The sequence below is a fragment of the Geobacter sp. SVR genome (assembly GCF_016865365.1).
In the GTDB taxonomy this organism is placed as follows: Bacteria; Desulfobacterota; Desulfuromonadia; order Geobacterales; family Pseudopelobacteraceae; genus Pelotalea.
In genome coordinates, this window is the sequence record NZ_AP024469.1 from 1309380 (window position 1) to 1367050 (window position 57671).

At 61.5% G+C, this 57671-nt stretch carries 45 protein-coding genes and 1 tRNA gene (2 of these 46 cut by a window edge); 15 read left to right on the forward strand and 31 right to left on the reverse strand.

Going from position 1 to position 57671, the window contains the following annotated elements; all coding sequences use genetic code 11:
* The 17 genes from GSVR_RS05965 to GSVR_RS06045 all read right to left on the reverse strand — a co-directional run.
* Positions 1–282 carry the 5' end (the start) of an anaerobic sulfatase maturase gene (locus GSVR_RS05965; protein ID WP_173202236.1) on the reverse strand. 1038 nt of this gene lie to the left of the window's left edge, so only the first 282 of its 1320 coding nucleotides appear in the window; it begins with the start codon at positions 280–282; its stop codon lies off the left edge, out of view.
* A 60-nt stretch (positions 283–342) separates the two neighbouring features.
* On the reverse strand, positions 343–1158 hold the full coding sequence (ppk2, locus tag GSVR_RS05970) for a polyphosphate kinase 2 (protein WP_173202237.1): 816 nt from the start codon (positions 1156–1158) through the stop codon (positions 343–345).
* Positions 1155–2456 carry an NAD(P)/FAD-dependent oxidoreductase gene (locus GSVR_RS05975; protein ID WP_173202238.1) on the reverse strand — a complete coding sequence of 434 codons (1302 nt, stop codon included), beginning with the start codon at positions 2454–2456 and terminating at the stop codon, positions 1155–1157. Before GSVR_RS05975 ends, ppk2 begins: the two co-directional genes overlap by 4 nt.
* An 80-nt stretch (positions 2457–2536) precedes the next feature.
* Positions 2537–4243 (reverse strand): SulP family inorganic anion transporter, encoded by a 1707-nt coding sequence (locus tag GSVR_RS05980; protein ID WP_173202239.1) that lies wholly within the window; start codon positions 4241–4243, stop codon positions 2537–2539.
* Positions 4244–4430: 187 nt separating this feature from the next.
* The gene (locus GSVR_RS05985) at positions 4431–5717 is read right to left on the reverse strand and encodes an ATP-dependent 6-phosphofructokinase (RefSeq protein WP_173202240.1); all 1287 of its coding nucleotides are present in this window, start codon (positions 5715–5717) and stop codon (positions 4431–4433) included.
* Positions 5718–5862: 145 nt separating this feature from the next.
* Complete coding sequence (gene fbaA, locus GSVR_RS05990; protein WP_173202241.1) at positions 5863–6888, reverse strand: class II fructose-bisphosphate aldolase; 1026 nt, start codon at positions 6886–6888, stop codon at positions 5863–5865.
* 219 nt (positions 6889–7107) lie between these two features.
* The gene (locus tag GSVR_RS05995; protein WP_173202242.1) at positions 7108–10281 is read right to left on the reverse strand and encodes a beta-phosphoglucomutase family hydrolase; all 3174 of its coding nucleotides are present in this window, start codon (positions 10279–10281) and stop codon (positions 7108–7110) included.
* A 75-nt stretch (positions 10282–10356) separates the two neighbouring features.
* Positions 10357–10716 (reverse strand): STAS/SEC14 domain-containing protein, encoded by a 360-nt coding sequence (locus GSVR_RS06000; protein WP_173202243.1) that lies wholly within the window; start codon positions 10714–10716, stop codon positions 10357–10359.
* 220 nt (positions 10717–10936) lie between these two features.
* Complete coding sequence (locus tag GSVR_RS06005) at positions 10937–12250, reverse strand: DUF2254 domain-containing protein (protein ID WP_173202244.1); 1314 nt, start codon at positions 12248–12250, stop codon at positions 10937–10939.
* Between the two features lie 266 nt (positions 12251–12516).
* The gene (gene gap / locus GSVR_RS06010) at positions 12517–13584 is read right to left on the reverse strand and encodes a type I glyceraldehyde-3-phosphate dehydrogenase (protein WP_173202245.1); all 1068 of its coding nucleotides are present in this window, start codon (positions 13582–13584) and stop codon (positions 12517–12519) included.
* A gap of 51 nt (positions 13585–13635) precedes the next feature.
* Entirely contained in the window at positions 13636–14568 is a 933-nt protein-coding gene (locus GSVR_RS06015) for an L-lactate dehydrogenase (protein WP_173202246.1), read from the reverse strand.
* A gap of 131 nt (positions 14569–14699) precedes the next feature.
* Positions 14700–16028, reverse strand: a complete 1329-nt coding sequence (locus GSVR_RS06020; RefSeq protein ID WP_203978817.1) for an anaerobic C4-dicarboxylate transporter family protein — start codon at positions 16026–16028, stop codon at positions 14700–14702.
* 90 nt (positions 16029–16118) lie between these two features.
* Entirely contained in the window at positions 16119–16817 is a 699-nt protein-coding gene (locus tag GSVR_RS06025; RefSeq protein ID WP_173202248.1) for an AAA family ATPase, read from the reverse strand.
* Positions 16818–16883: 66 nt separating this feature from the next.
* Positions 16884–17864, reverse strand: coding sequence for a hypothetical protein (locus tag GSVR_RS06030; RefSeq protein WP_173202249.1), 981 nt, complete (start codon positions 17862–17864; stop codon positions 16884–16886).
* A 280-nt stretch (positions 17865–18144) separates the two neighbouring features.
* Positions 18145–19596 (reverse strand): efflux transporter outer membrane subunit, encoded by a 1452-nt coding sequence (locus GSVR_RS06035; protein WP_173202250.1) that lies wholly within the window; start codon positions 19594–19596, stop codon positions 18145–18147.
* A complete protein-coding gene (locus tag GSVR_RS06040; protein ID WP_173202251.1) occupies positions 19589–22792 on the reverse strand; it encodes an efflux RND transporter permease subunit in 3204 nt (1067 codons plus the stop codon). Before GSVR_RS06040 ends, GSVR_RS06035 begins: the two co-directional genes overlap by 8 nt.
* A gap of 3 nt (positions 22793–22795) precedes the next feature.
* On the reverse strand, positions 22796–24085 hold the full coding sequence (locus GSVR_RS06045) for an efflux RND transporter periplasmic adaptor subunit (RefSeq protein WP_203978818.1): 1290 nt from the start codon (positions 24083–24085) through the stop codon (positions 22796–22798).
* A gap of 392 nt (positions 24086–24477) precedes the next feature.
* Between GSVR_RS06045 and GSVR_RS06050 the strand changes: the two genes are divergently transcribed.
* The 14 genes from GSVR_RS06050 (at position 24478) to GSVR_RS06115 (ending at position 40841) form a co-directional block, all read left to right on the forward strand.
* On the forward strand, positions 24478–26124 hold the full coding sequence (locus GSVR_RS06050; RefSeq protein ID WP_239077469.1) for a sigma-54-dependent Fis family transcriptional regulator: 1647 nt from the start codon (positions 24478–24480) through the stop codon (positions 26122–26124).
* A gap of 129 nt (positions 26125–26253) precedes the next feature.
* Positions 26254–26595, forward strand: a complete 342-nt coding sequence (locus GSVR_RS06055) for a putative quinol monooxygenase (protein ID WP_173202253.1) — start codon at positions 26254–26256, stop codon at positions 26593–26595.
* Between the two features lie 169 nt (positions 26596–26764).
* Entirely contained in the window at positions 26765–27895 is a 1131-nt protein-coding gene (locus tag GSVR_RS06060; protein ID WP_173202254.1) for an ABC transporter permease, read from the forward strand.
* Positions 27892–28683, forward strand: a complete 792-nt coding sequence (locus tag GSVR_RS06065) for an ABC transporter ATP-binding protein (RefSeq protein ID WP_239077470.1) — start codon at positions 27892–27894, stop codon at positions 28681–28683. Before GSVR_RS06060 ends, GSVR_RS06065 begins: the two co-directional genes overlap by 4 nt.
* Positions 28684–28719: 36 nt before the next feature.
* Positions 28720–29712 carry an MlaD family protein gene (locus GSVR_RS06070; protein WP_173202255.1) on the forward strand — a complete coding sequence of 331 codons (993 nt, stop codon included), beginning with the start codon at positions 28720–28722 and terminating at the stop codon, positions 29710–29712.
* A 1-nt stretch (position 29713) separates the two neighbouring features.
* Positions 29714–30334, forward strand: coding sequence for a membrane integrity-associated transporter subunit PqiC (locus GSVR_RS06075; protein WP_173202256.1), 621 nt, complete (start codon positions 29714–29716; stop codon positions 30332–30334).
* 17 nt (positions 30335–30351) lie between these two features.
* A complete protein-coding gene (locus GSVR_RS06080) occupies positions 30352–31329 on the forward strand; it encodes a response regulator (RefSeq protein ID WP_173202257.1) in 978 nt (325 codons plus the stop codon).
* A gap of 58 nt (positions 31330–31387) precedes the next feature.
* Complete coding sequence (gene ydiK, locus GSVR_RS06085; RefSeq protein ID WP_173202258.1) at positions 31388–32485, forward strand: AI-2E family transporter YdiK; 1098 nt, start codon at positions 31388–31390, stop codon at positions 32483–32485.
* A gap of 20 nt (positions 32486–32505) precedes the next feature.
* Positions 32506–33504, forward strand: a complete 999-nt coding sequence (gene glk / locus GSVR_RS06090; protein WP_173202259.1) for a glucokinase — start codon at positions 32506–32508, stop codon at positions 33502–33504.
* Between the two features lie 143 nt (positions 33505–33647).
* Positions 33648–36404, forward strand: a complete 2757-nt coding sequence (locus GSVR_RS06095) for a glucosidase (RefSeq protein ID WP_173202260.1) — start codon at positions 33648–33650, stop codon at positions 36402–36404.
* 112 nt (positions 36405–36516) lie between these two features.
* Positions 36517–36816, forward strand: coding sequence for a transposase (locus tag GSVR_RS06100; protein ID WP_173202482.1), 300 nt, complete (start codon positions 36517–36519; stop codon positions 36814–36816).
* Positions 36813–37667, forward strand: a complete 855-nt coding sequence (locus tag GSVR_RS06105; protein WP_203978876.1) for an IS3 family transposase — start codon at positions 36813–36815, stop codon at positions 37665–37667. The genes GSVR_RS06100 and GSVR_RS06105 overlap by 4 nt, the downstream gene beginning before the upstream one ends.
* Positions 37668–37938: 271 nt before the next feature.
* Complete coding sequence (locus tag GSVR_RS06110; protein ID WP_173196731.1) at positions 37939–39426, forward strand: alpha-amylase family glycosyl hydrolase; 1488 nt, start codon at positions 37939–37941, stop codon at positions 39424–39426.
* Positions 39423–40841 (forward strand): hypothetical protein, encoded by a 1419-nt coding sequence (locus GSVR_RS06115; RefSeq protein ID WP_173196733.1) that lies wholly within the window; start codon positions 39423–39425, stop codon positions 40839–40841. Before GSVR_RS06110 ends, GSVR_RS06115 begins: the two co-directional genes overlap by 4 nt.
* Before the next feature lie 347 nt (positions 40842–41188).
* Here the strand turns inward: GSVR_RS06115 and GSVR_RS06120 are convergent, their stop codons facing one another.
* The 5 genes from GSVR_RS06120 to GSVR_RS06140 form a co-directional block, all read right to left on the reverse strand.
* Complete coding sequence (locus GSVR_RS06120) at positions 41189–42148, reverse strand: flippase-like domain-containing protein (protein WP_173196735.1); 960 nt, start codon at positions 42146–42148, stop codon at positions 41189–41191.
* 334 nt (positions 42149–42482) lie between these two features.
* Complete coding sequence (locus tag GSVR_RS06125) at positions 42483–43781, reverse strand: sulfotransferase (RefSeq protein ID WP_173196737.1); 1299 nt, start codon at positions 43779–43781, stop codon at positions 42483–42485.
* A gap of 131 nt (positions 43782–43912) precedes the next feature.
* A complete protein-coding gene (gene cysC / locus GSVR_RS06130; protein ID WP_173196739.1) occupies positions 43913–45832 on the reverse strand; it encodes an adenylyl-sulfate kinase in 1920 nt (639 codons plus the stop codon).
* Positions 45832–46734 (reverse strand): sulfate adenylyltransferase subunit CysD, encoded by a 903-nt coding sequence (cysD, locus tag GSVR_RS06135; protein ID WP_173197461.1) that lies wholly within the window; start codon positions 46732–46734, stop codon positions 45832–45834. Before cysD ends, cysC begins: the two co-directional genes overlap by 1 nt.
* 182 nt (positions 46735–46916) lie before the next feature.
* On the reverse strand, positions 46917–48185 hold the full coding sequence (locus tag GSVR_RS06140; RefSeq protein ID WP_239077471.1) for a BamA/TamA family outer membrane protein: 1269 nt from the start codon (positions 48183–48185) through the stop codon (positions 46917–46919).
* A gap of 214 nt (positions 48186–48399) precedes the next feature.
* Here GSVR_RS06140 and GSVR_RS06145 point away from each other — a divergent pair, with 214 nt between their 5' ends.
* Complete coding sequence (locus GSVR_RS06145; RefSeq protein ID WP_173196741.1) at positions 48400–48690, forward strand: GYD domain-containing protein; 291 nt, start codon at positions 48400–48402, stop codon at positions 48688–48690.
* A gap of 236 nt (positions 48691–48926) precedes the next feature.
* Here the strand turns inward: GSVR_RS06145 and GSVR_RS06150 are convergent.
* The 9 genes from GSVR_RS06150 to GSVR_RS06190 form a co-directional block, all read right to left on the reverse strand.
* Positions 48927–49003: transfer RNA gene (locus GSVR_RS06150), tRNA-Met, on the reverse strand.
* Between the two features lie 76 nt (positions 49004–49079).
* Positions 49080–49865: an SPOR domain-containing protein gene (locus GSVR_RS06155; protein ID WP_173196743.1), complete on the reverse strand. Its 786-nt coding sequence runs from the start codon at positions 49863–49865 to the stop codon at positions 49080–49082.
* Between the two features lie 10 nt (positions 49866–49875).
* Positions 49876–51564 carry an arginine--tRNA ligase gene (gene argS / locus GSVR_RS06160; RefSeq protein ID WP_173197465.1) on the reverse strand — a complete coding sequence of 563 codons (1689 nt, stop codon included), beginning with the start codon at positions 51562–51564 and terminating at the stop codon, positions 49876–49878.
* A 154-nt stretch (positions 51565–51718) separates the two neighbouring features.
* A complete protein-coding gene (locus GSVR_RS06165) occupies positions 51719–52015 on the reverse strand; it encodes a septum formation initiator family protein (protein ID WP_173196745.1) in 297 nt (98 codons plus the stop codon).
* A gap of 1 nt (position 52016) precedes the next feature.
* Positions 52017–52952, reverse strand: a complete 936-nt coding sequence (locus GSVR_RS06170; RefSeq protein WP_173196747.1) for a UDP-glucuronic acid decarboxylase family protein — start codon at positions 52950–52952, stop codon at positions 52017–52019.
* Positions 52953–52954: 2 nt separating this feature from the next.
* Complete coding sequence (locus tag GSVR_RS06175) at positions 52955–54310, reverse strand: UDP-glucose/GDP-mannose dehydrogenase family protein (protein WP_173196749.1); 1356 nt, start codon at positions 54308–54310, stop codon at positions 52955–52957.
* Between the two features lie 67 nt (positions 54311–54377).
* Complete coding sequence (gene rsmI / locus GSVR_RS06180) at positions 54378–55223, reverse strand: 16S rRNA (cytidine(1402)-2'-O)-methyltransferase (protein ID WP_173196751.1); 846 nt, start codon at positions 55221–55223, stop codon at positions 54378–54380.
* The gene (locus GSVR_RS06185; RefSeq protein ID WP_239077472.1) at positions 55220–56497 is read right to left on the reverse strand and encodes an N-acetylmuramoyl-L-alanine amidase; all 1278 of its coding nucleotides are present in this window, start codon (positions 56495–56497) and stop codon (positions 55220–55222) included. Before GSVR_RS06185 ends, rsmI begins: the two co-directional genes overlap by 4 nt.
* Before the next feature lie 367 nt (positions 56498–56864).
* Positions 56865–57671: the 3' portion of a dipeptide epimerase gene (locus tag GSVR_RS06190; RefSeq protein WP_173196753.1), read on the reverse strand. It continues 303 nt past the right edge of the window; 807 of the gene's 1110 nt are visible here — the last part of the coding sequence; its start codon lies off the right edge, out of view; it ends in the stop codon at positions 56865–56867.

A 57671-nucleotide genomic window follows, 5' to 3' on the forward strand; every position in this document is an offset into this window, starting at 1 on the left:
CCCCCCTTGCCAGGAGAAAACCACCTCCCTGTGGTTCTGCCCGGCAAAGTACTGCCGGATGAAGGTTTCCAGCACCCGTTCGTCCATGGGCCATTGCCCGGGTCTGCCGAGCAGGCTCTCTTTGGAGAGGTAGTAGCAGTAGGTGCAGTCCAGGTTGCAGCGGGCTCCGGTCGGCTTCACCATGACATGCATCCGCCGGAGCTGTTTTCCCCGCCACAGTCGGGCCGGCTGTCGGGGCCGGCCCGACTGCCCGGTATCGCTTCCTCGGTTCCGATCCTGCATTGCGGTATCTCCTCGTGCCGTATCCTCGCTGATGGCCGCCGTGCGCACGCCGATCCGGTTTCAGTAGATTTCGGGAATGAACTTGAAGGGATAGTCGGGAGATTTGTATTCGGAATTTACCTTCCGGTCCGGCAGCGCCACTTTCTCGCGCGGCGCCTCTTCGTAAGGGATCTTGCTGAGCAGATGGGCGATAATGTTCAGGCGCGCGCGCTTCTTGTCGTCCGATCTGGCCACATGCCAGGGAGCCCAGGCAGTGTCGGACATGGCGAACATCTCGTCGCGCGCCTTGGTGTAGTCGTCCCAGTGGCTGTAGGATTCGAGGTCCATGGGGGAGAGCTTCCAGATCTTGCGGCCGTCGTTGATGCGCCCCTCCAGCCGGCGGGTCTGCTCCTCCGGGCTGACCTCCAGCCAGTACTTGAGCAGGATGATGCCCGATTCGTACATCAGTTTTTCGAAGCCCGGCACGATCTCCAGAAAGCGCCTGGCCTGCTCGTCGGTGCAGAAGCCCATCACCCGCTCGACCCCGGCCCGGTTGTACCAGCTGCGGTCGAAGATCACTACTTCGCCTGCCGAGGGAAGGTGGGCGATGTAACGCTGGGCATACATCTGCGATTTCTCCTTTTCCGTCGGCGCCGGGAGCGCAGTCACGCGGAAAACCCGCGGACTCACCCGCTCGGTGATGGCCTTGATTGCGCCCCCCTTGCCGGCGCCGTCGCGCCCCTCGAAGACCAGGCAGACCTTGAGCCCCTTGAATTTGACCCATTCCTGGAGTTTGACCAGCTCCGCGTGCAGCTTGGCCAACTCCTTCTCGTAGGTTTTCGTCGTGAGTTTCGCGGCCGCTTTTTTGTTCTTGGTTTTGCCCTTTGTATTTTTCATGGTTCCCGATCCTTTCTGGCGGTAGCATCCCGCGCGGGTGTCCCGCTGCGTTCTATGAGGCGTGTTCCCCGGGTTCGCGTAAAATAGTGCCAGGTCCATTTCAGGAAGACTATCAGCCGGTTCTCGTTCTGCATCAGATACCAGATGTGGAGAAAGGCCCAGGCCAGTTTTGCAAAGTGACCGCTGATCCGCACCCTGCCCGATTCCATGATGGCGAACCCGCGGCCGATGGTGGCCATGTTCCCCTTGTCGCGGTACTCGAAGGGGGGCAGTGCCGGTTCCCCCCTCAGCCGGCGCAGGATCGAGCGGCCGACGTACTGGCCGCTCTGGATGGCCACCGGTGCCACGCCGGGCAAGGTACCGTTTCCTTGCCTGATGGAGGCTGCATCACCGGCCACGAAGATTTCCGGGTGGCCCGGTACCGTCAGGTCCGGTTCCACCACGATCCGCCCCTGGCGGTCCCGCTCGCCCCCCAGCAGGCCGCACACGCCGGCGCCGTGCACGCCGGCAGCCCATATGACCGTGCGGCTGGCGATCCGTGCGCCGCCGACGGTCACCCCCCCGGCATCGATCGATTCAACCAACGAATTGAGCCGTACTTCCACCCCGAGCCGCTCCAGTTCCCGGTGCGCCTTTTCCGCCAGCTCCGGAGCGAACGAGGGGAGCAGCCGGGGTCCTGCCTCCACCAGCACCACCCTGGCCCGGGCCGGGTCAAAACGCCTGAACTCCCTGACCAGGGTTTCCCGGAACATGCCGATAAAGGAACCGGCCAGTTCGCACCCTGTCGGTCCTCCCCCCACGATGACGAAAGTGATCAGGTCCGGCGGCACGGCGGAGACCTCGTGCAGCTCTGCCAGTTCGAAGGCTTCCAGAATCCGTGATCGAAGGGCGATGCCCTCTTCGAGCGTCTTCATTCCCGGCGCGAAGCGGGCCCACTCGTCATGCTCGAAATAACCGGTCTCCACCCCTGCTGCCAGCACCAGGTAATCGTACCGGAAGGGGCGCTCGGGAAAACGGTCCAGGTAGATGTGGCGCTGCACCGGATCGAAGCCGGTCACTTCCGCAAGGGCTACGACCGTGTTGGCCTGGGAGGAGAGCAGTTCGCGGATGGGGGAGGCAATGTCTCCGTCGGCCAGCATGCAGCCGGCCACCTGGTAGAGCAGCGGCTGAAACAGATGGTGGTTTACCCGATCCACCACCACGACCCGGGCTTGGGCGTTGCGCAGTTCCCTGGCTGCAGCGATTCCGGCGAAACCGCCCCCCACGATGACTACACGGGGATCTTTGCGATCGGGCATGTCTGTGGTCCTTGTGAGCTGCTGAAGAGCAGCAGTATCAGTGGTCTCCTCAGGAAATCCGACGCGCAGGAGAGGGCCTTTCAGGCGTGGGATTCTGTGTGGAGCGAGCGCCCCGCCTGCTGTCGATAGTTCTCCACTGCCTGTTCCAGCGTGAAAAAGGTCCGCTCGCGTCCCAGCCGCTCCCACAGTACGGAACGCCGGACAACAGCCAGCACCTCGGGACTCATCGCCACGAGCCAGAGCGTGGTTCCGGCCTCGCGCGCCTTTTCCTCTCCATCGGTCAGCATTCTGAGCGCGGTGTACTCCAGATTGGGCACGGCGCTCAGGTCCAGGACCAGGATCTTCGGCGTGAATTCGGCAATGAGCGCCCATAGCCTGTGCCCCAGCCGATGAGCATTGGCGAAGTGGATCGCCCCCTCCGGGCGCAGCAACAGCAGGCCGGGGAGCGTTTCGTCCTCCGGGTGTTCCGGAGTGAGGGGACGGAAGACATTGGTACCCGGCTTGCGCCCCAGGATCAGCAGAGGATGGGTATTGGCGTTGAAGATGAGCGCCGTCATCGACACCAGCACCGCCACCAGGAGCCCTTTCAGGGTGCCGAGCAGGATTACCCCTGCAGCGGCGATGAGTGCCCAGCGGAACTCCATGGTCCTGACATGACGTATGGACCGGAACTCGGCCGGGCTCACCAGGCCGATACTGGCGACGATCACCACAGCGGCCAGGGTCGCATTGGGCATCAGACCGAAAAGCGGTGCCAGGAAAAGCAGCGTTGCCACGACAACCAGAGCGCTCGCCACCCCCGCCACCTGGCTGCGTGCGCCTGCCCCCTGGTTAACTGCCGTCTGCGAGGTTCCTCCCCCGCCCGGCATGATGCGGAAGAAGCCACCGGCCAGATTTCCCAGTCCGGTAGCCACCAGCTCACGGTTGGCCTCGGGCAGGGGATCCCCCTTGCGCACGAAGGCGCGCCCCGCGGCAGCCGTCTCGACAAAACTCATCAGGGCGATGCCCAAGGCCGCCGGCCAGAGCTGCTGCGCCCGAGCAAAGTCGGGGAGGGCGAATTCCGGCAATCCCGCCTGGACGGTCCCGACCAGCGATATCCCGGCAGAGTCCAGTCCGGCCCAGGCAGACAGGGCAATGCCGATGGCCACGGTGATCAGCGGCGCAGGCGCCCGCGGCGCAAAATGTTCGAGCCCCAGCATGAGAGCCAGCATTGCTGCCGCGAGCAGAAGAGTTGGCAGGGAGGTTTCCGGCAGGTGTCGCACGATCGAAGCAATGTCGCGGAAGAAACCGTTTTTGGCGATGTGTATCCCCAGGAGCTTCGGGATTTGGTCAAGCACGATGACCAGGCCGATTCCCGCCTTGAAGCCGGCCAGCACCGGGTCGGAAATCAGGTTGGCCACCACTCCGAGGCGAAGCAGCCCCCCCAGGAACAGGAACACGCCCACCAGGAACGACAGGGTGGCCGACGCAGCCAGCAGGGCTGCCTCGTCGCCTCCGGGGACTGCCTCGGCGAGAATGGCTGCCGCCAGGATGGCAATCGTGGACGTGGTGGTCACGCTCAGGAGCCGGGAGGTTCCGGCCACGGCGTACACCACCAGCATGACGAGCGAGGTATAAAGCCCCACGACCAGCGGCAGGCCTGCTATGGCGGCATATGCCATGGCCTTGGGGATGAGCACCGCCGCCGTTGTCAGCCCAGCGACCAGATCGAAGCGGAGCCACTCTTTCCGGTAGCGCGGGAGCCAGTCCATAATCGGAAGTATCGTGCCGATCCTGCTCATGGGCATGGTGCCGCCTCCGCGTTCTGTCCTAACAACAGCATGACTATCCCCTCACCTCTCCTGCCGTTGGGCGAGATCGATGATTTCCAAGCGGTGGTGCGCCTCGGGGTGGCCGGCCCGCTCGCTGGTGCTGATCGCCGCAATCAGACCGGCAGCCTGAAGAAGGAAAGGCCGGGCCTCTGCCGGCCTTACGTCAGCGCATCTCCCGTGGCTGGCCGGTGGAGGCCAGAACGCTGCTCCAGAGCCACCCGTCCGGATCGATCCTTTTCCTCCGGCTGGTGGCCTGAAGGATGGGCACATGGGTAAACAGGTGGTTCCAGAAGCCGACCACCATGTTGGTCCGGCCCGTCATCCCCGCATGCACCGCATTGTGGCCGAACATGAGGCAGAGGGCCGAGTCGTGAGGATTGGCCGGCTGGCTGCGGATGATGTAGCTCGGGTCGATGTACTTGAGGTTCAGCTCCATCCCGTTCCGGGTAAAGTGCTTCCTGATCGAGTCGCGGAGATAAATCCCGATGTCGCCGTACTTGACGTTCCCGGAGGCGTCCCGTTCTCCTGTGTTACCCATGAGCTCCTGGCCTGCCCCTTCCGCCACTGCGACGACCGCATGGCTCCGCTGCTCCAGCCGTTCCCTGAGGCTCGCCAGGAATCCGTCCAGGCCGAAGGGGGATTCCGGCACCAGGCAGAAATTCACCAGCCCACCGGCCAGGCTCGAGAACGCGGCAATGAAACCGGAGTCGCGCCCCATCAGCTTCACCAGGCCAATGCCGTTCTTCGCGCCGGCCGCCTCGGTATGGGCTGCGTAGATGGCCCGCTGGGCTTCCGCCACTGCCGTTTCGAAGCCAAAGGTCGTCTGCACGCACGAGATGTCGTTGTCGATGGTCTTGGGAATACCGATGACGCTGATGGGGCTGCCCCGGCGGGCCGCTTCCGCGGCAACGGCGGCGGCCCCCTTCAGGGTGCCGTCCCCACCGATGGTGAAGAGGATGCCGACCTTCAGCTTCTCCAGGGTAGCGAGCATCTCGGCCGGGTCCTGGGGCCCCCGTGAGGAGGCCAGGATCGTGCCCCCCAGTTGGCCGATGTTATCGACCGTTTCGGGGGTCAGCTCCAGGGGGCTGTGTCCGATGCGTTGCACCAGTCCTTCGAAGCCGTAGCGGAATCCGTAGATTTTTCGTACGCCGTAATGGTGGTGGAGACTCAGCACCAGGGCGCGGATCACGTTGTTGGTGCCGGGGCAGAGCCCGCCGCAGGTGACGATACCGCAGGCGATGGCTGAAGGATCGAAAAAGATCCGCTCCCGCGGCCCTGCCAGCTCCAGTGTCGGCGGTGCACTCCCTTGATCGAGGTAGGGCCTGATCTCGTCGAACCGGGAGTGGTACATGATCCGCTCGCGGTCGTCGAAGAAGCGCACCTTTTTCATGGGGGAGGGGAAACGGCACTCGCCCAGGCGTTCGATGGCGAAGTCCGGTTGCTCGGTCATTGTTCACCTCGTATATTCCGCACGTGATTGCTGATCTTTGTCGTTGCATTGGCCTGCGAAGGACCCATGCCGCCACCTGCAGGGGCAGAGGACTTTCAGGTGCGCTGGCAGGGGAGGCCTCATCGATTCTGCGCTTTGAACGGACCTATTCCTTGAACAATGTCGTCCCTTCCCCTCGCAGCTCCGCGACCGCCCGTTTGACCCGCCCGGCCATGGCGGTTTCGGCCAGCGCCAGGTAGGTGCGGGGATCGTAGGCCTTCTTGTCCCCCACCTCGCCGTCCACCCGCAGCACCCCGTTGTAGTGCGTGAACATATGGCCGGCAATGGGGCGGGTAAAGGCGTACTGGGTATCGGTGTCGATGTTCATCTTGACCACGCCGTAGTCCAGAGCCTCGCGGATCTCGTGCAGCTCGGAGCCGGAACCGCCGTGGAAGACCAGATGAAAGCGTGCTGCGGCCCCGTAGCGGCCGATTACGGCATCCTGGCAGTCCTTGAGGATCGACGGTTTGAGCTTGACCGAACCGGGTTTGTAGACCCCATGGACATTGCCGAAGGTGGCTGCCAGCAGGTAGCGGCCGCCGATCTCGTTCAGCCGCCGGGCCACCTCCAGGGTATCCTCCGGAGTGGTGTAGAGCTTGGCGCTGGCCTCGGCCCTGATGCCATCCTCCTCTCCTCCCACCACCCCCGCCTCGATCTCCAGGATCAGTTCGCTGCTTTTGAAGCGCTGCAGCAGCTTGGCGGCGATCTCCAGGTTTTCCCTGAGCGGCAGGGCGCTGCCGTCGAACATATGGCTGCTGAAGAGGTTGGGCAGTCCGGCGGCCCGCCGCCGTTCGGTCTCCTCCACCAGCGGCAGGACATAGGCATCGAGCTTGTCCGCCTGGCAGTGGTCGGTGTGCAGGGCCACGTAAATGGGGTAGCGGGCCGCTGCCCGGTGCACGTGTTCCGCAATCGAGATGGCCCCCAGGGCCATGTCTTTTACTGCCGTTCCCGAGGCAAAGGCGGCACCACCGGTGGAGATCTGGATGATGCCGTCGCATCTGCTCTCGGCCAGCCCCTTCAGTACGGCATTGGCGGTGGTCAGGGAGGTGACGTTGATGGCCGGGTAGGCGAAGCGGTTCTCAGCTGCCCGGTCGAGCATCCGGCAGTAAGTCGTGAAATCGGCAACCGGCATAACTCCTCCTTGATAGGTTGTTGAAAAACGGGCATCTCGCCGCCGTCCTCGTCAGCCCTCTTGTGCGGCGTAGCGCTGCTACGCCTCCGCGGGGCTTCCTGCGGGTGCGACGATCTACCCATTTTTGAACAACCTTAGAATTTCAACAGCATCGTTACGTCGCGTCCGTCTTCTATGGCACAAATACGGGCGCGAGATGGTTTTGCTCGGCATCGCTCGCTACCTGAGCGGGAAGGTCCTTGTGCTGCCCCCGGTGAGCTCCACGGTTTCGTCCCGGACGCAGACGCGGATGGGAGGCATCCGTGTCTCTCGCGCCCGCAGGGTGATGGTGTCGTGCATCAGCCGCAGATCGAGCGATTGCCCCCGGTAGCGGATACGCATGTCAAGGCGTTCCAGTTCGGGGGGTAATTGCGGATTGAGGCGCAGGACCTCCCCCGTCACCTCGATGCCGGTTGTGGCACGCTGCACCAGGTCGACCGTGCCGGCCATGGCTCCCAGGTGCACCCCTTCGGCGGTGGTGCCCTGCTGAATGTCGCTCACATCGCTCTGCAGCGCCTCGGCATAGAATTGCAGGGACTGTTGCCGGTTCGAGCGCGCCAGCACCCAGGCGTGCACCACCCGCGAGAGCGTGGAACCGTGGGAGGAGCGGTGATTGTAATAGTCCACGTTGCGCCTGATGATGCCGGGATCGTAGGGATACCCCAGACGATCGAAGAGCGCCCCCAGTTCCTCGGAGGAAAAGAGGTAGAACAGCATCAGCACGTCGGGCTGCTTGGAGAGCTTGTAGCGGTTCGGGCTGTCACCCTCTGCCTCCAGGATGAGGTCAAGGCGCTGAATGTTGCCGTAGCGTTGCCGGTAGCCTTCCCAATCGAGTTCCGCGAGCCGCTCGTACCCCTCGAACTGGCTGATGATGCAGTCATCGTGAAACGGGACGAACATCCTGCGGCTGATATCCTCCCAGCGCGCGATTTCCTGGGGGGTAAGCGCCAGGCGTGCAGCGAGTTCGACCCGGCGGATGTCGGGCAGGAATTCAATGACATCGAGCGCCCGCCAGAGGACCCAGACCACCATCAGGTTGGTGTAGGCATTGTTGGCAAGGCCCGGTTTTTCCGCGCCCGGATAGCTCTCGTGGAATTCGTCGGGCCCCATCACGCCGTGGATCTCGTAGCGTTCCCGCTGATCGTTGAACGTGGCCATGCTCGACCAGAACCGGGCGATCTCGAGGATCAGCTCTGCGCCGTGGAACTGCAGGAATTCCACGTCGCGGGTCACCTGGAAGTACTGCCAGACGTTCCAGGCCACGGCGCAGCCCACGTGGCGCTGCAGGTAGGAATTGTCCGGAACCCAGCGCAGGGAGCGGGGGTTCAGGTTGACATCCTGGGTTTCCTCCTGGCCGTCGCTGCCGCTCTGCCACGGGAACATCGCCCCCTCGAATCCCGCGTTCCTGGCAGCCGCGCGGGCCTCTCCGAGCCTCCGGTACCGGTACATGAGCAGCGAGCGGGTGATTTCGGGCATACGGTAGTTCAGGAACGGAAAGATGAAGAGTTCATCCCAGAAGATGTGCCCCTCGTATGCCTCGCCGGTCCAGCCGCGTGCCGGCACACCGATGTCCAGTCCGATGGAGTGGGGCGACACCGCCTGCAGCAGGTGCACCATGTTCAGCCGCAGCAGCATCATGGCGTTCAGGTGGAATCCCCCTGCTGGTACGATATGCACGTCGAAGCGGCGCCACAGATTTTTCCATACCAGGGTATGCGCTGCCATGGCCCCTTCGAAGGTCGTGGCCCGGGCCATTGCCGTGCGGGCCGCTGTGGCGCACTCCGAGATAGCCTGATCCCGCGAGGTGTACAGGAAACAGAGCTTCTCCAGAGCCAGGGTCCGGCCCTGTTCGAGTGTTATCTCGAATTCCTGGCCGATATAGCCCGGTTCTTCGACGAGCCGCCGCGGTCCGCCGCACCGCTCCCCATCCACGAAGGCCTGCGTGCGCGCCGCCTGGACGACGTGGAGATTCGACTGGCAGGTGCGCACCAGCAGACAGATACCCTCATCGTCGACCGCTTCCCCGGACAGCGGCTCCAGGTGTCTGTCCTTGAATTTCAGATAGAGTTTGGCGCCGCTGTTGACGACACGCCCGTCGATGGCCGAGCGCACTGTGACCGGTCCGGACCAGTTCTCGGCAATGAGCCGCAGTTCAACGGCCGCCAGATGCATATCGGCCATGGAGACCAGGCGCCGCTCCACAAGCGTGCTGCGCCGCCCCTGCCCGTCCTCGAAGCGCACCGTGCGCAGCAGCATGGCGCGCCGCAGGTCGAGCTCCTGCCGGTAGGAGAGAATCGTGACCCGCTTCAGGTCGAACCAGTCGCCATCGCCGATGCGGAAACCAAGGGGGAGCCAGTTGGGAAAATTGACCAGCGATTCGTTCTCGATCGTCCGGCCGGCGATGTCGGTCGTCAAGCGGTTGTATCCCCCTGCCAGGTAGGTGCCGGGATAGTGAGTTCCGTCCGACCGCGCCCATGGGGCGGTACCGCGCGTCGTGAAATAGCCGTTGCCCAGGGCGCAGATCGCTTCGCGCACCCCCTCCTGGGCCGGATCGAACCCTTCGTAGGTCAAAAGCCAGGCCGAAGGGGGCTCCTCAGCCACCCGGACCTGCGCCAGGCTGGTGACCACGGCAAGGGCCCCGGCCTTGCGCAAAGCCTGCGACTGGCCGAGCCGGTCGACCCCGATGACCATGCCGAAGCACCCGGCGCATCCCGCCTCAACCCCGGCGATGGCATCCTCCACAACAATCGCACGCGCCGCTTCCACATTCAGGCGGCGTGCCCCTTCGAGAAACGAGTCCGGCGCCGGTTTACCCCCCAGGCCGAGCCGATCGATGTCGTTTCCGTCCACCTGCGCGTCGAAGAGCTGTGCGATACCGGCAGCCTCCAGCACTGCAGTACAGTTTTTGCTGGACGAGACTACCGCCGTCCTGACCTCCTGCGCCCGCAGGGTACGCACCAGGGTTACCGACGCTTCGTACGCCTCGACCCCATGCCGCTCCAGGTGTTCCCGGAAATAGCGGTCCTTCAGCCTGCCCAGGGCCTGCACGTTCGGCGCTTCGGGATCGCCTGCGGGTGCCGCGAACGGCAGTTCGACGCCGCGGGAGGCCAGAAAGTCCCGTACCCCGTCGTAGCGCGCCTTGCCATCCACGTAGCGCCGGTAGTCCTCCTGCGCATCAAAGGGAACAAAGGGCTCCCCCGTGCCGGTTGCCCGCTGCCGGAGAAAGTCGTCGAACAGCCGTTTCCAGGCTGCTGCATGGACGCTCGCGGTCTTCGTCAGCACCCCGTCCAGATCGAACAGGACAGCGTCGTAATCGCGAGGAGAGATGGAGATGGTGGCGCCAAACTGGTTCATGACGGCGGTACCCCCGGATACCCGTGATCGTCTCTCATGCAAGGCGGTAAAAGGACCCCCGGCAGCTCCGGCGGTTCATCCCAGCCAGGCGTACGCTTCGTTCAACCGGCCGCTGGCAAAGTATTTCACCGGTGCGCGCCGGAAACCTGCCCCGGCGAACATCAGCATTCTGGTTTCCCATTTCGGATCCCCGACAATGGCGATTTTGGCGATTTTGTCGCCGTGCTCGATGAAAAAGCTCATGTCGTTCCAGGCTTCATCCCCCACCCAACCGCGGAAATCCGATTCGATAACCACCAGCACCCGGGCATTCTCCTGGGGGCCGAACCGTTTCATGGCGGCAGCCTGAATGCCGTCCATCTCTTCCTTGAGCAGGCCTCCGGAGATGTTCACCACCAGGATGCCGCTCGACTCCTGCCGAACCGTTGCGCCCATACACACTCCTTTCACTCCGCAATTGCCTGAGCCTGCCATACGCCCCTGCGTGCGGTGACGGTGGCCGGGTGCTCGAGGGTAGCTTTACCAGATTCATGCCCAATGGCCGAATGTGGGTATGCCGATGTAACATGTTAAAAGGGCGGGGTAATTGGCGGGGTCGGACAGGCGGCAGCAGCGGCTGGGGTGGCCGAAAAGTCGGAATATCGCCCTGGGGGCGCTATTTCGTCTCAAAACCAGACACCGCAATCCGCGAGCTGCCGAGCCCCTGAGCGTCGGGCACGCGTGCAAGGGCCAGGTCCTCGGGCAGGACGTAGTGTTTTTCGATGGTGCGATCCAGAAGGTGCAGTTCCTCCAGCAAGGCGGCATGGCGATGTTCCGGCAGGGCCCGGATCAGGTCTTCCCCCATTGCGCGCAGCCGCCGCGCGATTTGAATGCTGCCTGCGCCGCAATGGCGTATTTCCGTGAACGCCAGCTTCACGAAGTCCTGCCAGTCCGGCGCCCGGAAGACGACCCGCAGCTCACCGTTCTTGTCGGTAATCTCGCTGCCCTGCAGGTGCCGGGAGCCCGCCTGGAACAGCATGCGGTGAAGCTGGTCTATGGAAAGGCTGGCCGTGGTGGGATCGTTGATGGCCGGAGACAGCGCCTTGAGCGCAATATCGACCAGAATGCGCAGAGCAAAGGTCGGATCCTGTTCAAGGGTCCGTTCGGTCCCGAAGGCGACCGCCCCCTGCAACGAATGATCGACGAGTGAGCAGGCCTCGTCATACAGCCGGAACAGAGGTTCATGCTCGGCAATGAAATCCCCCACGTAGGGAACGAATTCCACGAAGCCGTTCATACGCTGCATACGTGCCGCCAGCACCTCGAGATCCACGGCGAGTACGATGCCGGGGGAACCGCGATGGTGAACGGTCCGGCAGGGAAGGACGCTCCAGTGGCGCGCAGGGGAGGGAGGACCGGAGGTGGGGAGAGGGTAGACGCTCCTGATGACCGCCAGCCCATCCTGGCCAATGCGGTGGACGATGCTGACCGGCCGCATCATCCGCGCCGCATAATCAATCAGGTAGAGGAAAACCACCACGGAGAGCGCGCCGAGCACGCCCGAGATCAACGTCTGGAACTGGTGGACCGTGGTGTCCATCTGGTTCAGCGTTCTCAGGCTGAAGAGCAGCGTGAAGACGAAGCAGCCGACCGAGTACCTGATGGCATTGTCCCTGAGCAGGGTCGTGGCGATGATCCGCGGGGTGTACTGGCCGCTCGCCACCTGGATCGCCACGAGCAGCGAGCCGAAGGTGAACACGAGGAACGAGATGCTGATGGTTACTATTGTCTCAAGCAGCGCCCGTGCCCCGGGGATGCCAAGGTCCAGCAGCCCTTTCGACTGGTCAATAAATCCGGAGGCCACGAGCCGGTTACCCAGTGCCTCCGTCAGGCGCGACCCGATGATTTCGAATAGCAGGGCGATAACCGGCACAACCCACAGCGCCGATCTGATGTAGCTTTTGAAGCTGTACCACCTGCTCCAGAGCATTGCCGCTCCTCAGAAGGTTGTTGAAAAACGGGCATCTCGCCGCCGTCCTCGTCAGCCACCTTGTGCCTTCTGCCTCAGCCCTCTCCCTATCCCTCCCCCAGAGGGGGAGGGCATTCAGTTTCCTCTCCCTTCGGGAGAGGGTGGCCAAAGGCCGGGTGAGGGCCTCCGCGGGGCTTCCTGCGGGTGCGACGATCTGCCCATTTTTGAACAACCCGAACTCTTAAATAATATTCGTAAAACAGCCTTCTCCCCCTGCGAGGGAGGAGCTATTTTCTCCGGGAAATCATGTAGAGCAGCAGATCGACCACACGATGGGAGTATCCCCATTCGTTGTCGTACCAGGAAACGATCTTGAACAGCCTCTTTTCCCCCTTCAGGTTGTTCTGAACAGTGGCAAGGGAGTCGTAGATGGATGAACTGTCGGAATGGATGAAATCGGTGGAAACCAGCTCCTCGTCGGTATATGCCAATTGCCCCTTGAGGTAGGTTTCGGAAGCGCGCTTCATGAGACCGTCGATCTCCTCGATGGAGCTGTCGCGCGTCGAGCGGAAGGTGAGGTCCACCACCGAAACGTCGGGGGTCGGCACGCGAAAGGCCATGCCGGTCAGTTTGCCCTTGACTGCGGGAAGCACTTCACCCACCGCCTTGGCTGCCCCGGTCGCCGCCGGGATGATGTTGACGGCCGCGGCCCGGCCGCCGCGCCAGTCCTTCTTGGACGGTCCGTCGACGACTTTCTGGGTCGCCGTGTAGGAGTGGATCGTGGTCATCAGGCCGGACTCTATCCCGATCCCCTCCTTCAACAGGACGTGCACCAGGGGGGCAAGGCAGTTGGTGGTGCAGGAGGCATTGGAAACCACATGGTGGGTTTCGGGGTCGTACTCCCCTTCATTCACCCCCATCACGAATGTTCTCAGGTTACCCTTGCCCGGTGCGGTGATGAGGACTTTCTTTGCTCCGGCCTGCAGGTGAAGCCCGGCTTTTTCCGCATCGGTGTACAATCCCGTTGATTCGATCACGTAGTCGACCGACAGCTGACGCCAGGGGAGCTGATCAGGCGACTTGGCGGCTGCCACGCAGCGTATCCGCTGTCCGTTTATAACCAAGACATCATCTGCCTCCAGGGAGGGCTCGCTCTTCTCCGTGGCCACTTCTCCGGGAAAACGCCCATGGATGGAGTCGTACCTCAGTTGATAGGCAAAATATTTCGCATCAGTGCCCACATCCACCACGGCAACGAGATCTATCTCCTTGCCGAGCAGGCCCTGCTCCGCCATAGCCATGAGAACCAGTCTGCCGATCCTGCCGAAACCGTTGATTGCGACTGTCGTTGCCATTACTGCCTCCTTGATGGTGTGATCGGGCCGGTTTCTCCCGGTATTTCCTTTTCAGATCGAAATCGCGCCCGCCGCTTCGCGCAGCGTCCTGGCGCTTCTCAGCAATCCCGCGTGTTCCTCGGCCGAGAGCGAAGGGCGCAACGTTGCTACCACGCCGGCCGACCCGAGTATGCGCGGCAGGGACAGGCAGGTGCCCCGCAGTTCTCCGTCCTCCTCTTCATGCATGGAGAGGGTGAAGACACCGCATTCGTTGTTGCGGACCGCCTGGGCCAGCCTGGACAGTCCGGCTCCGATGCCGTAATAGGTCGCCTGTTTGCCGGCGATGATCCGGTAGGCGGCCCGCCGTACCCCGTCATCGATACGCGCCCTGGCCTTGTCGTCCAGCGCTACGCCCCCCTGCCTGGCGAACTCTTCCAGCCTCACTCCTCCGATCTGAGCGCTCGACCATACCAGCACCTCGGAATCCCCATGTTCGCCAATGACGTGGGCATGCACCGAGTGGGGGGATATGCCGAAAAAATCCCCCAAAAGGGTGCGAAAGCGTGCCGTATCGAGGATGGTGCCCGATCCGAAGACGCGGGCAGGGGGCAGGCCTGATATTTTGGTCACCATTTCCGTGATGATGTCCACCGGGTTCGTGGCTACCAGGAGCAGCGCATCCGGGGCATGGGAGAGAACCTGGGGCACCACTTGCCGAAAGATCAGGGCATTTCTCTCAAGGAGCTGCAGCCTGCTCTCTCCCGGTTTCTGCGCCACTCCGCAGGCGAGAATGACCAGGGCGGCTCCGGCCAGATCCCGGTACTCCCCCGCATTCAGCCGGACCGGATAGGAAAAGGGGGTGGCATGGAGAATATCCTCTGCCTGGGCCCGGGCAAGTTCGGTATTGAGATCGATCAGCACCATTTCGCTGGCAACTCCCTGCAGCGCCATGGCGTATGCCGCACTGCTTCCCACGAAACCGCAACCGACAATGCCTGCTTTCATGATAAGAGCTCCTTTCCGTGCTTTCCGGGGCTCGGGAAATCCCTTCCGCTCCTGCTTTCAGACGATGATTTTCATGGGGTCCCGTATGGGTGAAAAAATTGAGATTCACGCTTCTCTGAGGCGACGAATGGTTATCTGAAGGCCAGCGCGATGCCGATGCCGGCCAGCACGGCAACAGTGGTTGCAATCAGCCCCGGCAGCATGAAGGAATGATTGAAGACGAACCGGCCGATGCGGGTCGTGCCGCTCCGGTCGAAATTGATGGCGGCGATGATGGTGCCGTAGGTCGGCAGAAAGAAATAGCCGTTCACTGCCGGCCACATGGCGATCAGGAAGGCCGGACTGATGGCCAGGCCGATGCCGAGCGGCATCAGGGCCCGGGTCGTGGCCGCCTGGCTGAACAGGAGCACCGAGGCGAAGAAGAGGCCGAAGGCGAAGAGGATGGGATAGTGCTTGCAGATGTCGCCGATGCCGCCGATGATGACCGCTTCATTTCCCTTGATGAAGGTGTCCCCCAGCCAGGCCAGGCCGAAGATACCGATGACCGCGGTCAGTCCCGACTGTGCCACATCGGTTTTGACTACCTTGGCCACCGGCGCATCGGTGATCAGTAGTGAGACCGCCCCGATGGAAAGCATGATGATCTGGATGCAGAGGGGCATCGGTATCGTCGTCATCCTGCCGCTGACCGGCACCTTGGGGATCAGGGAGGGAAAGAGCCCCGACACAACGATGAAGGCCGCTCCACCCAGAAACAGAAGAGCACTCAGCCGGGCGCCGGGGGGAAGCTCCCTCTTCAGGACCTCTCCGCCGAGGCCTGCGGGGGGTTGGACCTCGCCAGCCAGGAGGCGGCGCTGGTACTCGGGGTCCTCCGCCAGCGGCACCCCGACCCGGGTCTGGACCAAAGCCGCCACGATGACCCCTGCCAGGGTGCCGCCCATGGAAATTGCCATGATGGTCGGCAGGCCGATGCCCAGGGGAGCGAACAGGGCGATCATCGCCGCCGTTGCCGCCGAAACCGGGCTCGCGGTAATCGCCTGCTGCGAGGCGATGGATGATACGGCCATGGGGCGTTCGGGCCGGATGCCGTTCTCGTAGGCCACCTCGTACATGATCGGCAGCAGCGGGTAGAAGATATGGCCGGTGCCGGCGCCAAAGGTGAAGAAGTAGGAGACGAGCGGCGCCACGATGGTGATCTGTCGGGGATTCCGGCGGATGATCCTCTCGGCGATGCCCACCAGATAATCGATGCCGCCGGCCGCCTCCATGACTGAAGCGGCCATGACCACCGCCAGGATGATCAGTATCACGTCCACCGGCGGCGCCGTGGGAGCCAGGCCGAAAAATGTGGTCAGCACGAAGATGCCCACGCCCCCCCAGAGCCCGAGGCCGACCCCGCCGGCCCGGCTGCCTATGAAGATGGCGGCGAGCACCACGCAAAACTCCAGTACGATCTTCATACCCACGTGGCACCTCCTGTACCGGAGCATTGCAGCCGCTTTGCCGGAGGGAGCGGGCGGCACGCGCCACCCCCCGCCGCCATGGCGCCGCTATTCGAGCCTCTTGAAAACCACGTCGGCAATGGTGGCGGCAATCTGCCGGTTCCTGATCTTGCCGTTGTTGAAGATCGCATGGTAGTAAAGAGGATCCTGCTCGTCCGCGTCCAGGAGTTTGCGGATGACCTTCTCCCGCTCCTTCTGTTTGTCCACCACGACGATCTCCGCCTCCTGTTTCGAAATCTGCATGCGGCGGGCTATGGAGCGTACCCTGAACTCCTGCTCGGCGATCAGCCGGAAATGGTAGCAGTTCCGCATGGACTGGGTAATGATGGCCGCGCCCAGGCCGACGAAAATCGCATTGCCTGCGGTGGCGATCATCACCACCTGCTCGCACAGGAGCCGGTAGTAATCCGAATCGGTTTTCCAGTGCGGGGAAAGTGTGGCGAACATGTCGTCCAGCCAGCGGGGCTTGTGCCCCAGGGAGAGCATTACGTCAGAGGATATGTGATGCTCCTTGGCCACTGCATCCAGGAGAGATATGTCCGCCAGGAGCCACTGCTCGCCGGTGGTCTTCTCCGCCAGCTTCACCAGTTCCTCGGCCACCGGGAAGGCCTCGCAGCCGAACTCCCGGGACAAGGTGACGGTCGGCTTGGTCGGGGCGCCCGCCGGATATGTCCTGGCACGGCCGCTGAGTTCGTGGTATGCCCTCAGCCTCTGTTCAACCGATGGGGTCAGCACTGTTGCAGGCATGACAGGCCTCCTTGGGCGCGCGATGTGCGCCCCGTTTTTTCAATTATCCCCGGTAATCGGGCCGGGTCAAGCCGGCACGTTCCCTCGCAGTTCCTCTCCCGAGAGGGCCACCAGCGTCACCACCAGGCTGCGTCCTTCGGCGTTGTAGAGCTCGTTGAGCCTCAGTTCCGGCGCGTCGGCAGCGGCTTCGCTGCGCTTGATTCCCATGCGGTCGACGAAGATCGTTTCGCTTTCTGCCCGGAGGTATTCAGCGGGCTGTCCCAGCACATCGGTGACCGCCTCCAGGTAGGCCTCGAACACATGATCATCCCCCCCCAGCTCCAGCAGTTGCTCCTCGATGCGGGCCAGCCGCTCCTCCACAGTCGGCGCGTCCAGTTTCTCCCCCTGCTCGGCCAAATCGAATCCCCAGTTCCCCCGCTTCAGCAGGTTGAGCTTGGCCTGCAGCAGTGCGCGCCGGCGCTCCAGGTCGCTGCGTACCCCCTTCAGGACGGTCAGGCGTCTGAGCGCCAGGCTGAGCAGGTGGTCGTAGGCCCGCCGCTTGAGCAGTTGGCGCGTTTCCTCTTCACTGGCCGCCGGATCCAGGAAGCGATGGCCGTCGAAGCTGACCGTCACCTGGGGGACATCATGAATGACGATATCGCCGGACAGTCCGGCACCCAGAATGACCTTCTCCTGCTTCTCCACCGCCAAAAGGGCCACCACCCGGGGGGAGTATCCCTCCGGCCCCTGAAGGAAGCCGGCCAGGCCGGGGTCGTCCGCAATGGCCTTCCTCATGTGGATGGCAGAGATGAAAAAGCTCCTGATGGCGGGGGCCTCTTCGGTCACTCCCAGGCCCACCGGCGTCGGGGGGGGCAGTGCATCCACCAGCGCCACCACGTGATCGATGGCCCTGAGCACCGCCGACCGCAGCTTTTTCCTGTAGCCGGAAACGGCCCGCAGTTGCGGGTCAGTTGCATCCACGGCCCGCTCCAGGGCCTCCCTGACGAGCGACTCAGGATATCCCCCCTGGTCGGCGCTGCCGAAGATGGATTGCAGGAACCGCAGCATGCTGCCCCCTTTCCCGAAAAGCATTTGCTATAGAGAACACAGAGTTCATAAAAAAACTGACAACCAAAGCCTTGGAACGCAGATAAAATCTGAAAACGGCTGGATAAAAACGGATTTCAAAAACAAAAATGGGTTGATCAGCCTTTATCCATTCAATCCGCCTTTTCCGCGTTCCATTACCTTTGACTTTTCCTGTTTGGTTCCGGCTATGCCGGCTTAGGTTTCCTCTGTGTTCTCTGTGCCCTCTGTGGCTGGCAGACTTTATGGTTCCTGTTCTGGCTCATTTCTGACTCGTGGTCTGCGGTGGGGTTACCGGTTGGCCGCCTGCTCCGGTCAGCTTGTCCGCCTCCGTTACCCAGCCCCCACCCATGGCCTTGTACAGGTTGACGTAGGAGACCAGCAGCGATGCCCGCAGCTGGGTGAGGTTGAGTTCTGAGGGGAATAACTGCTGCTGGGCGTTGAGGACCGTGAGGTAGGCCGCGTAACCCTCGTCGTACAGCAGTCTGGCCAGGCGCTCGTATTCCCGGTTGGCCGCCACCAGCCGTTCCTGGGCCTGGATCTGGCCGATCAGCTTCTCGCGGATGATCAGCGCATTCTCCACATCGGCAAAGGCCCCCTGAATGGCCGCCTCGTAGCCGATCAGCGCTGCCTGTTCGGCCGCTTCGGCCTGCCGCACCTGGCCCGAGATCGCTCCAGCGGTGAAGATGGGCCCGGTGAACGATCCGGCAAAGCTCCAGATCCTGGACGGGCCCTGGAAGAGATCGGAGAGGTGAGTGCTCTCGAAGCCGAAGGAACCGGTCAGGGAGATGGTCGGGAAGTAGAGTGCCCTGGCCGCGCCGATGCGGGCGTTGGCGGCAATCAGGTTCTGCTCGGCCTGGAGCAGGTCCGGCCGGCGCTCCAGGAGCTGCGAAGGCAGACCGGACGGAACGGCGGGGAAGCCGAACTCGGTGATCGCTTTTCCTCGCGGGATGGGGCCGGGGTTGCGCCCCAGGAGAATCGACAGGGCGTTTTCGGTCTGTACGATCTGCGATTCGAACTGGGGGATCAGGGCCGCTGCGGTTTCGTACTGGGTCAGGGCCTGTTCCACGACCATCCGGGAGATCAGTCCGTACTGGAACTGCAGCTCGTACAGCTTGACAGAATCCTGATAGGTAACCAGATCGCGCCGGGCAATGGCCAGCTGCTCGTCCAGCCCGCGCAGTTGCATGTAGGTGCCCGCCACCGAAGAGACCAGGGTCAGGATCGCACCGCGCCGCGCCTCCCCGGAGGCGAGCAGTTCTGCCCGGGCTGCCTCGGTGAGGCGTCTGGTGCGCCCCCACAGGTCCAGCTCCCAATTGACACCGCCGAACAGCTGCAGGGTGGTGAATGGATTGGAGATCCCCGGAGTGGCTGTGACGCCATTTTCACTGATGCGCTGCCGGGAGGCATTACCTCCGTAGGTCACCTGGGGGAAAAGTGGGGCGCGGGTCTGGGTGAGCACGCCGGCGGCCGCCTCGATGTTGGCGGCGGCAATCCTGACGCTCTTGTTGTTGGCCAGGGCCTCGGCAATCAGCCCGTCAAGCACCGGGTCCTGGAAACGCCGCCACCACTCGGTATCGGAGGCCTCCTCGGCTTCCTTGGACTGGTACTGGAAGCTCAACGGTATGTCCAGGGGGGGGCGTTTGTAATCGGGGCCGATCATGCAGCCCCCGGTGCACAATGCCAGCAGGGTTGTCGCGAGAGCTCTACGCATGGCGGTCCCCCTCTTCTATCGCGACATGTTCCGTGGGCGCACCCCCGTGCCCGGCAACCGCTCCCCCTGGCGGCACATGGCCGCCGGCATCCTTGCGGTGCCCCAGCTTTTCCACCACGTAGAAAGTGACCGGGATCAGGAAAATGGCAATGAAGGAGGCGGCCAGCATGCCGCCGATGACGGTGATGCCCATGACCTGGCGGGAGATGGCGCCCGCGCCGCTGGCAATGGCCAACGGCACGCAGCCGAGGATGAAGGCGAAGGAGGTCATCAGGATCGGCCTCAGGCGCAGGCGTGCTCCTTCCAGGGTGGCGTCCGCCAGGGGCTTGCCCTTCTCGTATTCCAGCTTGGCGAACTCCACGATCAGGATGGCGTTCTTGGCTGCCAGGCCGATCAGCATGACCAGGCCGATCTGGGCATAGATGTTGTTCTCGAAGGAGCGGAACAGCAGGCCTGCAAAAGCTCCGGCCACGGCCACCGGAGTCCCCAGGAGCACCGAGAAGGGGAGCGACCAGCTTTCGTACTGGGCTGCCAGGATCAGGAAGACGCACAGAAACGAGAAGGCGAAGATCGCCATCGGCGATATCCCCTTCTGGGCCTTCTGTTCCTGAAACGACATGCCGCTGTAGTCGAAGCCCATCTCCCGCGGCATGGTCTGGGCAAAGACCTCTTCCAGAGCCTTCATGGCCTGGGCCGAGCTGACCCCCGCGGCCGCCGTGGCGTTGATCTGGGCCGAGCGGTAGAGGTTGTAGCGCATGGTGAATTCAGGGCCGACCAGGCTGTGGGTCGAGGTCAGCGCCGCCAGCGGCACCGCCTGTCCTTCGCTGTTGCGCACATAGAACTGGCCGATGTTCTCGATATTTGTACGGTAATCCCCCTCGGCCTGGAGGAATACCTGCCACTGCCGGCCAAACTTGTTGAAGTAGTTGATGAAGCCGCTCCCCATGAAGCATTGCAGGACCTTGTAGACATCGGCCACATTAACCCCCTGCTTCAGGGCCTTGTCCCGGTCGACATCGACGAAGAGCTGCGGTACGGTCGGCGTGAAGGTCGTGGTGACCCGGGAAAATTCGGGACGCTTTGCGGCAGCTTCCAGAAACTTCTGCACGTTCTCCGCGAGGAAGGCGACATCCTTGCCGGCCCGGTCCTGCAGAATGAAGGTCACCCCTCCGGAGGTGCCGACCCCCATGATGGCCGGCGGCGGGAAGGCAAAACCGACGGCTCCCGGCAGTCCCGCCATCTTGCGGGAGATGGAGGCCTTGATCGCCTCGTACTTCTCTTCCGGCTTCTCCCGTTTGGCCCATTCCTCCAGGGAAATGAAGAAGAAGGCGCTGTAGGTGTTCTGTACCTGGCTCAGCATGCTGTAGCCGATGATCGACGAAACGTATTTGACCCCCGGGGTCTTCATGATGAGCTCTTCGGCCTGCCGGGCGACCTCGCTGGTGCGCTGCAGCGAGGAGGCATTGGGCAGCTGGATGCCGGCAAAGATGAAGCCCTGGTCCTCATCGGGGAGGAAGCCGGTTGGAATGCTCTTGCCGGCTATCCCGGCCAGGACCGTCACGGCAAGCAGCAGGAGCAGGCTGGTCTTGCTCTTCCTGATGGCCATGCCGCAGAGGGATACGTAGCCGTTGGTGGCCCGGCCGAAGACCCGGTTGAACCAGTCGTAGAACTTCTGCAGCGGGCCGGTCCCCCGTTTCTTGGGCTTCAGCAGCAGAGCGCAGAGGGCAGGGGAGAGGGAAAGGGCGTTGAAGGCGGAGAAGATGACCGACACGGCAATGGTGACCGCGAACTGCTGGTAGAGCTGGCCGGTGATCCCGGGTATGAAAGCGGTCGGCACGAAGACTGCCGCCAGGATGATGGCGATGGCGATGACCGGACCCGATACCTCCTCCATGGCCTTCAACGAGGCATCCCTGGGCGAGAGGCCATGCTCGATGTGGTGCTCCACCGCCTCGACCACAACAATGGCATCGTCCACAACCAGGCCGATGGCCAGCACGATGCCGAAGAGCGAAAGGGTGTTGATGGAAAAGCCGAGCAGCGGGAAGAGCACGAAGGTGCCCACCAGCGAAACCGGCACCGCCAGCAGCGGAATCAGTGTTGCCCGCCATCCCTGCAGAAAGATGAAGACCACCAGGATCACCAGTACCAGTGCCTCGACAAAGGTGTGCTCGATCTCCTTCATTCCTTCGGTCACGGCCAGGGTGGTGTCCAGCGCCACGGTGTAGTCCAGGTCCGGAGGGAAACGCTGCTTGAGATCGGCCATCAGTTTCTTGGTGCCTTCGGCCGCATCCAGCGCGTTGGTTCCCGGCATCTGGTAGAGGGCGATCAGCGCGCAGGGTTTGCCGTTCAGCCTTCCTTCCAGGTTGTAGGTCTGTGCCCCCAGCTCGATGCGGGCCACGTCCCTGACCCGCACGATGGAGCCGTTCGGGTTGGCGCGCACCACGATGTCGCCGAACTCCTGTTCGCTCTGCAGGCGTCCCTGGGAGCGCACGGAATAGGTGAATTCCTGCCCCTTGGGCACCGGCTGGGCCCCGACCTGCCCGGAGGGGTTGACCGTGTTCTGGGCCTTGACCGCATTCATGATCTCCGGGATGGTGATGTTGAGCTTGGCCAGCTGGTCGGGCCTGACCCACAGCCGCATGGCGTATTGCCCGGCGCCGAAGACGGTGACACTGGCGATCCCCTTGATGCGGGTCATCTGGTCGTTGATGTTGATGTAGCTGTAGTTGGCGAGGAAGATGTTGTCGTAGGTGCCGTTGGGGGAGTAGAGGGCGAACATGATCAGCGGTGACGAGGTGGATTTCGCCACCGTAACTCCGTAGTCGACCACGTCCCGCGGCAGCTGGGGCTCGGCCTGTCCTTCGCGCATCTGGGCCAGGATCTGGTCGGTGTTGGCGTTGGTCCCCAGCTCGAAGTAGTTGTACAGGGTCATCATGCCGTTGTTGGTGTTGATGGAATACATGTAGTCCAGGTTGTCCACGCCTGACATCTGCTGCTCGATGGGGGTGGCCACCGACTGTTCCACGGTCTGCGCGTCAGCACCGGTATAGGTGGCGTTGACCTGGATCGCCGGAGGGACGATGTCGGGGAACTGGGCGATGGGGAGCCGTGCCATGGCCACCAGACCCAGGATCACCATCAGGATCGAGATCACCATGGCCACAATGGGGCGGTTGATAAAGAACCTGGACATGGTTTACCTCTTTTCGGGCGCCGGCGCTGCCGGTTTTGGCGCCGGTCCGGCAGGGCCCGGTTGTGCCGGTTGTGGCGCCTGTGACGGTTGTACCGGCTGTGCGGGCTGTCCTTGTTGTCCCGGTTGGGCGTCTGCCTTCTCGGGAGTATATGGTTTCGGTGTCACGGTCATGCCCGGCTTCACCTTCTGGGTCCCCTCGGCCACAACGTTTTCGCCGGGCTTCAGCCCCTCCTCGACCACCCAGTCCGAGCCGATCCGGTCCGCGACCTTGACCGCACGGACCTCAGCCTTGTTGTCGGCTCCCACCACCGCCACCATGGGTTTTCCCTGCATATCGGTCACGGCCCGCTGGGGAATCAGCAGCGCTCCCTTCCTGACTGACATGACGGCCCGCACCAGGGCATAGCCCCCGGGACGCAGCCGGTTGCCGGGGTTGGGGAAGAGCGATCCCACCCTGAGCGTGCCGGTGGTGGGGTCGATCTGGCGGTCGGCCAGAACCAGGTGCCCTTTGTAGGGATAGACGCTGCCGTCGGCCAGGACCAGCTCCAGCGGTATCTTCTCCGGATTCTGGTCCTCCTCCCCCCTGACCTTCAGATACTCCCGCTCGCTGACGCTGATGTAGGCCTTGATGGGATTGACCGTGGAGACGGAGGTCAATTCGTTCGGCATGTCCGGACTTACCAGGTCCCCCAGCTGGGCCTTGGCGATTCCGGGAATGCCGTCGACCGGGGAGGTGATTTTGGTGAATCCCAGGTTCAGCCTGGCCTCTTCGACCGCTGCCCGGGCCGCTTCCACCGAGGACCTCGTGGAAAGCTCCATGCCGGTGGCGTCATCCAGGTCCTTGCGGCTGACCGCGTTCTGTTCCGCCAGAGGCTTGATGCGGGCCAGATTCGCCTTGGCGGTGTCATGGCGGGCCTGCTGCTGTGCCAGCTGCGCCTGGGCCTGGTCGAGGGCGGCCTTGAAGGTGCGGGGGTCGATCAGAAAGAGCGTCTGCCCCTTTTTGACGAACTGCCCCTCATGGTAGTTCTGCTTGATGAGATAACCGGTCACCTGGGGCCGGATAACGGCATTGACGGAGCCATCCAGGGAGCCGACCCACTCCTTCCGGACCGGAACATCCTTCTGGGTAACGGGTACCACCTCCACTGTCGGCGGGGGGGGCGGCGCTTCTTTCTTCTTCTGTTGGCAACCGCTTCCCAGCCCTGCGGCAAGGCATATCGCGACCACGGCGACAATTTGCTCCGCAGCCGGAAACCAGCGCCCTCCGATCCGGAAGATCCTGATCTTTTTCATGGTATCCCCCTCTGCTCAGGCAGTGACCGGTGAACGGTGTTTTCGCTTCGGATGCAGTCTGTTCACGTGTCCTGCGATTTTTGTCATTCGGCAAGCTGCTGACCTTTGCTTAAAACTATCAAATTACATGCCATGCATCCTTATGCCGGGTAACTGCCGGTAATTGGGAAGCTTACGACCACGAAGGGGGCGGGAGCGGATATCCGGGGGACGACATGTCGTCTCCGGGTCGAGTTACCGACTTGACAAGCGGTGAAAGTATTATTTACTCAAGATGTCAGCCATGGCTGTTATTGATTTAATTTTAATTAGTTACGGCGTTGTGGGCCCTGCTCCGGGACACGTCGAAGCAGGCGGGGGGCACCAATCCGGGAATCGGGATGAGGGGATGCATGAGCAGGTCAGCCTTGCGGATCACGACGGAAAATGACTCGACAGCCGGTACCTTTCCGCTGCCGGTACCGGAAGGGCTGACGCCGTTGCAACGGCCGCAGTTCGAGCAACTCATCTCCGATCTTTCGGTCAGATTCATCAACGTGACGTCAGGCGAGGTGGACCGGGAGATTATCGCTGCCCTGGGGCAGGTCCGGGAGATGTTCCGCTTCGACGGTTTCTGCCTGATTTCTCTTTCGACGGGAAAGCGTGAGGTGATGTTCACCCATTCCTCGTATGCCGAGGGGGTCCACCCGATCCAGGAGAAGGTGGATATCAGTCTGCTGTTTCCCTGGGCAAAGGCGAACCTGCTCCGCGGGGAGGCGGTCTGCTTCGCTTCTCCGGAGGACCTGCCCGAAGAGGCCGTGGTTGACCGCCAGAGCTGGCAGGCACTGGGGATCAGGGGGGGCGTCATTGTTCCGGTCCTGGTGGCCGGATCGGTAGAATATCTCATTGTCGCCTCCCTCGTCCGCGTCTCCTGTCTGATCGACAAGGGGCTTTTTCCGCGGTTGCGCCTGCTGGGCGAGATCTTTGCCAATGCCCTGGTGCGCTGCAGTGTGAAGGCGGAACAGCGGGAATCCTGGGCAGAAATTCAACGGATGAAGGAGAAGCTGCAGCCGGAAGGGGAATATCTCCAGTCCGAAACCGTATTTTCCCAGCGTCACGAGGAGATCATCGGTCAGAGCGGCGCCCTTGCCAAGACCCTGGTGCTGACGGAGCAGGTGGCACCTACCGATTCCACGGTGCTGATCTGCGGCGAAACCGGCACCGGCAAGGAACTTATCGCCCGGGCGATACACAAGCTCGGTCCGCGCCGGAACAAGCTCATGGTAAAGGTCAATTGCGCATCGCTGCCGACCGCCTTGGTGGAGAGCGAACTGTTCGGCCGGGAAAAAGGGGCCTACACCGGCGCCCTGACGCGGCAGGCCGGGCGTTTCGAATCGGCCGACGGCGGCACGATCTTTCTCGACGAAATCGCCGAGATGTCGCTGGAACTTCAAGCAAAACTCCTGCGGGTGCTGCAGGAGGGGCAGTTTGAACGGCTGGGGAGCACCAAGACAATGCAGGTGGATGTACGGGTCATCGCTGCCACCAACCGCAATCTGGCCGAAGAGGTGAAGCGGGGCAACTTCAGGGAAGATCTCTACTATCGCCTGAATGTCTTTCAGATCCATATGCCGCCGCTCCGCGAACGGCTCGAGGATATCCCCCTGCTGGTGTGGGCCTTTGTTGACGAATTCGCCGAAAAGATGGGGAAGAAGATCAACAAGGTTTCCAAACAGGACATGGAAGCCCTGCAGCGCTACGCCTGGCCGGGAAACGTCCGTGAGCTGCGGAACGTGATCGAACATGCGGTCATCGTAAGTTCCGGCGACAGACTGCAGGTGCGGCTGCCGGAAAATACCCCCCAGGAACCTTCCGGCATACTGACACTGGAAGAGCACGAAATCCGGCACATCAGGGAAGCCCTGCGTCTTACCGGCTGGCGGATCAAGGGCGAGGCCGGGGCCGCCAAGCTGCTCGGGCTCAATCCCTCCACCCTGTATTCACGGATGCAGAAGTTGGGTATCAGTCATCGCCAAGCCAAAGACGAGATCTCGCACTAAAGTCGAAATTCCGTCCCCCCTGTTCCGTCCCTCCCTTTTCCCTTCCCCTGCGCTTTTCCTTAACCAGTTGATTACGTTGCAGCTTGTCGCGTTTTACGGCGTTGGCACAGATTTGGGAAGAGTCAGGGCATGCTCCTGTCAAAAGTGAAAATATCTCCGGTTGCAGGAAAGCGGCAGGAGATCCTCGACATCCTGCAATCGGTGCGGGGTCCGACCCTGGCGGCATCCGGATGCCTTGAGAGCAGCATCTTCGAGGAGCATGACGACGAGTTTTCCATTGTTTACATGGAGGAGTGGCAATCACGGGCGGAAATGATCGTCCATATCCGCTCGCCCCTTTATTCCCGGGTGCTCAAGGCAATGGAGCTTTCCGGACGGCAGCCGGAGATCCGTTTTTATGATGTTTCCGCTACCGAAGGGCTGGATCTGATCGAGTGTGCGCGTTCCTCGATTTCGGAAGTCCGGCAGTAGGCTGCTAGATTTTGACACAAAACGATACTTAATGACGCTGTATGACACTTATGGATACAAAACGACGCTGAAGGTCGGGCTCCCTGTCTCGCAGAGTTTTCCGGTGCCGAAGAAGGGGCGGGGGATGCAGATCTGTTGCGAAGATCTTTCGGGATAGCAGGGCGTGACAATGAAGCCGAGCGAACTGACAATCGAAAGGAGTCCGGAGGGAGCGGTTCTGCTGACGCTGGCCGGCGACTGGAGGCTGGGCAACACTCTCCCTGCTCCGGATGGCGTGCTTGCCGCACCAACCCCGGGAGAGCGGATGCGGCGCCTTGCCTTCGATACCGGCAGCCTGGCGGGATGGGACAGCGGGTTGCTGATATTCCTGGCAAGACTGTTCGAGATCGGCCGCCGTGACGGCCTCGATATCGATCAATCCGGACTGCCGGCAGGGGTGCGAAGGCTCCTGGACCTGGCATCTCCCGCGAACCAGCGGACAGGAGTGACACGGGGAGGGGAACGGCCGCCGTTCCTGGCGCGAGTGGGGGGCATGACTCTGGACTGGATCGAGGGGGGCAGGGAACTGCTGGAGTTCATCGGAGAGGCGACCCGGGCGTTTTTCAGGATGCTGCGGGGCAAGGCCTCCTTCCGGCGGCTGGACCTGCTGGTCACCATACAGGAGACCGGAGCCCAGGCGCTTCCCATCGTAACCCTGATCAGCCTCCTGGTCGGGATGATCCTGGCCTTTGTGGCGGCCATCCAGCTGAAGCTGTTCGGGGCGCAGATCTATGTGGCCGATGTGGTCGGAATCGGCATCGTGCGGGTCATGGGGGCCATCATGACCGGCATCATCATGTCCGGACGGACCGGCGCCGCCTTTGCCGCCCAGCTCGGCACCATGCAGGTCAACGAGGAGATCGATGCCCTGGAGACTCTCGGTTTCTCGCCGGTGGAGTTCCTGGTGCTGCCCAGGATGCTGGCCCTGATGCTGATGATGCCGCTCCTGTGCGTTTATGCCGATCTGATGGGCATCATGGGGGGCATGACCGTGGGGGTGGGGATGCTCGGCATCGGCGTTGTCGAGTATATCAACGAATCCAAGAACGCCTTGAACCTGTCCCATTTCCTGGTCGGCCTGTTCCACAGCTTTGTTTTCGGCATCCTGGTGGCGGTGTTCGGATGCCTGCGCGGCATCCAGTGTGAGCGGAGCGCTTCGGCGGTCGGCTATGCAGCCACCTCGGCGGTGGTGACGAGCATTGTCGGCATTGTGGTGGCCACCCTGATCATCACCCTTTCCTGCCAGGTGCTGGGGATATGAACATGCCGGCGGACGGGAGGGCACACGCAGAACAGGCCGCCATAGAGGTGGTGGGACTGGAGATGTCCTACGGCAGCTTCGTGCTGATGCGGGACCTCACCTTCACCGTCAGGCGGGGGGACATATTCATCATCATGGGGGGGAGCGGCAGCGGCAAGAGTACCCTCCTGAAACACCTGGTGGGGCTCAAGAGCCCGAGCAGGGGGCAGGTGGTCTACGGCGGGGTCAGCTATTGGGAGGCAGAGGCGGAGGAGCAGGAGCAGCTCAAGCGGCGTTTCGGCATTCTGTTCCAGAGCGGGGCGCTGTGGAGCTCCATGACCCTGGCGGAGAACATCGCCCTGCCGCTGGAACAGTACACCAAGCTCCCGCCTGCGCAGATCAGGGAGCTGGTGTCGTTCAAGCTGGCGCTGGTGGGGTTGGGGGGCTTCGAGGAGTTCTATCCCTCGGAGCTCAGCGGCGGCATGAAAAAGAGGGCCGGGCTGGCACGGGCCATGGCCCTCGATCCGGACCTGCTCTTTTTCGACGAGCCCTCGGCCGGTCTCGACCCGATCAGCGCCCGGCTGCTGGACGACCTGATCATCGAGCTGAGGGACAGCCTCGGCACGACCATTGTGGTGGTAACGCACGAACTGGCGAGCATCTTCGCCATCGGCAGCAATTCGATCTTTCTCGACCCGGATCGTAAAACGATGACCGCCTCCGGCGATCCGAAGCGTCTTCTCGCGGAATCGCCGGACCCGAAGGTCATCAGCTTTCTGACACGCGGAGAGGGGGAGCGGCAGCGGTAAACTGCCCCGCAATCCCATGAAGGAACGGAGATCCTGATGAGCACCAAGGTGAGCAAAACGGCAATCGGAGCGTTCGTCCTCGGAGCCATCGTCCTGCTGGTGGCCGGGGTGCTGGTGTTCGGGGGCGGCCAGCTTTTCGTTACAAAGCACACCTATATCACCTACTTCGACGGCTCCGTAAAAGGGCTGAACGTGGGGTCTCCCGTCATGTTTCGCGGGGTAAAGGTCGGATCGGTGGACAATATCAGCATTGTGGCCGACCCGGCCAAGAGGCAACTGAGGATCCCGGTAGTATTCACCCTGGAACCGGCAAAGGTTCAGGGAACCAAGGCCGAGTTCCGGAGGGACCCGAATGCCATCGAAAAGGCGGTCAAGGAATTCGGCCTCAGGACCCAGCTCCAGTCACTGAGTTTCCTCACCGGCCAGTTGATGGTGGCCCTCGACTTTTTTCCGGATAAACCAGCCGTGTACGTGGGGCTGAACAAGGAGTATCCCGAGATCCCCAGCGTGCCGATGCCGCTCGAGCAACTGCAGAAAACCTTCGAGGAGCTCCCCTTGAAGGAGCTGGTGAAAAACCTGAACGAGACGATCATCGGAATCGATCAGCTGGTCAAGTCCGTCAATGCGAGAAAGACCATGCAGGGCATCGAGGCGGTCATACGGGATGTTCAGACACTCATACGGCATGTCGACGAGCAGGTCACTCCCCTGGTCGAGGGGCTGAACAGAACCACCGGGGCTGCAGAAACGGCGCTCAACGAAACCGGGGAGACCATGGCCGCCGCCAGGGGGGGCATCAACGAACTGGTGGAGGCAGGAAAGAGCACCCTCGAATCGGCCCGGGCAACCCTGGAGCAATCGCAGCAGACCCTGCGGACCTATTCCGGTGATTCCCAGCTGGTCTACGAGATCAACAAGACCCTGCGCGATCTGTCCGCCACGGTCCGCTCGTTCAAGAACCTCTCCGATTATCTTGAGCGCCACCCGGAGTCGCTGCTGCGAGGCAAGCCCGCTCCCAAAGGAGAATGAGATGAGAAGCAGACCCCTTCCCTCGCGGATATCCGGTGCGCTCGCCATCCTTCTGGTTCTGGCAGGTTGTGCGAGTTCTCCGCCGTCGCGGTTTTATACGCTCCCCCCTCTCAGTCTCCAGGGGGAAAAACCTGCCGCTGCGGCGCATCCTGTTTCGGTCAGCATTGCGCCGGTCGAGATACCCGATTACCTGGACCATCCCCAGATCGTGACGCGGGACGGCCCGAACAAGCTGAAGCTGGCGGAATTCGACCGCTGGGCCGGCTCCCTCTCCGACAACATGGCTGCTGTGCTGGCGGAAAATCTCGGGTTGCTGCTCGGATCGGATGAGGTCTTTACCGCCCCGCGACTGCGGTCCGAACGGGCCGATTTTTCCGTGGCCATGCGGGTGCTCCGGCTCGACTGCGTACCGGGCGAGCAGGTGCTTTTCAGGGCGCAGTGGACACTGTCCGGGGGGATGGAGAGAAAGGATGTCGTTACGCGTGTCATGACCTTTACCAGGCGATTGGGCGACAAAAGTTTCGATACGATGGTTGCGGCTGTGGGGCAGATCCTGGAACAGGCCAGCCGCGAAATCGCCCGCGAGATACCGGCTAAGCCCAAGGGGGATGCTGCTCGATGAGGATCGACAACAGGTCAATGACTTTACTGCATGTGGAGGATGATCCCCTGCTGGCGCGACTGGTCAAGGCCTCTTTTGCCGGGTTCGGGTTTTACGGCACGATGCTGACGGCAGGGGGGGTGGACGAAGCGCTGGACCTGCTGGACGCCCGTGCGCGAAACCGCGAGCCGGTGGACCTGATCCTGGTGGACATGCAGCTTCCCGACGGCACCGGATTGGATGTTATCCGCGAAGTCAAGGGGGACCCCTCCTGGAGCATGGTGCCGGTCATCGTCCTGTCCAACGAGTCTGCCGAAGGGATGGTGAACGGAGCCTATGCATTGGGTGCCAACTGCTACATGCCCAAAATACCGAAGCCCGACAGCTCTCTCAGCACTGTCCAGGCCCTTTACAAGTGCTGGCTCGAAGCGCCTCATCTGCCCCAGCAGCGCCGCCGGGACCGTTTCCGGGACGCCTTGCACAGGGCGGTGCACCTCCGGGCACGGACTTCCGACTTCTATCTCGGTCTGGCCCAGGTCTTTGCGGCGGATCAGGATGAAATGCGGTTCTGGCTCGACAGCTCCCTGAACGAGGGGAACATGTCGAATCTGATGGCCTTTTTCCGGAATACGCTCGGTGAAGGCGAGGTGTCAGCCGCCATTGTCGAGCGGCTGGTCGCCATGCAGATCAGGGTCAGAAAGGCTTTGACGGCGGCACGCGTGCGCCTGCGGCGCAATCCTGCTCCCAGTCCCGGGGAGGCCTGCCTCTGGGCTCTGGATGTTGTGGATGCATTGGATGAGCAGACCGGCGCGGAGGTGTTGGGCTGCCTGTTCCCGAAAGGCCCCTCCGCCATCATCGCCATCAAGGGACGGGCAGCCTCCCAGCTCAGGAATCTGGCGCAGCACGTCATGAAAACGGTGGAGAACGGGGAGCTGCATCAAAGGGCCCAAGCGCTGCTCGGCTGGGGCGAGCGTCTGGAAGCCGAGCTGAAGACCGCGGCGGCTTCATCCGCATAACCGGCCGGGGCGGCATGCAGAAGCGCCGGTCCGGAACAATGAACAGAGAGTGAAAACGATGACGACCAAAGCCCCTGGCACGGATGTGGTACGTACGACCCTGGCGGTGCTGTTCATAGGCATCCTCATCGCCGTCAGTTCCTGGGTACTGCGCCCATTTCTCTCGGCCCTGGTCTGGGCGACCATGATCGTGGTCACTACCTGGCCGCTGATGCTCGGCGTCCAGAAGCTGCTGCGGGACAAACGTGCACTTGCCGTCACCGTCATGACCGCGGTGCTGCTGCTGGTGTTCATCATTCCCTTCACCATCGCCATTGTCGCTATCATCGATCGCTCCGACGAGATCATCGCTTGGTCGAAATCATTCGGCACCCTGTCAGTGCCCCCTCCACCGGAATGGGTTGAAAAGCTGCCTCTGGTCGGATCGAAAATAGCCGCCCGCTGGCAGCGCATCTCCATGGCCGGAGCGGCGGAGTTGAACGAGCGTCTCGCTCCCTACGCGGAAAAGGTGGCCAGCTGGCTGCTTGCGCAGGTGGGAAGCGTCATGATGATGATCGTTCAATTCCTGTTGACCGTGATCATCAGCGCCGTGCTCTTTGCAAACGGCGAAAAGGCTGCCGAAGGGGTCTGCCTTTTTGCCCGCCGGCTTGGCGGACGGCATGGCGAAGATGCCGCCATTCTCGCAGCCAGGGCTGTCCGCGCCGTTGCACTGGGGGTTGTCGGCACCGCACTGATCCAGTCGCTTCTGGGGGGGCTCGGCCTGGTTCTCTCCGGCGTGCCTGCTGCAGCCCTGCTGACGGCGGTCATGTTCATTCTCTGCGTGGCCCAGATCGGGCCGGGACTGGTGCTGATACCGGTCGTGGTGTGGCTTTTCTGGAAAGATCAGACCCTGTGGGGCTCGATCATGATCGTCTGGACGATCGTGGCCGGCACGATCGATAACATCATCCGCCCGTTTCTCATCAAGAGGGGGGCCGACCTGCCGCTGCTGCTCATTTTTGCAGGCGTGATCGGAGGGCTGATCGCCTTCGGGGTTATCGGCCTGTTCATCGGGCCGGTGATGCTGGCCGTGACCTACACCCTGCTGGAGGCGTGGGTCCTGCGGATCGAACTGGACGATGAACGTGCCCAACAGGAAGAGCGCCCCGTGGAATAAAAGGGGACGGAGGAGGAATCATGCTCGTTCTGGCAGGTGATATCGGCGGGACATCCACCCGGCTCGCCTATTTCGATTCCGAGCGGGGCATGGGGACGCCGCTGGCGGAAGAGCGCTTCCCGAGCCGCGAGGCCGGGAGCCTGGAGGAGATCGTGCTCCGCTTCTCCGGTGAGCACGGGCTGGCGGCAGAGCAGGTCTGTTTCGGCATTGCCGGTCCGGTGCGCCACGGCCGGGTCAGGACGCCGAACCTGCCCTGGAGCGTGGATGCCGCCGTGCTGGCCCGCACGCTGGGGATCGGGGAGGTCCTGCTGATCAACGATCTGGAAGCGAACGCCTACGGGATCGATCTGCTGGGACCGGCGGATCTGGCGGTCCTCAACAAAGGGATCGCCGAGCCTGCCGGCACCATTGCCGTGGTCTCGGCCGGCACCGGCCTGGGGGAGGTGGTGGCCTACTGGGACGGCACCGCCCACCGCCCTTTACCCAGCGAAGGGGGGCACGCCGACTTCGCCCCCCGCACCGAACTGGAGGCGGAGCTGCTCTTTTACCTGCGGGCGGTCCATGGCCGGGTCAGCACCGAGCGGGTAGTTTCCGGTCCGGGCCTGCGCAATATCTATCAATTCCTGCGTGATGCGCGCCACCAGCCGGAAATCCCGGCCGTTGCCGAAGAGATGCGGCGCAGAGATCCCTCGGCAGTCATCACCGGGGCGGCCTTGGCAGGCGAGTGTCCGCTCTGCATGCAGGTGCTCGACCTGTTCATTTCCCTGTACGGTGCCGAGGCGGGCAACGTGGCGCTCCGCTCGCTCACGACCGGCGGGATTTATCTGGGGGGGGGAATCGCTCCGAAGATCATCGAACGGCTCAAAGGGCCCGGCTTCATGCTGGCCTTTGCCGCCAAGGGGCGCTTGAGCCCGCTGCTGGAGACCATCCCGGTGCGGATCATCCTCAATGATCGGGCCGCGCTGCTGGGGGCGGGACAGTGCGCCCTCCTGCGGGAAGGGCAATATCGAGGACAATAAAGCGACACTCAGACACAGAGAGCACAGAGAACACGGAGAAAACAAACAATTTACAGCGATGCACAGGAGGATTTTTCCGTGCCTTGGATGACTCTGTGGCGAGGTGTGCAGAATTCGGACAAAAAATATTCGGGAGGAACGTCATGAAACATTCCGATCCGCTGTCCACTACCGCCGAAAAGCAGCGCCTTCTGGAAACACGCGAAAGGAACGTTCCCTGGCGGATGTGGGGGCCCTACCTCTCCGAGCGGCAATGGGGGACGGTGCGGGAGGACTACAGTAAAAACGGCGATGCCTGGAATTATTTCAGCCACGATCAGGCCCGTTCCCGGGCCTACCACTGGGGCGAGGACGGACTGGCCGGCGTGAGCGACGACCACCAGGTGCTCTGCTTCAGCGTGGCCCTCTGGAACGGCCGGGATCCGATCCTCAAGGAGCGTCTCTTCGGGGTCACCAACAGCGAGGGGAACCATGGCGAGGATGTGAAGGAGTATTACTACTACCTGGACAGCACCCCGACCCATTCCTACATGAAGTACCTCTACAAGTATCCCCAGGCCGCCTATCCCTATACCGATCTCGTGTCCACCAACACGAGGCGCGGCCGGAACGAGATGGAATACGAACTGATCGATACGGGGCTTTTCTACGGCGACCGCTATTTCGACGTATTTGTCGAATATGCCAAGCATACCCCGACCGATCTCCTGATCCGCATCACCATCTGCAACCGCGGCCCCGAGGCCGCTGAACTGCAGCTCCTGCCCACGCTCTGGTTCCGCAATACCTGGAGCTGGAAGGGGGGGGGATCGAAGCCGGCTCTCGGGAAAGCCGAAGGGAGCGGATGCAGCGTCATATCCGCCGTTCACACCGATGAGCTGTTCCGCAAGTCGCTGGAAAAGTATTTCCTCTACTGCAAGGGAGATGCCCCGCTTCTGTTCACCGAGAACGAAACCAACAACGAACGGCTTTTCGGCACCGTCAACCTCTCTCCTTACGTCAAGGACGGTATCAACGACTACGTAGTATCGGGGCGGCAGGATGCCGTCAATCCGAAGCAGACCGGTACCAAGGCCTCGGCCCAGTATCGCCTGAAGGTGGCGGGCAAAGGGAGTACCCAGGTCCTGCTGCGGCTCAGTACCACCCCCCCCGAAACCATGGGCAGGCCGTTCGACAGCGCCTTTGAAGAAATTTTCGCGGCCCGCCTGGCCGAAGCGGACGAGTTCTACGGCTCCATCACCCCTCCCTCCGTCAGTCCGGACGCGGGGCTGGTGATGCGGCAGGCCCTGGCAGGCATGCTCTGGAGCAAGCAGTACTTCTATTTCGACGTCAACCTGTGGCTCGACGAACACGACATAGATCCGATGAGCGTCAAGGGTACAATGTTCCGCAATAGGGAATGGTTTCACATGGTGAATGACGACATCATCTCCATGCCCGACAAGTGGGAGTATCCCTGGTATGCCGCCTGGGATCTGGCCTTTCACACCATTGCCCTCTCCATGGTCGATCCCGATTTTGCCAAGGGCCAGCTGGAGCTGATGACCAGCGCCGAATACTTGCACCCCAGCGGACAAATCCCTGCCTACGAATGGAACTTCAGCGACGTGAATCCGCCGGTCCATGCCTGGGCCTGTCTTTTTCTCCACCAGATGGAAAAACTGGAAAAGGGGGAGACGGATATCGATTTCCTCAAGCGCTCCTTCAACAAACTCGCCATGAATTTCACCTGGTGGGTGAACCGGAAGGACCGCTTCGGCAGGAACGTCTTCGAGGGGGGCTTCCTGGGGCTGGACAATATCGGCGTTTTCGACCGGAGTGCGCCGCTGCCCACCGGCGGCTATCTGGAACAGGCCGACGGCACCGCCTGGATGGCGCTCTTCTGTCAGAATATGGGAGAACTGGCCGCCGACCTGGCGAGCCATGACCCGGCTTACGAGGACATGGCGGTCAAATTTTACGAGCATTTTCTCTGGATCGCCGCTGCCATGAACCGGATGGGAGGGGGGGAGATCGGCCTGTGGGATGAGGAGGACGGTTTTTACTACGATCTGCTCAGGAAGCCGGACGGGAGTGCCACGTTGCTCAAGGTGAGATCTATGGTGGGGTTGCTGCCCCTGTGTGCCACCACGGTGATCGAGAAGTACCAGCGAGACCGGTTCCCTCGCGCAACGGAGTACATCGCACATCGCTTGAGTCAGATGCCCGAACTGCGGGCCAGCATACATGCCACCGGTCCGGGGCATTTCGGCGTGGCAGAACGGGGGATCGTGGCCCTGGTGAACCAGGAACGGCTCCGCCGCATCCTGACCCGGATGCTTGACGAGAACGAGTTCCTGAGCCCGTACGGGATCAGGTCCCTTTCTCGCTACCATCTGGAACATCCTTATGTGACGGAGGTCCGCGGGGAACGGTTCCAGGTGCAGTATTTGCCGGCCGAGTCGGACAGCGGCATGTTCGGGGGCAACTCCAACTGGCGCGGCCCGATCTGGATGCCGGTCAACGGGCTCATCATCCGGGCGCTCCTCCAATATTATCTCTATTACGGCGACTCCTTCACTATCGAGTGTCCCACCGGTTCGGGGAATATGATGAATCTCTTCGAAGTCAGCAAGGAGATCTCCGACCGCCTCACCCGCCTTTTTCTGCGGGACGAAAACGGTCGTCGCCCAGTCTTCGGCGGTGCGCAGAAGTTCCAGAGCGATCCCCACTGGCGGGACAACATCCTCTTTTATGAATATTTCCACGGAGATAATGGCGCGGGGCTCGGCGCCAGCCATCAGACCGGCTGGACCGGACTGGTGGCCAGGCTGATCAGGATGTACGGCCGCATGGATCCCAAGGTGCTGCTCGAACAGGGTAAGAGGATATTCGAGCAGCGGGAAAAACCGGGATTCTGAGCCGTGAAGGTTATTGAAAAACGGGCATCTCGCCGCCATCCTTGTCAGCCACCTGAGCTATCTTCACATTTGAGGACACACCTTATATCCTAACGGACCAGGAGGGTGTGTCATGAGAATGAACCGAAAATACGATGCCGAGTTTAAAGCTGAAGCGGTGAAGCTGGTTTTGGAAGACAACCGCACCATTCGCGAAGTTGAAAGCAGTCTCGGGATCACGCATGGAGTCTTAAAAGGATGGATCCGGAAACACCGTGACCAGCAGGATCCGGCTATAGCCAGTCAAATATCTGCCGAAGCAGAGCTTAAGCAACTCCGCAAAGAGAACGAGCAACTCCGTCGGGAGCGTGAAATCCTAAAAAAAGCTGTGGCCATCTTCTCAACGGATCCGCATCGTTATTCGGGTTCATAACCGAGCACCGCTCCGAATTCGGAGTGAAGGAGATGTGCCGAGTTCTGGGAGTGACTCGGAGTTGGTACTACGCCCATGCGGCCGGCCGAGTAACGAATCGGCAGCGCGAAGACCAGGCGTTGTTGCCAACGATCAAATCAGCCTTCGAAGAGAGCGACAAAACATATGGCGCGAAACGGATTACCCATAACCTACGGCAGTTAGGGCGGCGCGTCGGTAAAAACCGCATCTGGCGCCTGATGCGAGAAAACGGCCTTAAAGTCAAGACGACGCGGAAGTTCAAGGTTACAACGAATTCAGATCACAAGCGTCCTGTAGCGGACAATCTGGTGAAGCGTCAATTCTCCGCTGACGCTCCCAATCGGCTCTGGACCGGCGACATAACGTACATTGAAACGGTCCAGGGCTGGCTGTACTTGGCAGTGGTCCTCGATGTATTCTCCCGCCGGATCGTGGGCTGGAGCATGAACAAACGCATGACGGATGATCTTGTTATAGCTGCCCTTACCAATGCGATAGTCAGGCGTCGGCCGTCACCAGGATTCATCTTTCACACGGATCGTGGTTCGCAATATTGCAGCAAACGGTTTCGTGCCGTGGTCGGGAAAGCAGCTGGCATCCAAAGCATGAGCGGAACCGGATGCTGCTATGACAATGCAATTACGGAGACCTTTTTCTCCACATTGAAGAGAGAACTGATTTACCACTGCTCCTTCACGACCCGGCAAGAAGCACAGAGCCGGATATTTCGTTACATCGAAGGTTTCTACAACCGCAAGAGGATTCACTCTGCGATTGGCTATCTCACTCCTGAACAGTTTGAGCAGCAGGAGCTAAAGATGGCAGCATAGAATTTTGAGTGTGTCCTCTATTGCGAAGACAGGTCAACCTTGTGACTTCGGCCTCAGCCCTCTCCCTATCCCTCCCCCGGAGGGGGAGGGCATTCTGTTCCCTCTCCCTTCGGGAGAGGGTGGCTAAAGGCCGGGTGAGGGCCTCCGCGGGGCTTCCTGCGGGTGCGACGATCTACCCATTTTTGAACAACCTGGGAATTTCGACAGCCTGTTACGGCTGACCGAGACTCGAGAGATCACGGATTCAGATTGGATGAAACGAGGTGAAACCATGGCTCTTTGGCCGAAGTATCCGATCGTGTACGAGATCAACACCTGGGTCTGGCTTCAGGAACTGGGGCAGCGGCAGAAAGCTCCGATGACACTGGCCGATGTCCCCGGCCGTGAATGGGACGATATCGCTTCGCTGGGCTTCGATGCGGTCTGGCTCATGGGGGTATGGGAGCGGAGCCCGGCGGGCATCCACATCGCCATGGGAAACCAGGGGCTCCTGGCAGACTTCCGCCGGGCGCTGCCCGATTTTACCGGGGCGGACAACGTCGGTTCACCCTACTGCGTCCGCCGGTATGAAGTCGATCCCCGTCTCGGAGGAGCCGAAGGACTGGCAATTGCCCGCAGGGAACTTGCCAGCCGCGGTATGCGCCTGATCCTCGATTTCATCCCGAACCACGTGGCCCCCGACCATCCCTGGGTTTCCGACCATCCCGACTACTTCATCCAAGGGGATTACGGCGATGCGGTGCAGGAACCGGCGGCCTTCATCACCACCGGGGGATACGTGTTCGCCTGCGGGAAAGACCCCTATTTCCCGGCCTGGCCCGACGTGCTCCAGCTCAACGTCTTCAGTGCCGCGCTCCGCTCGGCGGTCGTCGAAACCCTGATCTCCATTGCCGGCCAGTGCGACGGGGTGCGCTGCGACATGGCCATGCTCGTCATGAACGACATCTTCCAACGGACCTGGGGGGAGCGGGCCGGAGTACGGCCCAAGGGCGAATACTGGCCGGAGGTGATCGGTGCCCTGCGCGCCGCAAACCCTGGCTTCCTCTTCATGGCCGAGGCATACTGGGACCTGGAGTGGGAGCTGCAACAGCAGGGCTTTGACTTCTGTTATGACAAGAAGCTTTACGACCGGCTGGAGCATGGACCGGCAGAGAGCGTACGGCTGCATCTCTGCGCCGAGCCGGCCTATCAGGAACGGTTGGTCCGTTTCATCGAAAACCATGACGAACCCCGGGCAGCAGCGGTATTTTCGCCGCAGAAGGAACGTGCCGCGGCGGTTGTGGCCACGACCCTGCCGGGAGCGACACTGCTCCACGAGGGGCAGCTTTCGGGGCGGGAAATCCGGCTGCCCGTGTTTCTCGGGCGTCGCCCGGACGAACCACCCGATGCGGATCTGCGGTCGTTCTACGTCAAACTGCTCGATGCGGTCGCCCGATCCGGGATGAGAAGCGGCGAATGGCGCTTGTGCGGAAGGGAAGGGTGGCCGGACAACGGTTCCTTTCAAAACCTGGTGGCATGGTGCTGGGTAACGGAGGAGGCCCGCTTCCTGATTGTCGTCAACCTGAGCGACAGCGCCTCCCAGGCCCGCGTGTCGGTGCCGGGAGAGGAAATCCGTGGCAAGAACTGGCGCCTGATCGATCTTTTGAGCTATGAAACCTGGGATCGGGAGGGGGACGAGATGGCAGGAGCAGGGTTGTACGTCGACCTGGGGCCGTGGCGCTGCAACCTTTTCCGCTTGCAGCTTCTGAAAAACGCATGAGTAAAAACGGCCTGAATCCTGATAGCGATCGAACCGGCGGCGGACGGCGCCGGATAGATAGCAGGAGGGACCCGCAGCGTCACAGCCCGTTGTCGTTGCTGGCGGTTTGCGGATCGGCGGCCTTCCGCTGCGCGATTCCGATCCTGGCGGCAGCCCTATGGTTGATCTCCAGCGGGTCGGCCAGCGGGGCCGGCAGCGATAACGGAGCCGGCAGCAGCCCCGCCCCCACCGAAGAGGCCTCCGAGTACCGCACCCCCCTGGCAGGGGAGCCGTTGAGCACCACCCTGTTCGGCAGGAACATTGACATCCCCCCCCGCAATCGCGACAACAATTTCTCGGTGGTGGTGGGGAGCACCTTCTTCACCACCCGCCTGGCAGGAGACGATTTGCTGCCGATCGGCTCCCTCTACTGGAAGCACCGCTGGGACGCTACCCGTGTCAGGGGGATTTTCAGTCTCTTCGTCAACGAGTTCGATCTCTCCAATACGACCGGAAAGCTGCAGACGCTCCTGCATTTCGACAACAACACCATTCCCTTTTCCGATGAGGAGGTGGTCGACGGCAAGAATGTCAGGGAGACCTCCATCATTCGGGGGACTGCCAACGGGCGGATGGGGCTCGGTCTGCGTGTGCCGGTATATCCGTATCAGACGGACAACGATTTTCGGGTTCAGTTATTCTGGCAGGGGGGATATCTCTACAGCAACCCCACATCCGATACCGGCAGTCAGGTTTCGCTCCCCCCCGATACGATGGTGGTCGGACCCTTTTTGCGGGTGCGCTACGACGGCCTGCGCCGCAATCTGATGGAACTGCCGCACCGTGGTCTTGCTTTCGGGTTGGATGCCGAGCTGATGCGCAGGGGTACCTGGTCCGACGCCAATTATGGCGGCGCCGTCTTTCCCGGAAACCAGACCCGCGATTACTCGAAGCTTTCGGGATACATCATGGCGGCAGGGGGTATTCCGGGCCTGTCGGAAAGGAATCGCCTGATACTGAGCTGTTATGGAGGCTTTGCTCCCTCCGGCCTGCTCGACCGTTTTTCGGCCTTCCGCATCGGCGGTGGGCCGTTTCCGACCGAGAGCGACGACCTGTACCGCCAGGTCTATCCGGGGGCAACCTTCAACCAGTTTCCGGCCTCGCAGTATCTGGTGGGCTCGGCAGAGTACCGGCGGGAACTGCTTTTCTTCATGTACCTGCATTTCCGCTTCACCTACGCCTGGGTCGACCGTGTCCTTTTCACCGATCCGGCACGCCTTTCCGAACAGGACCGCGGCAGGGCCTTTTCCGTGGGACTTACCAGCGGTTTCTTCTGGAACTCCCAGCTCTTCGTCGAATACTCCTACGACACCAGCATTCTTCACAACGGTTCGCCGGGGAGTGCCCTGCTGTTCCTCTGGTCCAAGGAACTGTAAACAGGTCGCTGAAAAACAGCCATCTCGCCGCCGTCCTCGTCAGCCCTCTTGTGGCCTAAGCCTTCGGGCGCCTCCGCGGGGCCTCCTGCGGGTGTGACGATCTGCCAATTTTGAACAACCTGAATTTCAACAGCTTTTATAAGAGAAATTGGCTTTCATTGCCCTTGATCTGCGGCGCTGGACTGCCTGGGGGCCTGAAAGAAGCCGGGGCCCCAACGTCGCCCGGATGCGGCACGTGTTGTGTCGGCTGGCCCTCCGTCGAAACGCCCCATGCCGCCACGCTGCAAGGGCAGAGGCCTTTCAGGTGCACAGGCAGGGAGGCGTCGCGGATCAAGGGGCAAGCGATATCACTTCTCCAGTGCCAGCCCCACCAGCCCCAGCAGCAGCCAGAACGCTTCGCGCAGACGGCGGATGATGCTGAAGGCTCCCCCCAGGACCGCTCCCAGGTTAAAGCCGAGGGTGAGCAGCACGTTGCCTCCGTCCTGGATTCCCAAGGAAGCCGGGATCATGAACCCCATGGCCGAAAAGATCATGGCCAGCCCGTCCAGGCAGAGCGCCTCTCCCCACCCGACCGGATGACCCATCAGGTCGAAGATCAGAAATACTTCCGCTGCCAGCAGCACCCATCCCAGGAAGAAAATGGCGAAGCTGGCCAGGATGCGGCCGGGATGCTCGCGGTAATAACCGGCCAGATCCGCATCGAGAAGCGCCAGGTCCGTTTCCCTGTCCCGTATCAGGGCCGGGCTCATCCCGAACTTTTTCAGCAGCCGGACCAGCATGGTGCACGGATTGCTGCGCTGAACGAGCACGAAGACCACCGCCAGCCCCGCCAGGAAAAGGCCGGACAGGACGAGGCCCCACAGATGAAGACCGTTGGAAGCGAGCATGAACGGGGCGAGGGCGATGCACACGAAGATGTACAGGACCAGGCTCAAAAGCTGTAAGCCCTTTTGGATGATCAGCGAAACGGTCGCATCTCGCCAGGGGGTGCCGAGGGCATGGAGGCGCACCGCCTTGAAGGGTTCCCCCCCCAGCGAGGCGGTGGGGGTGAGCTGATTGAGGGATTCTCCTGCCAGGCGAAGCATGAAGAGCCGCCACAGCGAGGGGCGTTCCCCCTCCGTGACCAGCAGCACCTTCCAGGACACGGCGTTCAGAAGGTTCGAGACTCCGTACGGCACCAGGATCAGGGGCCAGTAATGCCCGATACTCTTCACGTAATGTCCCAGATCGGACCATCCGATCTTCTTCAGCATGGCATACAGAAAGATGGCGGCAATGGGCAGCAGGATCAGGTTAAGGCGGCGCATGGTGATGGGAAAGGCTCCTGTTCGGAAAAACACCGCGGAAAAAGTGGCTAGAGTTACGGCATTGTTGCATTGATCTTTAATGGAACATGGAAAAAGCGGAAAAAACGGGAAAAGACAGATTAGTTGCTGAACCGAATTTGTTTTCCACGAACGAATGTATCCGCCGTTACCGTGGGTCCATTGCCGTTTGGCACCGACGCAGGGAGGAAACGTACTGAAATAGGGAAGCTTTCAGGCGCTGATGTTTGTCGTTCATAACTCCCCGTCAGGACGTTGATGAAAATTCAACCGGCAACCCGCCGGAGCGTCCCGCCCCTTAGGATAAGGACAGGGGTTACCGCTCCGGAGCGATGCCGTACTGGTCCGTGTAGAAACGGAACCTGTTCCACTCCGTTTCGCGGTCCAGACCGAATTCCTCCAGGGTGTAGCGATGGATGCCATGCTTGTCTTTCGGGTTTTCGGCAACGAAACGCTGCATGGCTGCCTCGGCCTCACTGGTCAGTTCTCGCTCGAAATGCCGGTAAATGCCGCGCACCACCTCCATGGGGTCACGCTTCAGGTCGGGGTAGCGCACATCGAAGAAGCGTTTTTCCAAGGCCGGATTGTCCCGGCGAAGCTCCAGGGCCAGGCGGGTGCTCCCTTCCCAGCGCAGGGAAACCTCCAGGCCGATCCCTTCCCGCTTGAAACGGTTGGTGAACGGAGCCCGCAGGACCTGCGCCAGGCTGGCGCAGGAGGGCAAGACCTTGAGCGGATCACGGTGGGTCTGGACGATATCCGCATCAGGATAGACCTGCAGCAGCGCATCGAGCGCCATCAGATGGCTCGGCGCCTTGAGCACCCAATGGGTGCCGGGGCAGCGCCATTGCAGCTGTTGCAGGAATTGCCGGTGAAAGGCATAGGCCGGGCGCTTGTCCTGCCGATCATGCCAGGCGCGGTAGGAATAGACCTGGTACATGCTCTCGAAGACATAGCTCATGAAGGAATGATCGGTGATGGCGATGCATTCCTGGGGGTAGCGGGCATGGATCAAGTGGAATTTCTCGAATTCCGGCATCAGGACATCGAGCCACTTCAGTTGCCGTTCGGTCCGGGCGATGCGGGGATCGCTGTCGTAGGAATCCCGCTTGGGAGGAGGGGAGGGGTTCATGACCTCCCAAATCTGGGGTGCGCGGCAACGGGGATCCTGCGCCAGCAGCGTATGCAGAAAGGTCGAGCCGCTGCGGGGAAGACCGGTGATGAAGAGTGGACGCCGGATCGGCTGCTCAGCGATCGCGGGATTGCGCCGGCGGTCCTCCGCAATGCGCAGCCTGTTGCAGAGCATGCGCACGATTTCGGAATGCACGCAGATGCGCCCGATCAGATTGAGGTCGGCATCGGCTTCAAATGAGCGCAGCAGGATACGAAAGGGTTCGTGAAACGAGTCGCCCCCGAAATCGTCCAGGCCCGTGAGCCTGCGGCTTTTTGCCAGGAGGACCTCCGGGTCCAGACTGAAGAACTGGCGGCCATCGTGCAGCGCGATCCGGCTGAAGGCATTGATGCGGGGCAGCAGGGCCGAGCCCAGGCGGCACAGGGTTCCGTGTGCGCTGGGCATCACAAGCAGGTTTTGACTGTGTGGCTTGTTCTCTTGATGCATCGACTGGCTCCTTCCGGTATGTTTCCTCAGATTCAGAGCGCCGCTGCCTCTTCACATAGAGGGTAGTGTATTTCCCTTCGATGTCAACGCCCCCCCGGTACTCGTGCCGGGGCCGCAGGCGGCCGAGAGGTTCAGAGCAGGCTGTTGTCGTGCAGGTAATCGATAATGGCATCGGCGCATTCGCCGACCTGCCGGTTCGTGGTGCCGAGCCGCAGCTCGGGCGTGCGGGGGGGCTCGTAGGGCGAATCGATGCCGGTGAAGTTGGGGATCATCCCCTGGCGCACCTTGCGGTAGAGCCCTTTGGGATCACGGCGCTCGCACTCCTCCAGCGGGGTGTCGACGTGGATCTCGACGAATCTTCCGGCCGGCAGGATCTCGCGCACCATGGTCCGCTCTGCGCGAAAGGGGGAAATGAACGCGGTGATCACGATCAGGCCGGCATCGGTCATCAGCTTGGCCACCTCGCCGATGCGCCGGATGTTTTCGATCCGCCCCGCTTCGGTGAAGCCCAGGTCCCGGTTGAGCCCCTGGCGGATATTGTCGCCATCCAGGAGCATGGTATGCCGCCCCCGGGTGTGCAGCTTGCGTTCCAGGCAGTTGGCGATGGTCGATTTGCCCGCACCGGAGAGGCCGGTGAGCCAGATTACGCAAGGCTGCTGCCCCTTGATGGCGGCCCGCTCGGGCGGGGCAACCTCTTCGCACTGTCGGGGGACGTTGTCGGCGCGGCGAAGTGCATGCAGGATCATTCCGCAGGCCACGGTCGTATTGGAAAGGCGGTCGGTCAGGATGAAACCTCCGGTTTCGCGGTTTTCCCCGTAGGGGTCGAACGGTATCGGCCGGGAGAGCGACAGTTCCACCTCACCGATGTCATTGAGCATGAAATGATCCGCTGCGAGCCGCTGATAGGTATCCGGTTCGATCCGCCCCCTGATGCGGGTGATCCCGGCGGTCGCCGTTCCGGCCAGCCCCTTGAACAGGTAATGCCTGCCGGCATAGAGCGGTTGATCGTCCATCCAGACCAGCCGCACCTTGAAAAGGTAAGCCAGCTCCATCTGCCGATCGTCGGCAACGATCATATCCCCCCTGACGATATCGTGCTCCCCTTCCAGGCAGAGTGCCACGGACATGCCCGCCGAGGCGTTCTGCATCGGGCCGTCTCCGCACCATAGCTCCCGTATCCGCGTTCGCAGGCCTGACGGCAGGACCGCCACAGGGTCGCCGCACTTCAGGCTGCCTGAGACCACGGTGCCGGCATAGGCGCGGAAGGTACCGGTTCCTCCCCGGCGGAGGTCCTGCTCCACCTTTTCCTGCCAATTCCCTCCGGAGCGGGCCACCTTGATCACGTACTGCACCGGGAAGCGGGAGGGGGCCTCCAGCATGCCCTCACCCGGCGCGATTGCATGCAGCCAGCCCATGACCGTCAGCCCGTCGTACCAGGGCATCCGGGTCGAAAGATGCGTCAGGTTGTCGCCGAACAGTCCCGAAACAGGGATGGCGAGGCACTCCGCCGGGGGCAGGCCGAAACGTTCCAGATCCACAGCCACGTGGTTGCACTGTGCCTGGATCTCCCGGAAGGTCTGCTCGCTCCAGCCCGTAGTGTCCATCTTGTTCACGGCGAACAGGAGCCGGCGGATGCCCATCAGGGCACAGATCAGGACATGCCTGCGGGTTTGGGGCAGCACCCCTTGGCGGGCATCCACCAGGATCAGAGCGGCACTGCACCGGGAAGCGGCGGTAGCCATGTTTCTCGTGTAGCGTTCGTGACCCGGAGTATCCGCCACGATGAAATGGCGCCGCGTGGTGATGAAGTAGCGGTAGGCAACATCGATGGTGATGCCCTGCTCCCGTTCGGCGCTCAGCCCGTCCAGAAGCAGCGAATAGTCGATGACCTCGCCGGCTGTGCCGAGTTGCGCGCTCTCCTGTTGGAGCATGAGCACCTGGTCGTCGTACAGGTTGCCGGAAAGGTGGAGCAGATGACCGATCAGGGTCGACTTGCCGTCATCGACGCTGCCGCAGGCCAGAAATCGGAGTATCCCGTTGCCGTTTGCCACTAGAAGTACCCCTCCAGTTTTTTCTTTTCCATGCTGCCGGTCTGGTCGAAATCGATCAATCGCCCGGCCCGCTCCGAACTCCGTGCCCGTTCCAGTTCGTGGACGATCCTCCTGACGGTGGCTGCGCGCGATTCCATCGCCGCGCTCAAGGGGTAGCATCCAAGGGTCCGGAAGCGCACCATTTTCATCTGCGGCGTCTCGTCGGCCGCCAGCGGCATCCGTCCGTCATCCACCATGATCCACTGCCCCTCCCGTTCCACCACCGGTCGGCGGGCGGCGAAATAGAGCCCCACCACCGGGATGCGCTCACGGGCGATGTAGCGCCATACGTCAAGTTCCGTCCAGTCGGAGAGGGGAAAGACGCGGAAGCTCTCCCCCCGGTTCCTTGCCAGGTTTGGAACGCTCCACAGCTCGGGGCGCTGGGCGCGTGGGTTCCAGCGGTGCCCTGCGTCGCGGAAGGAGAAAACGCGCTCCTTGGCCCGGCTTTTCTCCTCGTCCCGCCGGGCACCACCCAGGATCATGTCGTAGCTGCCGGAATCGAGTGCCATGCGCAGGGCTTCGGTTTTCATGATCTCCGTATAGACCCTGCTGCCGTGCGTGAAGGGGGTCACCCCCTGCCTGAGCCCCTCATGGTTGGTGTAGGCGATGAGCTCCATTCCGTGACTGGCTGCCGTGGTGTCGCGGAAGGCGATCATTTCGCGGAATTTCCAGGTGGTATCCACGTGAAGCAGCGGAAAGGGGGGCTTCATTGGGTAAAAGGCCTTGAGCGCCAGGTGGAGCATGACCGATGAGTCCTTGCCGATGGAGTAGAGCATGACCGGCCGCTCGGCTTCCGCAACAGCCTCGCGGATGATCCGGATCGACTCCTGTTCCAGTTGATGCAGGGCACCGTTCGGCTTCATCATGATCCTCCGTTTGAAGTGTAACTCCCCTGTCCCCTTTAGGCCCTATGGGTCCTCCTATCCTAAGAGGGGAAACGCACGATCGAAACTACGCCCGGAAATTCCGGCGCGGAGTCATCCCGCTCCGTCCATATTGTTGAACGCTTTTGAATGTACTGGTCCCCAATCCCCGGTCCCCGCCTTTAAAACGGATACCCCAGCCCCACGAACACGGCCGGCCCTTCGTTGCCGACCCCCACATCGACCCGGCCGATGATGTTGGGGCGGACCACCGCCCTGAAGCCGATGCCGACGTTTATCTGAAAGCTGTTAGGGCTTGCGTTGCTGAGAGAGGACATGACCGAGCCGATGTCGACGAAGGGGGCCAGCTCCCAGTCGGACAGCACATTGAACAACCGCCAGCGGAACAGCCTGATCCTCTCCTCCAGGTTGAGCAGCAGATAGCTGTTGTCGATGAAGCGATAACGCCCATAGCCCCTCAGGGTCGTCTCTCCCCCCAGGGTGCTCTTTTCGAGGAACGGGGCGCTGTCGCCCGAGACCTGGCTGCCGGCCAGGCGCGCCACCGTGATGTAGTGCGCGTCCGCAAAAGGGTAAAAATACTTGAATTCCGCTTCATATACCTGGTAGTCGGCACTGCTGCCCAAGGCCTGCCAGCTGGTTTCCACGGAAGCCCTGGCCTGCCAGCCCGAGGTGGGCAGGCTGTCCGAATCGAGGGTGCTGTAGACGGCGGAAATTTTCTGGGCGTGCACCACGAACCCGTTGATGCCCGGAACCGATTCCGCCGTGAATTTGTCGGTGATGAAGGGAATTCCCTTGATGGCACCCTGCTTGATATCGACCTTCTTGGCCCGTTCCCCGAAAATCAGCTTGAACTTGTCGAAAAGACGGTACCCGACGGAGGCTTCCCCTCCCAACTCCTGGTCGGAGTAATTGGTTTCGTTTTCCTTTTTGGCGGTGGACTGAAACCCGAAAAAGCGTGCCGAGCCATCCGTATAGGCAACGGCTTCCCCTTCCAGATCGAATTTGTCGGAAAGGAATTCCCGGTCCGAATAGCGGAAGCGGTACTCCTGATTGATCTTGGTGGCCTTTGCCAGATTGACCCGCCATTGCCGCTCGGGCGTGGGATAGAATGCCCCGTAGAGTATGGTCGTAACCCCGAAATTCTTGTTGTAGTTTATCTGCGGTGCCATCAGGGTGCTTACCTCGTCCTGGCTGTTGTGCAGCAGGAAAGCACTCAATGCACCGAGGGTGACCCCTTCATTGGGGCTCGAGGCTATGACCGGCAACGGAATCGTGACCATTTTCACCTGGTCATCGAAGGTGTCGTTCGTCAGCGGATAGGGCAGATTTTTGCGGGGAACCATGTTCGTGCAGGCTCCCAGGAAGAAGCTCAGCGACAGGACGACAACCAGGCAGCGCCCGATTTTTATGCTGTTGTCTGGCATGGTCATGAATGGGCCGTGGATGGTTGGTGAAAGCTGACCGACAACAAACAGTATGACCGAAAATGTCCATTGTGCAACGCGTCGGGGAGAGGTAGGGCGGGGCTGGTTTTATAAGTATCTGTAGAAAGCGGATTTTTGTGCGGTGCACACCAGCGGCCTGCTTCCGGACGGAACGGTGGTACGCTTGTAACGGAAGCCCATCACCAGTCAGGAGGTCATCATGAATACCTTCATCATATTCTTCCGTTTCACAGACAAGGGGATCGCCGGCATCAGGGAATCACCGGCCCGGGTCGAGGCCGCCAAGGAAAAGGCCCGAAGCATGGGGGCCGTAGTGAAGCACTTCTATGCCCTCAGCGGCCTCTATGACACGATGCTGATGCTGGAAGCCCCCAGTGAGGAGCATGTCGCACGCATCGCCCTGTCGATCGCCTCGCAGGGGAACGTGAAGACCGAGGTTGTACGGGCCTTCGACGAGCAGGAGTATTGCCGGATCGTGTCGGAGCTGTAGATGTACAGAAAGAAAAATCAGATCTAGCGGATTTGAAAAGGAGGGGGAGCAGGCGCAGAGCTTGATGCCAAGCGGTGAATCGGCGGCTGGGGGATGCTGCGCCGGGGCATGAGAGAAAGCAAAGTGGGGTTGTATATTATGGAAAAGCGTCGGCAATGGAGTGAACCAGATGCACCACTTGGGAGAGTACAGCACAAAAAAAGAGAGTCGGTAACTTACCGACTCTCTTGGTTTTTTGGTTGCGGGGACAGGATTTGAACCTGTGACCTTCGGGTTATGAGCCCGACGAGCTACCAGACTGCTCCACCCCGCGTCAATGTGAATACTCTTTATATCCAAAGAGCTCCTGCTTGTCAATATAAAATTTCAAGCGAGCTGTTTTTTTATTGTCAATTGTGATCGGGGATGACGATCGCTCCTTTGCCGAGCTTGCCGGCCAGATCCTTGGCTGCATCCTGTTCGAGCTTTCTGCCGACCTGCACGCGGTACCAGGTGCCTTTGTCTCCCTGATTTGATTCGACAATGGTGACGTTCAGCCCCTTGCCGGCCAGCTTGCTCCTGAGGCTTTCGGCTTCGGATTTCAGGGTGTATGAAGCCACCTGGACGACAAAACCGTTATTGTCACGGACCCTTGCGGCAGGCTTTTCCGAGGTTGCCGATTTTTCCGGCGGTGCTGCAGGGGCCTCGGCATCGGACTGCACCTGTTTCAGGTTGGAAGGTATGGCGGCTTGAAGCGGTTTTTTGCCTTTGTCGTCGCCCGCATTGATACCGCTGCCGAGGACATTGCTTTTCTGGCCGCTGGGCAGCGTCTTGTAAAAGCTCAGGTTCGGTTCGGGGGCGGCCTGGGGGGCCGGTGCGGACTGCTGGCCGCCGGCCTGACCCTGGTGGGAGGCCGCCTCAGGCGAGAGGGCCTGCTGTGCCGTTTTTACCGCCTGCACCGGGGTTGCCGGCGCCTTTGGCGAATTCTCCAGGCTGGTTTGCTCCATGGCGGCCTGAAATGACTTTTTGGCCGCCTTCTGCGAGAAGAACCAGCCGGTGCCGTAGCCGGCAATGAAGGTGACAACGGCTATGACGACCGTGACGGTCGTGATCGGCCTGACCGGCTCCTTGCGGGGCCTGACCTTGCCATGCCCTCCGATGTATGACTGCTTTGGCTCGCTGTAATCGATGCGCATGGAGACTCCGCTACATCCTTTCCGGGGCGGATATTCCCAGGATGGAAAGGGCATTTTTCAGGGTCTGGGCGGTACGCTTGAGCAGATACAGCCGTGCGTTCGACAGGGCCGGATCTTCGCTGAGGACGCGGTTTTTATTGTAAAAACTGTGGAAACAGCCGGCCAGTTCGCTCAGGTAGTAGGTCAGCCGGTGCGGTTCGAAGTGCCGGGCGCTCTCCTCGACCGTGTCGGGCAGGGCAGTCAACAGCTTGATCAGCTGCAGTTCCTCCGGGGTTTCCAGCAGGGCCAGCTTCTCCGCTGTGGCCTGATCCGGCACGCGGTATCCCTTCTCGACTGCGTTCTCGAAAATGCTGCAGATGCGGGCATGGGCATACTGGACATAGTAGACCGGGTTGTCGGGCGATTGTTCTTTTGCCAGATCGATGTCGAATACCAACTGCGAGTCGGGCTTGCGCATGATGAAGAAGAACCGGGTGGCATCACGGCCCACTTCGTCGATCAGGTCGCGCAGGGTTACATAGCTGCCGGCGCGTTTGGAGATCTTGACCTCTTCCCCTCCGCGCAGGACTGTCACCATCTGGTGCAGCACATATTCGGGCCACCCCCGGGGTATGTCGCGGTCAAGCGCCTGTAGGCCCGCCCGGACGCGGGTAATGGTGCTGTGATGATCCGAGCCCTGTTCGTTGATCACCCGGGTGAAGCCGCGCTCCCACTTGTCGAGGTGATAAGCGATATCGGGTACGAAATAGGTGTATCCGCCGTCGCTCTTGCGCATGACGCGGTCCTTGTCGTCTCCGAAGTCGGTTGTCCGCAGCCACAGCGCACCATCCTGCTCATAGGTATGGCCGTTGCTGTTGAGCTGCTGAACGACGCTCTTGACCTTCCCGTTGGTATAGAGGCTCGATTCGAGAGTAAAAACGTCGAAGCGGACATCAAAGGCCTTCAGATCCAGGTCCTGTTCGTGGCGCAGGCTGGCCACTGCAAATGAGCGGATCGCTTCCAGATCATGGGGATCGCCTGCGGCGGTGACGTGGCGGTCGTCCGCATCCACGGTTTCCTGCGCCAGATAGGCGCGGGCCACATCCTTGATATATTCCCCCTGGTAGCCGTCCGCCGGCCAGCGCGGGTCGTCCGGCTCGATGCCGAGGCAGCGGGCCTGCACCGACAGGGCGAGATTGGAAATCTGTTGCCCCGCGTCATTGTAATAGAACTCGCGGGTCACATCCCAGCCGGTGGCGCTGAGCAGGCGGCAAATGGTGTCGCCGATGGCTGCCCCGCGACCGTGGCCGATGTGCAACGGGCCGGTTGGGTTGGCACTGACGAACTCTACCTGCACCTTTCTACCGGCCCCGCTTTTCGTCAGGCCGAAGACTTCGCCCTGTTCCGCGATCTCGATCAGGATTGTCTGCCATGCGGCGGGGGAGACGAAGAAATTGATGAAGCCCGGTCCGGCTATGTCGACCCTGCTGAGCAGACCATTGCCGTCCCCGATATGGCGGATCAGGAGTTCGGCTACCTGGCGCGGCGCTTTGCGCTCCCCTTTGGCCATCTGCATGGCTATGTTGCAGGAGAAGTCGCCGTGATCCGGACTGGCGGGGATGCCTACGACAACGGCGGGAATGGGGGAGGAGTTAAGTTCATTGGCCGACGCAGCGGCCTGCAGGGCAGTTTCAACCAGCGAGGCAATTCTTTGGCGCATCATGTGTGAGAGTGTTCCTTGGTGTCGATCGGATTGAGGGCGAGCGCGTCATGTCCTTGGTATTCGAAAGTGCGGGAGAATTCCGTCATGCGGAATCGCTTGTGGCTATCCTCGTTCCGGTCGCACTCGGGGCGGCCTGGCCGGGAAAGCATGTTCATTCCTTTTTTTCCGGAGGGAACTGATATATCACTTCGTTGCTGCGAACCAGGCCGAAGTCCTTGCGGGCGACACTTTCGATATAGCGCCGATCGGTTCTGAGGGCCTGAATTTCCCGTTTCAGGTTTTCGTTGTCGGCGCGCGTCTCGCTGAGACGGGCATCGACTTTGGCCTTGTCCTGCTTCAGCTCGTAAATGCGCAACAACCCCTTGTCACCGAATACGGTGAAGAAGAGGATAAAGGTGATGCATCCCGCCGGAATGAGGTACAGCCTTTTCTGGAGGCGCAGTTTCACGTTATCCCTTTGCGATACAAGCCTCGAAGTATTCGGCCGTCATGCGGAGCCCGTCTTCCAGGGCCACGAGCGGTTTCCAGTCAAGTTTCGCACCGGCCAGTGAGATGTCCGGGCGCCGTTGTTTCGGATCGTCCTGTGGCAGTGGTTTGAAGATGATACGCGATCGCGAATTAGTTATTTTAACAATTTTTTCTGCAAACTCAAGGATTGTATTTTCAGTCGGATTGCCCAGATTGACCGGCCCGATGAAGCCTTCGCACTCCATCATGCGGTTCATGCCTTCCACCAGATCAGCGACATAGCAGAACGAACGGGTCTGGGAACCGTCGCCGTACACGGTGATGTCTTCGTTGCGCAGGGCCTGCAGAATGAAGTTGGAAACCACCCGGCCGTCGTTTTCAGCCATGCGGGGGCCGTAGGTATTGAAAATGCGGATGATGCGGATGTCAACCCCGTTCTGGCGGTGGTAATCCATCATCAGGGTTTCGGCTACCCGTTTGCCTTCGTCGTAGCAGCTGCGGATGCCGATCGGGTTGACGTTGCCCCAGTAGTCCTCGGTCTGCGGGTGGATCTGCGGATCGCCGTACACTTCGGACGTAGAGGCCTGCAGAATGCGGGCCTTGACCCGTTTGGCCATGCCCAGCATGTTGATGGTGCCCATGACGCTGGTCTTGACGGTTTTGACCGGATTGTACTGGTAGTGCACCGGCGAGGCGGGGCAGGCCAGGTTGTAGATGCGATCCACTTCCAGCAGGACCGGTTCGACGATGTCGTGGCGCACCAGTTCGAAGCGGCGGTTGTCCAGCAGGTGGATGATGTTGTCCTTGGAGCCGGTGAAGAAGTTGTCCAGGCAGATGACATCGTGCCCCTGTCCGAGCAGGCGTTCGCACAGGTGTGAGCCGATGAAGCCGGCGCCGCCGGTGACCAGGATGCGCATGATTATCCCTCCGGGTGGATGGTTCTGCCGTTTCTGCCCAGGGGCAGGTAGGTGAATCCGGCGGCAGCCATACGATACGGTTTGTACAGGTTGCGGGAGTCGAAAACGACCGGACTTTTCAGGGCAGCGGAAATGCGGTCGAAGTCGGGATTGCGGTATTCGCTCCAGTCGGTGATGACTGCCAGGGCATCGGCATTGGCCAGGATTTCGTACTGGTTGTGGCTGTATTCGATCCGGTCGCCGAAGACCTTCTGCGCCTCTTTGATCGCCTCGGGGTCGTGGGCCCGCACAGTGGCACCGGCTGCCAGCAGGCGCTCGATGATGGTGATGGCCGGGGCTTCGCGCATGTCGTCGGTGCGGGGCTTGAAGGACAGGCCCCAGCAGGCGATGATCCGTCCGGCCAGGGGGCGCTCCTGATCGGGGAAACCCAGGGACTTGATGATCTTCTCGGCCAGCACCTCTTTCTGGCGTTCGTTGACCTCTTCCACCGCCTTGAGCAGCAGGAAGTCGTACTCGCATTCGTCAGCGGTCCTTACCAGTGCCTTGACATCCTTGGGAAAGCAGGACCCGCCATAGCCGGGGCCGGGAAAGAGAAAATCGTAGCCGATGCGGGAGTCAGAGCCGATCCCTTCGCGCACGGCCGCCACATCGGCCCCCATCCGTTCGCACAGGTTGGCGATCTGGTTCATAAAGGAGATGCGGGTGGCCAGCATGGCATTGGCGGCGTACTTGGTCATCTCGGCGCTGCGGATGTCCATCACGATCATGCGGTTCTGCTTGCGCATGAAGGGATCGTAGAGCTCTTTCATCAGCTCGGCAGTGCGGACGTTGTCGGTGCCGATCACCACCCGGTCGGGCTTCATGAAGTCCTCGATGGCGGCCCCTTCCTTGAGGAATTCGGGATTGGAGACCACATCGAACTCGTAATCGACCCTGCGAAGGGCCAACTCCTCCCTGATCGCCTCCCGGACCTTGTCGGCAGTGCCGACCGGCACGGTGGACTTGTCCACGATGATTTTGAAGCCGTTCATGGCGCGTCCGATTTCGCGGGCCACACCCAGCACGTACTGCAGGTCGGCGGAGCCGTCCTCGCCAGGGGGGGTGCCGACGGCAATGAAGGCCATCAGGGAATCCCGGACAGCCTCCGGGGCATTGGTGGTGAACGACAGGCGCCCTTCCGAAAGGTTGCGGAGCACCATCTCCTTGAGTCCCGGCTCGTAGATCGGGACGATTCCCTGCTTGAGCCCGTCGATGCGGGCCTGATCGATATCCACCGTAACTACCGTATTGCCGCTTTCAGCGAAACAGGCGGCTGCCACAAGGCCGACATAGCCGGCGCCGAATATGCAAATCTTCACCAGGTTGCTCCCGAAAAAATTGTAATGACAAGATATATCACAGCAAATGGCCCGTATTCCAGCACTATTATGGCGGTGAATCGCTGTCTTTAAGCTGCAGGGCCAGTGAATACGCCTCGTTGCGGGCGGTGCCGGTCAGTTCGGCCGCTTTGCGGGAAGCATCCTTGACCGACAGCCCTTCCTCCTTCAGCAGGCGCCACAGCACCCGGTCCAGCGGTTCCGCCGTATCTACGACGGCCTGGCCCGGCGCCACCAGGATGACGATCTCACCCCGCGTCCTGCCGGGGGGCAGGGCTGCCAGCACTTCGGACAGCGTGCCCCGGGCATACTCCTCGTAAATCTTGGTCAGCTCGCGTGCCACCACGACCTGCCGGTCTCCCATCACCTCCAGCAGGTCGGCCAGCGTGTCCTCCAGGCGGTGGGGAGCCTCGTACAGCACCAGTGTCCCCGGCACGCCGGACAGACCGGAAAGGAAGCTGCGCCGTTTGCCCTGTCGAGAGGGGGGGAATCCGGCAAAGGTGAAGGTGTCGCTGGGGAGGCCGGAGCCCGAAAGGGCTGTTATGGCTGCACAGGCACCGGGTACCGGTACCACGCGGATGCCCTCGGCTGCGGCATCCCGCACCAGCTGATAGCCCGGGTCCGAAATACAAGGGGTACCGGCGTCAGAGATCAGCGCCACCGATTTGCCCTGACGCAGCGCGTTCAGGATGCGCTCACCCTTGAACTGCTGGTTATGGTCGAAATAGGAGGTCAGCGGTTTGGAGATGGTGAGGTGATTGAGCAGCTTGAGCGAGTGGCGGGTATCCTCGGCAGCAACCAGATCCACCTCTCCCAGGATGCGCACAGCCCGGTAGGTGATATCCTCCAGGTTGCCGATGGGGGTGGCGATGATGTACAGGGTGCCGCTCGTCATTTGAGGCTCGTGATGTAGCCGCGGATGCCCTCCAGGATGCCTTCGGCGGTCATTTCCTGGTAAGCCGGGTCCTTCAGGCGGGTCTCCTCGTGAGGATTGCTGATAAAGGCGGTTTCCACGAGGATGCTGGGCATGGTGGCGCCGACCAGGACATAGAACGGCCCCTGCTTGACCCCCAGGTTCCTGGCATCGCCGTGGCGGGCGCGGACCTTCTTGTGGAGGGACTTCTGCACCTCTTCGGCCAGATGGGCGGAGTCGTTGAGCTTGTAATTGGCCATCAGATCGAACAGGATCGCCTGCAGAACGCTGACCTTTTCCAGGGAGGTACCGTTCTCCTTGGCAGCCAGCTGGGCCGCTTTCTCGGTCTTGGCCAGATTGAGGTAATAGGTCTCGATGCCGGCTGCCGAGCGGTTGAGGGATGCATTGGCATGGACCGAGACGAACAGGTCGGCATTGACCTTGTTGGCAATGGCGGTGCGTTCCTCGAGCGGAATGAATATGTCGGTGGAGCGGGTCATGACCACATCCAGCCCCAGTTCGTCCCTGAGCATATCCCGCAGCTTGAGGCCGATCGCCAGGACCACATCCTTCTCCATGACGCCGTTGAGCCCCACGGCACCGGAATCATGTCCGCCATGGCCGGGATCGACCACGATCCTACGTATTTTCGAAATCACCGGTTTCCTGGGCGGTTTGGCGATGCGCTCCACCACCCGTTCGATCGCCTTCGGTTCCTCGTGCTTTACCTCAGGTGCCGGTTCCGGCCGCGCGCTGATGCCCGGTTCGAGCCTGGCGATCTCGGTCGGACGTTCCCCGCGCACATCGATGATCAGGCGCGCCGGTTCCGAGAGCGGGAAGACCTTGTAGTCCTTGATGTTCTCGGTGTCCAGCACCACCCGCACCACATCGGCCTTGTACTGGCCGACCCGGGCACCCTTCAGCAGTCCGTCGCCGATGGTGATGTCCTTGACCCCCTTTGCCAGTCTGGTGCGGTTGATGTCGACATAGATCCTGCTCGGCTTGCCATCCTTGCCCTTGCCCAGTTCATGGGCCTCCCAGGTGACATCGCGGTCCAGCTCAAGGGAGATGCGGGTATAGTCCGGGTTGGACCAGTGCTTGATCTCGCTCAGTACGGCCGAGGGGTGAACCGATGCCGACGACTGTTCGGTAAAGACCGCTTTTGGGGCGGCCTTTTTCTTGGCTGCCTGGGCCGGGAGAGGATACAGCAGGCAGATCATCAGGAAACAGACAGCTATGTGAAGAAATCGATTCATGGGATGACTCTGCATGGAACAGATGATTTGAAAAGTATCGTGATTTTTAGCAGAAATCCCTCTGTTTAACAACTGTTGCCGCGCCTGACGGGAATAGGGGCCCGGTTGTTCGGGAGAACATGGCTGTGACAACTGCGTGTGTGCTGCCGCATCGCAGGCAGTTTAGGGCACGCCGGCCCAGGCGTCAAACATTATCCGTCCCTGCATCCTGGGGAACAACGCTCTCATCGAGGGGCAATGCGGATATCCCATCTGCAGGACAGACAGGGAAGGGATAGTCGCGATGATTCCGGAAAACGGCGGGACGTGCTGAAATCATGACGGCATGGCGGTACTTGCAACGCCAGGACCGGCATGGGCGGAGGGCTCACGGGAAGGCCGGCTCCACTCCGATGCCGTGACCGGCACGCTGCAGATCGAATCTGCCGCTGTCGTCCAGGTAGGGTGAGCGCGCCAGGTCGCCTGCGATGAAGAAGGTGGTGTCCAGGTCGATGAAATCGAAGCAACCCAGGCCGGCAGCGAAGTGGGCCGCTGCCGTGATCGACAGGGCCCCCTCTATCATGGCCCCCAGCATGAGGGGGATCGAGTGGGCGGTTGCCAGCCGGGCTATCTCGGCCCCCTCCAGAATACCGCTTTTCATGAACTTGATATTGATGGCGCTGACTGCGCCATTGTCGATGGCTCGCCGGGCAGTGGCCAGCGAGCCGACGCTCTCGTCGGCACAGACCAGGGTGCCGCTGCCTTCCAGGGCGGCCGTGACTGCGGTCAGGCCTTCCCAGTCGTGCTTCGGCACCGGCTGTTCGAGCAGTATCGGCCGAACGCCGCCGCGATCGAGCCTGTCCATGAACGCCAGCATCTGCTCGGCCCCATACCCCACATTGGCGTCCAGGGTCAGCTCGCAGCCGGGCACGATCTCCTGCACCGCCAGGACGCGTTGCAGGTCCAGTTCCTCGTCCCTGCCGATCTTGATCTTGAATCGAGTAAAGCCCCGCGCCGCGTAGTGCCGGGCAGCAGCACGAGCCTCTTCGAGGGTGCCGATCACGACGGTGATGTCCGTGGCAAAGGAAAGCCGGGGCCGATGCGGTGCCGCCGGCGCGAAGAGCTGGTGGAACGGGATCCTCCTCATGCGGGAGCTGATGTCCAGCAGTGCCATTTCCAGGGCTGCCAGGGCCGC

Bases quoted from the DNA above. Each gene is read 5' to 3' on its own strand.
- GSVR_RS05995 (WP_173202242.1), bottom strand. From the start codon at position 10,281: ATGAACCAGTTTGGCGCCACCATCTCCATCTCTCCTCGCGATTACGAC.
- GSVR_RS06070 (WP_173202255.1), top strand. From the start codon at position 28,720: ATGAGCACCAAGGTGAGCAAAACGGCAATCGGAGCGTTCGTCCTCGGA.
- GSVR_RS06005 (WP_173202244.1), bottom strand. From the start codon at position 12,250: ATGCTCTGGAGCAGGTGGTACAGCTTCAAAAGCTACATCAGATCGGCG.
- ydiK (WP_173202258.1), top strand. From the start codon at position 31,388: ATGACGACCAAAGCCCCTGGCACGGATGTGGTACGTACGACCCTGGCG.
- GSVR_RS06030 (WP_173202249.1), bottom strand. From the start codon at position 17,864: ATGCTGCGGTTCCTGCAATCCATCTTCGGCAGCGCCGACCAGGGGGGA.
- GSVR_RS06080 (WP_173202257.1), top strand. From the start codon at position 30,352: ATGACTTTACTGCATGTGGAGGATGATCCCCTGCTGGCGCGACTGGTC.
- glk (WP_173202259.1), top strand. From the start codon at position 32,506: ATGCTCGTTCTGGCAGGTGATATCGGCGGGACATCCACCCGGCTCGCC.
- GSVR_RS06040 (WP_173202251.1), bottom strand. From the start codon at position 22,792: ATGTCCAGGTTCTTTATCAACCGCCCCATTGTGGCCATGGTGATCTCG.
- GSVR_RS06140 (WP_239077471.1), bottom strand. From the start codon at position 48,185: ATGACCATGCCAGACAACAGCATAAAAATCGGGCGCTGCCTGGTTGTC.
- GSVR_RS06020 (WP_203978817.1), bottom strand. From the start codon at position 16,028: ATGAAGATCGTACTGGAGTTTTGCGTGGTGCTCGCCGCCATCTTCATA.
- GSVR_RS06120 (WP_173196735.1), bottom strand. From the start codon at position 42,148: ATGCGCCGCCTTAACCTGATCCTGCTGCCCATTGCCGCCATCTTTCTG.
- GSVR_RS06025 (WP_173202248.1), bottom strand. From the start codon at position 16,817: ATGCCTGCAACAGTGCTGACCCCATCGGTTGAACAGAGGCTGAGGGCA.
- GSVR_RS06015 (WP_173202246.1), bottom strand. From the start codon at position 14,568: ATGAAAGCAGGCATTGTCGGTTGCGGTTTCGTGGGAAGCAGTGCGGCA.
- GSVR_RS06055 (WP_173202253.1), top strand. From the start codon at position 26,254: ATGCTCCTGTCAAAAGTGAAAATATCTCCGGTTGCAGGAAAGCGGCAG.
- GSVR_RS06035 (WP_173202250.1), bottom strand. From the start codon at position 19,596: ATGCGTAGAGCTCTCGCGACAACCCTGCTGGCATTGTGCACCGGGGGC.
- GSVR_RS06000 (WP_173202243.1), bottom strand. From the start codon at position 10,716: ATGGGCGCAACGGTTCGGCAGGAGTCGAGCGGCATCCTGGTGGTGAAC.
- GSVR_RS06050 (WP_239077469.1), top strand. From the start codon at position 24,478: ATGAGCAGGTCAGCCTTGCGGATCACGACGGAAAATGACTCGACAGCC.
- GSVR_RS06045 (WP_203978818.1), bottom strand. From the start codon at position 24,085: ATGAAAAAGATCAGGATCTTCCGGATCGGAGGGCGCTGGTTTCCGGCT.
- GSVR_RS06065 (WP_239077470.1), top strand. From the start codon at position 27,892: ATGAACATGCCGGCGGACGGGAGGGCACACGCAGAACAGGCCGCCATA.
- GSVR_RS06155 (WP_173196743.1), bottom strand. From the start codon at position 49,865: ATGCGCATCGATTACAGCGAGCCAAAGCAGTCATACATCGGAGGGCAT.
- ppk2 (WP_173202237.1), bottom strand. From the start codon at position 1,158: ATGAAAAATACAAAGGGCAAAACCAAGAACAAAAAAGCGGCCGCGAAA.
- GSVR_RS05985 (WP_173202240.1), bottom strand. From the start codon at position 5,717: ATGACCGAGCAACCGGACTTCGCCATCGAACGCCTGGGCGAGTGCCGT.
- gap (WP_173202245.1), bottom strand. From the start codon at position 13,584: ATGGCAACGACAGTCGCAATCAACGGTTTCGGCAGGATCGGCAGACTG.
- GSVR_RS06125 (WP_173196737.1), bottom strand. From the start codon at position 43,781: ATGCATCAAGAGAACAAGCCACACAGTCAAAACCTGCTTGTGATGCCC.
- GSVR_RS06145 (WP_173196741.1), top strand. From the start codon at position 48,400: ATGAATACCTTCATCATATTCTTCCGTTTCACAGACAAGGGGATCGCC.
- GSVR_RS06185 (WP_239077472.1), bottom strand. From the start codon at position 56,497: ATGAATCGATTTCTTCACATAGCTGTCTGTTTCCTGATGATCTGCCTG.
- GSVR_RS06075 (WP_173202256.1), top strand. From the start codon at position 29,714: ATGAGAAGCAGACCCCTTCCCTCGCGGATATCCGGTGCGCTCGCCATC.
- GSVR_RS06095 (WP_173202260.1), top strand. From the start codon at position 33,648: ATGAAACATTCCGATCCGCTGTCCACTACCGCCGAAAAGCAGCGCCTT.
- GSVR_RS06110 (WP_173196731.1), top strand. From the start codon at position 37,939: ATGGCTCTTTGGCCGAAGTATCCGATCGTGTACGAGATCAACACCTGG.
- GSVR_RS05980 (WP_173202239.1), bottom strand. From the start codon at position 4,243: ATGCCCATGAGCAGGATCGGCACGATACTTCCGATTATGGACTGGCTC.
- cysD (WP_173197461.1), bottom strand. From the start codon at position 46,734: ATGAAGCCGAACGGTGCCCTGCATCAACTGGAACAGGAGTCGATCCGG.
- fbaA (WP_173202241.1), bottom strand. From the start codon at position 6,888: ATGCCGGTTGCCGATTTCACGACTTACTGCCGGATGCTCGACCGGGCA.
- rsmI (WP_173196751.1), bottom strand. From the start codon at position 55,223: ATGACGAGCGGCACCCTGTACATCATCGCCACCCCCATCGGCAACCTG.
- GSVR_RS06100 (WP_173202482.1), top strand. From the start codon at position 36,517: ATGAGAATGAACCGAAAATACGATGCCGAGTTTAAAGCTGAAGCGGTG.
- GSVR_RS06060 (WP_173202254.1), top strand. From the start codon at position 26,765: ATGAAGCCGAGCGAACTGACAATCGAAAGGAGTCCGGAGGGAGCGGTT.
- argS (WP_173197465.1), bottom strand. From the start codon at position 51,564: ATGCGCCAAAGAATTGCCTCGCTGGTTGAAACTGCCCTGCAGGCCGCT.
- GSVR_RS06115 (WP_173196733.1), top strand. From the start codon at position 39,423: ATGAGTAAAAACGGCCTGAATCCTGATAGCGATCGAACCGGCGGCGGA.
- GSVR_RS05975 (WP_173202238.1), bottom strand. From the start codon at position 2,456: ATGCCCGATCGCAAAGATCCCCGTGTAGTCATCGTGGGGGGCGGTTTC.
- GSVR_RS06170 (WP_173196747.1), bottom strand. From the start codon at position 52,952: ATGCGCATCCTGGTCACCGGCGGCGCCGGCTTCATCGGCTCACACCTG.